This window comes from Bacillus sp. CGMCC 1.60114 (assembly GCF_042676365.1).
Taxonomy (GTDB): Bacteria; Bacillota; Bacilli; order Bacillales; family Bacillaceae_G; genus Bacillus_A; species Bacillus_A rhizoplanae_A.
This window is the reverse complement of the sequence record NZ_JBHTHG010000014.1, coordinates 1-57,106: the sequence shown is the minus strand read 5'-3', so window position 1 is coordinate 57,106 and position 57,106 is coordinate 1. Positions and strand designations below refer to the sequence as shown.

The following is a 57,106-nucleotide window of genomic DNA, read 5'->3' as shown; positions in this document are numbered from 1 at the left end:
TTAAATATTGATGCTTTTCGAGCTATCAATGATTTAGGGAAGCAATATTCATCCCTAAACTCAACAATGGTATTTTTAGCGGAGTATATGGTGTATTTTTTAGGTTTAATTATTATGACTTATTGGTTTACTCAATCTAGAAAAAACAAAATGATGATTATTCAAGCATTGGTTGCTTTCGTAACTGCTGAAATTATTGGAAAGTTAGCAGGAAAATTGCACTTGAATTATCAACCATTTGCAGTTTTACCTAATGTTAATAAACTTGTCGATCATACAGTAGATAATTCATTTCCTAGCGACCATACGATTCTATTTTTTTCAATTTGTTTTTCATTCTGGCTTGTTCGTAAAAAGGCTAGATGGTTATGGCTTGTACTTGCATTCTGCGTAGCTATTTCTCGTATTTGGGTAGGAGTTCATTATCCTTTCGATGTCATAACAGGAGCTTTAATAGGAATTATTTCAGCACTATTTTCGTATTGGTTAACACCGAAAATTACATTCATCAAACAATTACTTAATCTTTACGAAAAAATAGAACAAAATGTAATACCATCCAAAAACAAGTCGAAAAACTTTTGATTAATCTCACAAAGCTAAAAAGATTACATATATTACCGAGTATTTTTCAATATTTTCTTGATCGAAGAGCGCTCCCTTGGGCGCTCTTTAATTTTAAAATAACGCTTTGATTCAATTCTTGTAAGGTTGCCAGTTCATACCGTCCAAGTTGCAAGTTTCCTTTCCATAAACCTTACGACCACGCCCTTGCTCGACTTCCTTAATCTCGTACCATTTACCAGTATCATCATCTTTTACGACACCACCTTTACGTGGTTTGTAAGAGAACGAAAACACCTTTTTTCCATCAACATAAAATGGATACATTCGCAATCACCCTTTTTAATAAAATTCAAATTTGGTACTAATATCCGCTGCTTAATCGCTCATAATTAACTTTGTTTTTAGCAAAATACGATTCCATCATGTCTTGATGAGTCATTCCTAGTTTGTATCCAATAGCAATTAAGGCTCCTAATGCTTTAGCGTAATCAAAAACACATGAGTAATCAGCTCTGTACATAACCCCAAACATTTCATGAAAACTGCTTTCCGCATCTTTAAATTTATTTGCTAATCTTAAATGTCTATCTGAACCAATAATTAATTCAACATGTCCATATTTATTACCAAGAGAAGTAACAAAATGCATACAATCCGACCACTCATCATACTGCCGTGCCTTATCATTACGCTTATTTCTCTTCCAATACTTAAAAAAACCATTCTCATTTGAAAGCTCACCTAACTCTGTATACAACGCATGTGTTATATCTCCCGTTAAGCTCTTACCTTCTAATCCATGTACTTCCACAACCTTTTGATCCAAACGTTCCTGTTCTTCAAAAATTCTTTTAATGTCTAGCATGTTTTAATCATCCTCCTTTATATATCTACCAATCACGCTGTCCTTTTTTCCGTTTCTGTTACACCGACTAACATGTTTTCTAAACCTAATTGATCTAATATGAGAATCGCCAATTCAATTTGATGCCTTCCTAATTTCATTGCTATATCCTCAAATCTAAAGCGCTTTTTCCACAATTCCTTAAAGCGAGTAATATCCTTTTCTGGCCACATAAAGTTCGCTTCTTCAAGAGCAATGTAGACATTAGGAGGTAATTCATATTTTTTCTTATTCCTAATGCTTTCCTCACCGATTTCACCTAATCCAATAGCACGTCCCTGAATCTTATATTTATCTATTTGATCTAAAATTAAGACAGCAACCTCAATTTGTTTTCTTTTCAATATCTTTGAAATTGCTAAGATACTAATATCACTGTTCCACATCTCACGAAATCGAATTACATCTCTTTCATCCCATAAAAAATTTACTTGCTCTAACGCAACATGGATTTTTAGAGTTGTCATTCTGTACACTCCTTTGTAAAATGGTAATTATTTTATTTTTTCAGTAAACTTAGTATCGACACGATCAACTTTTCCGTTCACCCATACTGCAACTTGCTCACCGTATCCACTTACTGGTGGCTCTACCGAAATAACACGACCATCTTTTACAACGTAAATTTGATTTTTTGTAACATCAATTTCAGCTTTCACGCACCCATCTCCCTTTATTTATTTCAGATATTCCACAACATTTACAGGACAAAATCCCTCTCCTAAATGTATTCTTAATGGAATAGTTTCCTTATGATCCCTTGCCGCCTTGCATAATTCTTCAGCTGCTTCCCAATTAAAAGAACTGTCATGCTCGCGATTGAAACGCCATATTCCAATCGCATGTTCCTCGAAAATTTCGTACCGATCATCTTGTTTAGTTGTACGAGGTAATTCATCAGTACTCTTAGCAACAGAAGGAATCTGCACGCGTACATCAGTGTATGTAATATTTCCAGTTCCTCTTTTCACAGTTGCTTTACTAATATCAAACTGCATGATTTCCGGCTCCACATCGAAAATGTTTAATTGCTTCGCCATTTTATTCTACTCTCCTTACTCTATAAGATTAGTAATTTCAAACCGCATAAACGCCTTTTCGATTGTCCTTAATAATCTGTCCATCTTTATCAAAATACGCTATTTCGAATCTTGGATCACAACTGTATGGGAGCGTATCTCCATCGAATACAATGGATAAATCATTATTGTGATTGCCAATGATTGTTCCCATACGCCCCAAGACTTGTACTCTCATCCCTAAATACGCAAACGTAATTCTTCTTTTTTTGCACATTCTACGAAATGATTTTTCATTACTGAATAATTGTTCTACATTAACTAATCCAATATTTTCACATCGTACAAATTTCAAAAATTGTGTATAAGGCATGTCCCAAAATCGATGGGAAAATTGTTTGTAGTATTCATATTTCGCGTTTTCTTGTGTCTCCTCCGTGATGATTTTTTCACACGGCCAATGTTCAAACACTGTATAAAGTTTGAAATTGTATTGGAGCTTCATTTACTCACCACCCTTTTCCCTCGTTTTTTCAATAATTAAATCCATTAATACTTTTGCTCCTTCTGGGCTTAAAGTGATTCTTCCATCCAACAAGTCAACGTTTTCATCAGAAGCTTGTCCTGTAACTAGACAAACTTTCGCATGTTTTCTTAAAATAATGTCTTCATTATTAACATGTATTTCTAATGGAGTCCCTTCAACAAGACCTAATGTTCTGCGTATTTCAACTGGAATAACCACACGACCAAGCTCATCCACTTTTCTTACAATACCTGTATTTTTCATCATTATTTCCCCCTTGTTAGCTAACTTTTTGTTGTCTTTTCCGTTTTACTTCTTGCTTCATTGACTCAAAACGTACTAACCATTCTTCCCAACGTTCTTGATAAGATGCTTGCTGTTGTCTTGCTACTTCACAATTACAACCAGTTGTTTCAATTACACCTGGATAAGTTTCCTTACGAATAATTCCTGTATCATTACATAATGCACACATGTTTATTCCTCCTTATTAGAAACCAATATCTAAATTCACAATTCTTTTATCTGTTGTAGTTTTAAAAACAATCGTTTCATCTTTTGACACGCCATTTAACAATCGACTTGCAAGTTTTGGATCGTATTTTTGAAATAGTTGAAAGCTTGCTAAATTAGATGTTGTTATTGTGGTTTTATTTGCTCCTTGTCGACCATTTGTAACACCATAAAGTATTTTATGAACAAAATCGCTTGCTTCTCCATTTCGATTCATAGATCCACTTTCAGCACCTAAATCATCAATTACCAGAAAATCCGCTTCGACCATTAAGCTAATGCAATAATCCATTGTGTATTTTGACTCTTTATTGCGAAATGAGTCTTGTATTAGACGAATTAGTTTTTCTATCTCTACGAACAGACAACTTTTCATCTTCTTATAAGCATATTCATCATTAAGAGTCTCACCATCAGAAACAGCCCAATAATGTTTTACAAGTTCATATAACATTGCATAAGCTAAATGACTTTTTCCTACGCCTTGAATGCCTGCGATATAAACATTCAATGTTTCACCTTTTTTGATGCGCTCAATAATAGCTAGTGCTTTTTTCTTATTCATTTTTGTTTCTTCACAACTCGTTTCGTATGTTGATAACCTAGATTCTGTAATAGATTGATTTTCGATAATACTGCGTTGAAAAAGTATATTTTTCTTTCTTTCTCTATTAATTTTCTTGTAATGATTATTTGCTTGTTGGAATAAAACTGAATCCTGTTGCTCCACTTTGCATCTTGGACAATAGATCGAACCGTCATTTTTATCAATTAATTTCCGCACTGGCTTTACGATTAACTGTCCACCCTTACTAAACGTATGCTCTTGGCAATGTTCGTCTGCAAACTCTAATGCTGCAATCTTTTCAAATGATTTCTGCATCTTTTGCATCGCTATTCACCCCTCTAAAATGGCATATTCCCTTTAAAACCAGGTATATTTATGTGATTTCCGTACTGTTGTTGATTGGTTTGAGCTATATTAACTGTTTCATTTAAATAATTATCAAAATGTTTTTGAGAAAATAATGTACTTGGTCTTAAATATTGTTCCAGCGGTTTTCCATCTCGATCAAATTGCCCTAACCACTGTAATACCTTGTTATCAATTACTGTTTTAAAATTCTCAACTGTATAACCTTCATTGCATCTAGCTCTAATTAACTTTCTATGGCTTTCTGCTTTATAGTTGAAGTTTTTTTTCGCCATTTGATTTAAATACTCAATAATTTCTTTGTATGGATTTGCTGCCGATTCAGATTCGTCAGAAGATGAATTATTTTCTTTTTCTAAATCTTCATCTTTATCTTCTTCTATATCTAATTCTTTATCTTCTTCTATATCTGTTTCGTGACCATGAGTGACTCTTTCGTGACCGTCACGTGACATATTCAAGAGCAATTGTTTTTCACGTTCTCGTTGTTTTTGTTTGCGTACTCTATTTTGTTCTCTTATTTTTTCTAATCCATCTATGTTCTGATGCTTCTCCCAATTAGAAATACATATATACTGATCTTCTGTAATTTCAATCATTCCGAACTGTTTAAACGTTTTAAGTGCTAGTCTAACAGTTGAAAGAGGCCTATTAAAAAGAGTTGAGAGCATTTCATCTGTATATGGAATATTTTCACTTAGAAAAATATATCCGCTTGCATTCGTCTTACCAGCTTGAGCTAGTAACCTAATCCATATAATCAACAAGGTATCAGCTTCAGGCATGCTTTCAATTAAACGAATTTTTTCATCTTCAAACATACTCGTTGATAGCTTTATCCATTTAACTTCTGACAATGTCGTTACCTTCTTTCTGTGGTATACTTATGACATCTGTTTTTTCTTATGGACTCCTGCTGCAACAGGGGTCTTTTATTTTCATGTAATATAGTGAACCCTTGTAATAACATCAGCCCTTATACCTTGCTTTTGCAAATGTCTAACGATGAAACGGATACTTTGTTGTTCGCGATCATACTGTTCTTTTGCTCGGTATAGAGCTGCAAGTTCCCTTCTCGCAAGACGAGATTCCTTAATCCAAATTCCAAATGCTAATGGATCACGTTGTTTTAATGCTTCCTTTTGCATTTTTTCACAATGTTTGATGAAATCTTTTAGTATTTTCGCCTTTTCAGCGTCTTTTTGTAAAACCATTGCTTTCATACTTTTTCCTCCATCATGTTAATTTGCTTATTTTTGTGCTTCTAGTTCTTTAGCTGTTTTTCGTTTGACCGTAACTTCCACACCAAGGTAATGTTCATACACTTCCTTAAATACATCCTCAATTTTTCGCTTTCCATATGTTTCTTCACCGATGTACAGGTAAGATTTTTTTTTCATATCTTGGTCCTCCATATGATTAAAAATTCAATCTTCTTTTGACTCGATTCCCACCTCTTTTTCCGCGAAACGCGGAAGTTTACTTAAAAAAATATCTTCTGGTGGAAAATCCATATCCATAGCCAATTTTAAAACCCATATTTCCGCGTTATGCAGATATGAAGGTAAGAAAAGCCACTCAACTGGAAAACTCAAAAACACCGCTATACGCATGGCTAATGGTGGTCTAGGAGTTCTTCTTCCTGTTTCAATATCACCATAATGTGAAGGGCTTGTTTTCACAACTTTAGCTATATCTTCTTGCGTTAGACCGTGCTTTTTTCTAATTTCTATAAGCCAATCTCTTCTCATGATGCACCTCCGTAATCTCTAATTAATTCTCATTATATCCGCGTTACGCGGAAATGTAAATACATTTTCTAAAAAACATTTGTAAATTCCCCTCCGCGCTTCGCGTATTTTTTCATTGTGCATTGATATAAACTAGTGTTATCTTATATTTATAGCAAAGAAAAACAAAATTATTAGCGCACAATTAGGTCATTTTTCAAAAGTAAAATACCTTAAAATATAAAAGATTCTAGGAGGATATGCGTATGGGTATCGGGGAAAGATTAAAGTTCTTACGTAATAGAAGAGGATGGACAATTCAAGAAACAGCTGCAAAAGTTGAAATATCTGATTCCACATATGGTGGATATGAAACAGATTATAGAAAACCTAATCTTGAGATTCTTTGCCGATTAGCAAATGTTTTCAATTCTACTACAGATTTTATTTTAGGAAGAACTGAAGATCCGAACGGACTTGATCTCGATGTGAAGGATATACTAGAACATGGAAAACTCAACTGGGATGGACGAGAACTTAATGAAGAAGAAGCCGAAAAAGTAATGGCTTTATTACAAATTGTTATGCAACGTAAACTGAACTAATAAAAAAAGGATTAGCCATAATGCTATTCCTTTTTTGTTTGGAAAATATTCATAATTTGATCTAGCTCATCTTTCGTCATTAGATTTTGTTTATACAGCTCCTCCATGATATATTTCACATCACAGCTTGCTTTTGTATCATCTACTAATTCCCCAATCATTTGCTTTACTTGTTGTTTTACGCCTTCTTTTCCCATTTGTACCGCTCCCCCTTGATTAAGCATGTATATTTCCTCCCATATAAATTGGTAATTATTAGGTGTCGATTTTTTGCCACTCTACCTAAATCCTACATTCCCCAAAAAGTACGAAAGACGCTGCTAATTAATAGCAACGTCTTCCTTTTTGTTATTAAATTTTTATATTAATGACCACCAGGTTCAACTGACATATATTGTACTGGCTCTTTAACTTGGCTTGATTGATCTACTGTTCCTGTACCTAAAATAAAAGTAAATGCACTCATGATGCTTAATACCACAATACTTAACTTTTTCATCCTACTCGCTCCTCCATTGAGGCTAATACACGTTTGGCTGCATTAGCGTAATGATAGTTTCCAACACGTTCAAAACGTTTTAAAGCTTGTCTTAGTAACAGTATATCATTGTCAATTCTGGAAATATAGTACAAAATAAATGGCGATTCGAATTTTCTTTCTTTTGCTAATTCTTCAAAAATTTTCAAAGCTTTTTCTTTATCACCATATAGACCTTCGTAATATGCAATCTCAGATATATCAATACTAGTAAAGTCTATTTTATCTAAATTAAAACCATTATCTATATATAAAAAAGCCAATGTGGACTGGAAAGATTTATATTTTCTACTACTTTTCAAAATTCCATTATCAACTAAATACTTGATGCTTTGTAATAAGTATTTTTCCGCTTTCAACACATCGGTAAATAGGTAGCTCTCTCCAAGGCAGCATAGTGCTGTGGCTTTAATAACAGGTGCCTCAAGTGCTGAATTTAATATTTCTTTGCACTTATCTCTGCATGCATTTAAATCCTCATTGAAAAGGTTTATATATGCAATTCTGTCATTATAGTGCATTTCTAAACACGATTTTATAAATCCCTTGTTTATTTCATTTAGATTTTTTTCTACTTTATCTGAATACGGGAGCATAGCACGGTAATTAAAAATATCATACATAGAAAAGCTGTATAACATATTTGTTAAAACTTGAATTTCTGGATCACTAGAAAAAGCTATTTTATCCATCTCATCAATCATTGCTTGCCCACGAGTTGCATTTTGATTCCTAAGATTATATAACTTGTAAATTTTAAAATACTTCTTCAACTTTTTATTTTTCTGATGTTTTTCTATTAGTTTGTCTATAACTTTGTATTCACCGATTCCTTGACAATAGCATAGTGCTTTCCTAATATTTAAATCGCTTTTACAATGCATGATAAATTCATTTAACACTTCTCTTCTTTCTTCCATATCATCAAAAAGTACTGAAGCTACAAGTAAAAAATTATCAAATTTCATTTCAGCTGTATTACCTGTAACAGCATCTGTAATCACTACTCGATCGACTCCAGTTTTTCTTTGTATATCTGGAAATGTTAACTCTTTTCTTTCAGATTGTTTTCTAATACGTTTCATTAACTCATTCATAAAATCACATCCCTTTTCTGAACAGGACACCACCCTAACACTTTCTCAACTTAGAAACCAAAATACGAGAAGAGAGTATTAAACTTTTATGTTATACTTGGATGTGACTCGTATGTAGCAAATGTTTCCTATGCACGGTTAGGGAACGCTCAAGAGTGTGTCTGCCAACCATCCTCTTGAATACGCTCATATGGGTCTTTTTTTCGTTCCTTTTATTGTTAAAATTATTTTATCATAAAGATTTAGAAGATTTTTACTCGTTTAACAATTTTAGTATTGAGAAAGTTTTTTCAAAATTCTCTGATCTATTTCCAAAAATAGTTTATCACATAAAGAACGTTTGTTCTATGCCGTTTAGAGAAAAACGAAAAATTATATGTCAAATAAAATAAAACAGGCAAATTACCTGTCATATATAGTTTAAAAAAACTGCCTTATTTATAATGAAAGCATGAACACTTTTGGAGAAAATTTAAAAAAGTTTAGAAACAGCTTAGGTCTAACACAATCTCAATTTGGTGAGGAAGTGCAATTAAGTCGAAGTCAGATCAATAACCTTGAAAATAATTTTAATGAACCTGACTTAGCTTCGCTCAATCGCATCGCGAATTTTTTTGATGTATCTGTTGATACATTGATGGGTAGAAAAACTACAACTAGTGAAAAACACTTAGAAAATGTTCTCGATGAACTCCAAACGGTTTTCGCAGGCCTGGATGAAGTTCAAAGAGAACATCTTAGCAAACAACTCATTTTGTATTTACGTTTTTTAAACGCAAACCAAGAATTGTTATGAGTTGATTGTAGAAGAAAATATTACCTTCTGCAATGGTAAAGATTACTTACCTATTTTCCCTAAAAGCAAGAGCGTCATATATTAAAGACGTTTCTGCTTTATTTTTTTTGCATTTTACTAGCTAATGGTATATGCATCATGTGTTGTATTTACACCCCCTGTTCCCGAAGCGCTTGTAACAGTTGCATATAAAGCAGAAGATATCACGCCAAGACGCATTTCTTTCCCTTCCATATTTCCTTGAGAACTGTCTATACCAATTTGATTTAACAGTGGATTCCCTTTCAATTCAGATATGGCAAGTATAGAAAATCCAATAATAAACAAAATGAACATCGATACAAAAAGCATCCGGCCTTGTTTCCGATTACCAACCATTCTTCCGTATACAAAAGGAAATGCCATTGGAATTAACATTTGCAGCAGCATCTGGAGTACATTACTAATCATATTTGGATTTTCAAAAGGATGTGCTGAAACAGTTCCGAAAAATCCTCCGCCATTATCTCCAAGTTCTTTAATAGAAAGTAAAGACGCTACTGGTCCACGAGGAATTGCCTGCTCCGCCCCTTCCAGCGCTTTTGCGATAATCGTAGAATCCAGTGTTTGCGGTGTTCCTAGCGCTAGAAAAATTAGCGATGTCACAAATGAAATTGGTAATAACACCCTTGTAATAGATTGAGCAAAATCAACAAAGAAGTTACCAATTTTTTTACCTGCTAAGACGCGAACAAACGTAATACCAATCGCCATTGAAGTTGCAGGTGCTGCAAACATCATAAACGTTACTCCAGCCATTTGAGAGAAATAAGATAAACTACTTTCGCCCCCATAATGTTGTAGATTCGCATTTGTCATAAACGTGATAGCTGTATGAAATGCTAATGTCGGCTCCATTCCTGAAACATGGTTTGGATTTAACGGCAACATCCCCTGTAATCGAAATATGGAATACACAACAAGGATAAAAAACAAGTTTGTTATGATTAAGCAAAACAAATAGTGTTTCCAGCTTTGACAATATCCTTTAATTCCTGCGACTTTAAACAAAAATTTTTCCAATGGACCAAATACCTTTTGGAATGGTCCATTTTTCTGAAACACATTGTATATGTAATCTCCCATTGGTTTTGCTATAACTACAAATAGACAAATTGTAATTAGACTTGTAAGCCAGTTCATCCTTTTTCTCCCCTCTGTTTCTCTACAATTATTTTCTATCATACGTAGTTAATTGTAAATTTTTACCATCAATAGAATAAAAGAAAACACTAGGTTGCACCTAGTGTTTTTACACACAAGTCCCCCCCTCTCAAAACGCTGACGAGGTTAGCTGTCGGATTCGGGCCTTGAGAGTAGCCCTACCTAAAAAGGATTCACCCCAAGTGACAATGCACAAAATTGGTTCCCCCGCTCCTAAGTGGATTAAGCGATATTCGGCTATAAAATTTGCTATTTGTTTGATAATATACTCCTCTAAATTATTATTGTAAAGAGAGAAAATACAAAAAATACAAACTATTAAATAAATTTAAATAGAAACTCCTTATTGATGAAAGGTTTCCTTCCGTATACTAATGACTATAAACTGCCACTACAAAAGAAAGTGCAATATACAAACAAAGCGGACTGTATAACCATGAATCATACACTGAAAATTTTGTTTCCTTTACCTTTTTAAAGATCCCGACATACTTCCTATCACCAACTGCACGTAACAAGAAAATTCCAGCTAAAGCCATACATCCCCATTTTGTATAACGACTCGGATTCCAGAAAGACAAGTATCCACTCTGTGCTAATAGGATCACAGCAAAACATAGAATGGCAAGTGCCACTAAGAAAGTCCCTATTTTCCGCGGAACAAAAGCATATTCTCTGCTATCTTTTTTCATCGGAAGAACAACCTTACTTCCCCAAGTTCCACCACATGCCCAGTACATATGAATAAGGCTAATTAACACAAGGATACCAGCGCCTACAATAATTAAAAAGGATGTCATTATATCCTCTCCCCATTTACGCCATTCTTTCTCCTCAATAATTTCGCTAACTTCTAATAACTTACCTTCTATTTCTTTTATCCCGCATTAACGGACAGTAAAATCCCCACCTCAAGATTGAAAGAGAAACGATGAAGCTTGGTGGGGGATAACTGCCCATAAAAATCCGATTGGTTCAACGTTTAAATTTGCATTTTTATTGAGCGTTTTTCGGTTTAATGCATAGTAAAGATAATAAAGCTCCTATAAATGCTAAAAAAATTGACAGATAAAATATATAATTATCCGGCCCTTTCATTAATACTGCAAACAACGGAGGGCCTGCAGCTACTCCTACAAATCGCATCGAGCTATAAAGAGATGTAATCGACCCTCTCTGTTCCTTCTGGACTCCTTCTGTTACTAGAGCATCTAAGCTAGGAAGAGCAACACCAATCCCAATTCCACTAATGACAAGACTCATTATAATGATGTAAATATTTTTAAAAAATATTGGAATGATTAATGTTACTCCTAATGCAAAAAAGCCAATACTTATACACCACTTCATTATTGTTTTCTTATCTCCAATCTTTTTTCCTGTTATATAAGAAGTAAGAGAAAGTGAAGCTAACGGTATAGCTAGTACAAAGCCTTTCCAAACGCCATCTAAATGATATCGCTTTTCTAAAATAGAGGATAAATAAAAAAGGACACCAAACAAAATGAACATAATAATGCCTCCAAGTAAAAAAATTGGAAAAAGCCAGCGTCCTTTCTCACATAAAATCAACTTCACATTTTGAAGAAAGATACGTAATGGAGGAGCTTCTTGTTTTTGTTTAGGCGGCTTCACAAAAAAGAAAATTAAAATAATGGATATTATACACAAAACCGGGATGAACCAAAAAGGAAGAAACCAAACAAATGAAGCTAGTAAAGAGCCTAAAATCGGACTTAAAACCTTTCCTAATGTATTTGATGTTTCAACTAGACCTAAACCAATACTCACTTGCTTTTCATCTTGAAACATATCACCGACACAAGGAATCACAACAGGCATTGCTCCAGCTGAGCCAATCCCTTGAATTATCCGTCCTATTAAAATCCATGTATAAGGATTTTCAAGTTTCCATGATACCCAACCTGTAACCCCTCCCCCTATAGCTGCTATCAATAAACTAGGTATAATCACTTTCTTTCTTCCCCACTTATCGGATAAATAACCCGCTATAGGAATTAAAATAATAGCGACAACAGAATAAACAGTAATGATAAGAGAAGCTTGAAAGTCATTAATATCTAATTTCTTTTCAATTAATGGAAGTACCGGGATTAACATGGAGTTTCCAAGTGTCATAACTAAAGGAACAGATGAAAGTGCCCATAAGCTCCATTTTTCTTTTTTATCCATATATGTAATATATTCACTCCTTAAGGGCTGCATTTCAAAAACATAATTTTAATTTTTAATACTAAAGTTACTATTCCCAACGCCTATGTTTATATTGCACGAATATATAAAGTAAATTATTAAAGTCGTTTGGAAAGTTATACTTTTTTAGTAAGTCCACATAATAAAGAGAAAATGTACAAAGGGGGGATCTCTTATGGGAGACAAATTAAATCAAGAATTAAAAAGTAGTTTTGACAATACAGTATTACCTTTAACTTCTCTTACTAGCGGAAAGAGTATAGAAGTTACACCTCATGTCTATTGTTTATGTATAAAAATTGTAAATGTATGTTTTGTAGGAAATCCTTCAAAAACAAATGAGTGGATATTAATTGATACAGGAATGCCAAAATCAACAAATTTAATTATAGAATTTGCAGAGGAAAAATTCGGGAAGGGCACAAAACCAAAAGCAATAATATTATCACATGGTCATTTTGATCATGTTGGTTCTGTAGTTGAGTTAGTAAAAAAGTGGAATGTACCCGTTTATGCCCATACATTAGAAATCCCCTTTTTAACTGGCAAAAAAGATTATCCAGAACCAGATGGATCCGTAGAAGGAGGACTTGTAGCAAAAATCTCCCCTTGGTTTCCAAACGAAGGAATTAATTTAGGTGAGCATATACATGAGTTACCTTTAGATGGAAGCATTCCTCATATGCCTGAATGGCGCTGGATACATACCCCTGGGCATACTCCTGGACATATTTCTCTATTCCGAAATACAGATCACTTCCTAATTGCTGGAGACGCATTCGTTACAGTAAAGCAAGACTCATTGTATAAAGTCTTAACTCAAGAAAAAGAAATAAATGGACCACCTAGATATTTTACTACCAATTGGCAAAAGGCTTGGGACTCAGTAAAAAAACTTCAGGAATTAAATCCTACAGCTGTAATAACAGGTCATGGTCTTCCTTTGTTTGGAGAGGAGCTTAAAGATAGTTTGCAGCATTTAGTAATGGAATTCGACAAAATCGCTATTCCTTATTATGGAAATTATATTTAAGACTGAGCTGGTTGTGTTTTATGAAGGCACAATCAGTTTTTTATTCAATTCGTGCATTCAGTTTATGTTTATAACTTCCAGTATTTTTAAAAAAATTATCAGCACAATATAACATAGGGGTTTGAAAGTAAAAAAATTTTATTGCTACATGAAAGTGGAGGAATACCGATGAAGCATATTGTTGCCTTATTAATTAAATATACCGCTATTAGTGCAGTACTACTCGTGACATTCGGTATATTTCAAAATATTTCGACTCCCAGACTGTTATTTATTTCATTAATAATCACAGGGGCATCCTATCTAATAGGAGATTTATTTGTTTTATCCCAGTATGGAAACACGGTTGCTACAATTACTGATTTGGGTTTAAACTTTTTTGGAATCTGGATATTCACTTATTTTCTTACAGATTTAACTCCAAATCGGATTATTACAGCATCTTCATTTTGGTCAGCTCTTCTTATTAGTGTCATAGAGATATTTTTTCATATTTATATGAAGAAACTGGTTTTACATACAGATGATAAATCACGTCAAGCATCTATACGTCATGATATGTATGCTACGGAGTTTTCAGATGAGTATATAGATCATTCCACAATACCAAAAATGAATTTATCTGAAAAAAGAAAAGATACAAATGATAAATCGGAATAAAAAAAGTGGCCTTTAGCCACTTTTTTTATTTGGTTAAGCTTGTTCAGAATTTCGAACATGTAATGGCGGAGGAACTACCCACCCTTTTTTCTTACTTAGACGTAGTAAAGTTACCCCAGCTTGTGCTTTTTTCATATGAAATTGTCCAAATAACATACCTACATCTTCTCGAAGACATTTTCCCATAACTTGACTACAAGTTACTAAACCTGCTGCAAGACCTGCAGAAACAGCCGCTGCAATTTCTGCATCGTTAATACGTGCACCAGGCGGAATATCCTCTATAGATGCAACAGGTCTTTCTGGAGGCGCCGGTGGTAAAGCCACTCCGTTCAGTTTTAAAAGAGATTTTAGTTCTTCTATTTCAGAAGTCATATCATTTTCAATTAGGTTTTCTAAGAATTTCTTCAAATCTTGATCACCTGTGTGATTCATAAATACTTGATGTCCAGCAATTGCTCCCTGCGTCGCAAGAAGATAACTCCAGATGTCGAATACTTCTCCATAATGTAAAGGCTCATTCTGAGGATTCCCACTTAACACACCCATTTTACGATGTCCTCCTATAGAAAATATTATTATAAAAATTCTTTTAAGTATTAAAAATAAGTTTTTAAGTATGTTTCTTCCAACAAAAGAATTCTTGTAATTCATGGGAAACACCTTACCCATAATCTATACATTTTGTTGTTTATGATAGAGTTTGCCCAACAAAATACTTAAAGTTGATTAAAGATTATTAACAACCTTTGAGTAAATATGTGATTATTATGATGATTTACCTTACTAAGATGCATATAGATAAAGAAAATATATAGGATATACATGCTTTAGCTTACTTTATTTTATTATGTTTTTAACTAAAATTAACGAGTAAATCCACCACTAAGATGTTGTTCAGCTAATGCTACTAAACGTTTTGTAATTTCACCACCAACAGATCCATTTGCACGAGCTATTGTGTTCGCTCCAAGTTGCACACCGAACTCTTGGGCAATTTCATATTTCATTTGATCAATTGCATTTTCTGCTCCTTGAACTAATACTTGATTACGGCTTCTACTATTATTATTTGTCATGTTATATCACCTCCTATATTTTTAATATGCTACCAATCATAAAAAACAGGCATTCCTTTTTATGGATATTTATTTAGGTTAAATTAATACACTTTCACCAAAACCATATAAAGTAAGACTTCCGTAAATAAGGGATTCCTTCATTCATCACTAATAGAAAGCCTACCCCATCGAGCATATACTAGCAGTTATCTCCCACCTCTCTTCTTCAATCTTTTCTGAATCTCAAGGTAGGATCTTATTGCTCAAAATAGCGGGATAAAAAACCCCCTCCAGATAAGCAATCTAGAAGGGGGTTTTTTGTTCACATCATTATTTTTGTATCTTATCTCTATTAACGCTCATTTGCTTAACAAGAAAAATGATACCAAACCTTTAGCTAATAAGACGCGTAATTCGTTTCTTCTTCCACGACAATCGATAGTATCCGTATTGTAAAAGTAAGCTCACAATAAATGCAGCTGGATATCCAATCCATATTCCTTTTATCCCAAGGCTCGTATGATACGACAGGAAATAGGCCACTGGAACTTCCACACCCCAAATCGATATAACCGCAAAAATAGTGGGCCACAATACAGTTCCACTCGCACGCATTGTCGCACCAATAATTTGCGCATGACCGAAAATTAAGTAACTCCATAACGTAATCATAATGAGACTATGTGCAATATCAATCGTACTCTGACTCGTTAAAAAGAGCGCTAAAATTTCTTTTGAGAACAAATAAATAAAAGAGATTAATATTCCTCCAATTACATAGTTCATAACAAGTCCCGCTCGGATTACTTTTTGCAGGCGATCAAATTGATTTGCTCCAATGGACTGCGCTGCAAATATGGAAACAGTAATCCCAAGACTCACCGCTGGCATCTGTACATAACTTGCTACTTGGTTTACTACTCCGTACGCCGCAGTTGCGTCTGATCCGAAACGATTTACAAAGGAAATAACGGCAATCTCAGATAATGAAACGAGTATCATATTAATACTTGCTGGGATGCCAAGACGTAATAATAATTTTGACAAGTCCCAATCCATGCGAAGATACTTTCGAACTGTTGCATCAAATTGCAATGGATGTTTCGTTTTTCTTAAATAAACTAACAGAATAATAAATGTAACAATTGTTGATATAACAGAAGCATATGCTGCACCGTACACACCAAGTTTCGGCAGACCTAACCAACCAAAAATAAGAATAGGTAATAATACCATATTTAGTCCTGTACTAACAATTAAAAAATAAAATGGTGTTTTAGAGTCCCCTGTACCACGCATAAAGGTCGTATAAGCAAAATATAAAAACAAAATTGGCATAGAAATAAATAGAATTCGTGCATAGTCAACACTTATATTAATTATGTTTTCTGGCGTACCAACAAGGCGCATAATATCCATTGTAAATACTCTTCCTATAATTGCCAAAACCATTCCAAGAACAAACGTAAATGTCAACGTTGTACCAACTATCGCTTTCAAACGCTCTTCATTACGTGCTCCAAAAGCCTGACCAATTAAAATTGAGCTACCAGAACCAATACCAATTACAAATGAAATAAGTAAAAAAAACAACGGGAAGAAGGCCGAAATAGCAGCTAAGTCATTAATGCCAAGCCAACGTCCCACCACTACCATACCAAACAGCTGTCCAAGCGACTGCAATACATTACTTAAAAGTAAAGGAATGAGAAACATAGACATAGAACGCCATATTGGTTTACTTTCTGTTCCTTCTTCATTTATTTTCAAATTTCATCTCCCCTTTTATCGAGATGCATCGCGGTTATATCCACGCTCTCCATATGGCTTTAAACTCTCTAACCATTTCTCTTCTAGTTTCTTCAATTCTTCTTTTGCGTTAAAATATCCAGTAGCTTTCTTTTTCAACACTTCTAATATTTCAAACTCAAAAGCATCTGCCCCGTATTCCTTCCAATCATCTTGCAATGCCTTATTCGTATGAGAACCCATATTAAGTAAAAGTCGTCTTCCACTCATAGTTTTTAAGTTCCTCGTACTCTCTACATACACTTTTCCGTTTTTCATATTCTTAATACAGTAAATTCCAGATTCTATTTCTGTTTCTTTATACAGTTGTTTTAATTCTTCTCTTCTATTCAATTTCCTTTCTCCTTTCACTTTCTCAATATTGTTCTCTATAATTTCACCCAGTACTGACTTCCATCAGTTGTTCTGTCTATGAAACCATATTCAATTAAGTATCTTCTTAACGTGACATAATCAGAATATACATTTTCTAAAATCTCATTAACTTCTTTTTCTGTATATTTTTGATTACTATCAAACTTTTTCACTAAATGTTTCAAAATAATTAATTTTCGCTTTTGTTTCTTCGGAAATGTAGAAAGCGGTCCGTCTAATCCTTCTGTAAAATGTGATTTTAAAACTTCTTCATTCTCTGCTTCTGTAATGTTATACCGTTGATCGACCATCGTAGCTGTACGGTGAATAGGGAGAAATTTAGATTGATTCGTCGCCTTTTCTTCTGACAACTCCATAAGCGCAAGAAACACCTTTGCTTGTTTCATCTTCTCCCTTAATGTAAAACGATGATTCCGAATTGTTGATGTGCTTCCACCGTCCATTTCCTTCACAATTTCTTTATCATTTAGACCCATATGAAAGAACTGTATCATCTTCTTCTGCAAGTCCGTTAAACCTGTTAACTTCTTATCTAATCCTAATAAATAGTCGAACATAGAAGTATGTTCATTTGCGATATGAAGCTGCGTAAACTTCTCTGCTTCATAAAAAACATTTTGCTCTTGATAAATAATACCTTTCACAAATCTAGCTCCGCACGCTAAACAAATGTATTCTTCAGTTTCCTTCTCGAATACATATCCTTTTTTCAATTCTTCTACTGAGGCATTCCAAAACCATTCCGAAATATCATTCATGCTAAACAATCCCCTAAAAAGTTTATTTTAAAAACAAACAAATTATGATTTAGTTTATTTTCATTTATAATATCACAACAAAATCAAACATTTAAACGTATCGTTTACCTATTTTCAAACACAAATAAATAATGTTTGCTATTTTAACAAATATTATTATCAGTTACAGAGTAAATTTATTTTTTCAGTATGTAATTACAAGACAAAAAACCGGTATTTAAACATAAATAACAAAGAAGTGTAACATATATATTTATTATTTACATCTCTTAGTCCACATACTTTATTTTGATGTTACAAGATGTTTTCCATTTGTGGTATTAAAATAAACCGCTACCATTTTTTTATTGTCGGCATTCCAACCTATTACTAATATCAGGGTAATTTTTGTCTCTGGGTCTTTTCTAATCATAAAATTATAGCCTTTAGCCCAATCTTTACCTGGATGAATATCACCTAATTCTAATGCTTTTTTAAGTAACTGAGGAGAGTCGTAGTTAATATCTTCCAATCTTATAAACCCTTCTTTAGGATAAGGAGAATCACCTTTCCCGGTTACATCCTTTGCTTCAACAATTTTCCCCTCATAGATAGTGACTAAAAATATTTTATTAGTATCTGGCACCCCAAAATCAATATTCCAGTATTTTCTTTTACCATTGCTCCCAATTGACTTCCCGGGCTTATCTCTGTCTATATTAACTCCCTGTAATAATTGAGCGTTTTTATTCCATTCCAAAGCAGAAGGATATGCAAGTTTAATTGCTTCTAAGATTGTTAATTCAGTTTTTAAATTTTCATCTTTAGGAGTAAAAGTTTGTGAAGCAGTAGAGTTCTCAAACAGTATGACACTGACTATTAATGTAGGAATTAATACAAGTAACAAGACCATCATTACTTTTTTTTTCATGCAACCACCTATCTAGTAATTAATATTAAAGACGATCAAATACCTCCTTTTACTTTTTATTAAATTGCTATATTGTTATTCATGAAGTTATTATAAAATGATAGTTTCTATTAAATACCAATTAATTAAGAATTATTTGTACAGTAACAATAATGTATGTTTTTGTTACAATACTTTGTTTGAAGTGCGTTGTTAAGCGATTTATTGCTTTTTTCTCAACAAAAATACGAAACAAAATTATTTATTCACCTTTTTGATACAGTTGATTTTAGGTTATTTATTGCCTTTTAATGTGAAGCAAACTCCTTAGCGTAGAAAAATCAAGGTTTTCACTTCCAAAAAATGTCTTAACGTAGGTTTTATGTCATTTTGTTGGCGAGACCCCTACAAGAGATATAGATGAAATCATGTTGCTTTTTTAAATGTCAAAAGTGAAATTCCTTTCGTCGTTTTACATAAAATGGAATAATATAAATAGCAGTAAGTGCTGACTGTTATTTATAAATATTTTCAATTTTAGGAGGTATTTAAAATGGGAGAGTTATCTTTAGCATTTAAACCGGACATGTCGATTAAGGAAATTGGGAGATTGATTGAGAACCATGTTATTTCTCAATGGAAGAGGGTACTCGAGGAAAATTACGATGAATTTTTACAATCCTATGAAAAAATAGGGGAACCCACATATGGACTCTATTCAACCAAACTGATGACCCCGGTATTTGACCAATTTAAAATGGCCGGTTTTATTGTCAATAGGCTAAATTTGCATGATTCCTTAGAAGAATGGGGTCCAATAGAAAAACGCGATCGAATGCTTTGGAGCGTAGTCAAAAATCAGCAAAACAATCCGATTGGTACCTTTATATTAGATTTATTTCATAACCACACTCAGTTTGAGATTCCAACCATGCCACGAATTTTTATCTTATCAGAAACAAGCAGAGAAAATATTATCAAAGCTGTGCGTCAGATTAGAGAAAGAGCATAGAGATTTTGGATATCCTTGTTACTTTTATTGGAACCTATGTAACGGACTAAAGCAAAAACCTTGTCACTCCCCCTATATAAAGAAATTGGCTATATAAACTTAGTTTCATTTTAATAGAACGTATTAGTTCTTTCTAATTAACTTAAGTTAACTACCGATAACGGGAACTATGTCGACTAAAATGAAGACCGCGCGGTCTTCATTTTTTTGTACACAGCTTATTAAGGGTTTTACTGCAACACCGGTTCTTCTATGTTGTAGTAAATGAGGTCATATGTTGTACAAAAAAAGAATAGATCAAGCACATAATCTCTACTTGTATCTATTCTCTTCATTTCCTCTCTTATAAAAACTATAATATTATATAAGAGATTTTATCTTAATCAAGAATATCCTGGTTTTTATATTACTTAATAAAACAAGTGAGAATCCTCTTTGTTATAAAGTATTTCATTTATTCCTTCGGCTCAATCATTTTCTTTGGATCTACAATTTCATCAAATTGTTCCTCTGTTAATAATCCTGATTGCATTGCTGCTTCTTTCAATGTTAATCCTTCTTTATGTGCATGCTTCGCAATTTTCGCTGCATTTTCATAACCGATATGTGGATTTAAGGCTGTTACAAGCATCAAAGAATTATTTAAATGTTGCCGTATCACTTCTTCATTTGCTTCAATACCTACTGCACAATTATCGTTAAATGAAGCAATTGCATCTGCTAATAATCTAGCTGACTGCAAAAAGTTATACGCTATAACCGGCTTAAAGACGTTTAATTCAAAGTTTCCTTGACTTGCTGCAAAGCCAATCGTTGCATCATTTCCCATGACTTGCGCTGCAACCATCGTTAAAGCTTCACTTTGCGTTGGATTTACTTTTCCTGGCATAATAGAGCTCCCTGGCTCGTTTGCTGGAATCGTAATTTCACCAAGACCACTGCGCGGTCCGCTTGCAAGCCAGCGTACATCGTTTGCAATTTTCATTACATCAGCTGCTAACGCTTTTAGCGCCCCATGCGTGTAAACAACTTCATCATGACTTGTTAACGCATGAAATTTATTTGATGCTGATACAAATTGTTTTCCCGTAAAATTACTAATTTCTTCAGCAACCATATTACCAAATCTCGGATGAGCATTAATCCCTGTTCCAACCGCAGTACCACCGATTGCGAGCTCTTTCATATATGTACTGCTTTCTATAATCATCCGTTCTGTTTTTTCAAGCATGCGATACCATCCGCTAATTTCTTGTCCTAACGTTAACGGCGTCGCATCCTGTAAATGAGTACGACCAATTTTAATAATATGTGAAAATGCGTTTATTTTTTCTTTTAGAGTTTCTTTTAATTTTTCTATTGCCGGTAATACCTGTTCTTCTACTGCAATAACACAAGCAACGTGAAGTGCTGTTGGAAACGTATCATTTGAACTTTGGGACATGTTCACATCATCATTTGGATGAATATGTCCCTCAAGTCCTTTTTCTTTTAAAATTTGATTCCCTCGGTTTGCAATCACTTCATTCACATTCATGTTAGACTGTGTACCACTTCCTGTTTGCCAAACAACAAGTGGGAAATGTGTGTCCCATTTTCCTGCTAAAATTTCATCCGCCGCCTCTACAATTGCAGTTGCTTTTTCTTCTGATAACTTTCCTAATTTTTGATTACTAATCGCTGCACCCTTCTTTAAAATCGCAAATGCCCGCACAATTTCAAGAGGCATACGTTCTATTCCAATCGGAAAGTTTTCCTTACTTCGCTGCGTTTGCGCTGCCCATAATTTATCAGCTGGAACTTTCATTTCTCCTAATGTATCTCTTTCAACTCTATACTTCATCGTTTCATCCCCTTAGAATATAATACCTTCTTTTTCATTTTACTAAAAATATCAATAAATAATAAATATTACCATTTTATTAAGAAAATATTCGTAACAATGATTCACACACTCTCCCGTTCTAACGATTTTCATCTCGAAATTTAAAGGCCATTGGCAATAATCCCTCCACCTCCAGAGTCAGGGAAAAGCGAAAAAAATAAGTGAGGGATGAAGCCCCCACTTATTTTCTTCACTTTATAAGATAAGCACTTTTTGCAGTACATCATCATATACATATTCTTTTCGTACAAGTGGAGAAACCATGCCGCTTTGCAATGCACTATACGCTGGAACGAATGTCATTTTATCTCCTATGCTATACGGTGTACTATCAGTTATATCAACAATTAAATGGTCACTGCTTCCACCAAGAATTTCAATATTTCTATCAGAAGGTCGTAAACCGCTAATATCAAGGTCCTGCCTTCCTATTGCAACAATCGCTCGTAGTCGCTCACCTTTATCTTCAAAATACGGGACTTGACCAAATGCATCTTTTCCAATAACGCCTTTTGGCATAGACGGCTTTCTTTTTATTTCAATGATTTCCGCTTCAATTGAAAATACATCTTGGTACATGAAAGAAATATTTTTTCCATACGCTGTTTCTTTCCCAAGAAAAATAGCTTCTCCAATCCGTAAAGAGTTAACACGTCCAATCTGTTTTCTTTGCATGATAAGTGGTAACGAACTTGAATTACCACCCGAGATAAACCGAAGCTGTTTTCCAATTTCCTTCTCTACTACTTTTGCTAATTGCGTTAATTCTTGCAAAGAATGTTCAGTTGGAATAACACCGCTAAAGCAGGTAAAGTTTGCTCCAATACCATCGAGTATAATTCCAGGTATATTCGATACTCTCTGCGCTGATTCCACCACTTCATATGGCATCATTCCTTCTCGAAGATCACCTAAATCAACCATTAGAATCACACGATGCGTTGTTCCGTATCTTCTCGCTGCTCTTCCTAATGCCTCTATGATACATAGTTCAGAGTTCAAACTAATATTTGCCCAAAGAACCGTTTCTTCTACTTCTGATAAAGCTGGTGCACGAATTAATAAGAGCTCAGCCTCTTTTCCAACAATAGAACGAAGTTTATAAAGATGCTGTAATCTAGAATCAGCAAATTTTGTATACCCTGCCTCTTGAAGCGTTTCAATCACTTCTTCTGCAGCGCCGACCCCTTTTGTTACAGGAAAACATACAATATTTGAACGCTCGCATAATCGTTTCATTATCATGGCATTATACTTCAATTTTGAAAGGTTTACTTTCATGTTAGGCAGCATATTCATTCCTCCTATTACATACAAAGCGGATTATGAAAACTTGTATATAAATAAGATTTTGCTTGATCTTGTATTCTCATTGAGAACAATGCTTTCGTTTCAATTTGCTTTGCAAATATAGCTGCCTTTTGCTCTTCAGTTGCATCTACCATGTATTCTTCAACAATAGCAGCAACAATTCTCCATAACTCTATTTCCTGTACGTTATCTATCGAGCGGGCTAACGTAAATAATACATCCCCAAAATGGTTTTGCAGTACCGAATGAATAAACTTGTTATAAACCTCATTCATATCATCTGTAAATACAACCGCTTCTTTAACCTCAGAAATGTCCACTGACTTCGCTAATGTCTTTTTATGAATTCTCACTCCTCCTAAATCACGTACAAAAATACGTTGGACCTCTCCGCCTTTTGTAACAATAATAGAGTTTTGCATATGTCCTTCTAAAGCTATTCCATATTGTAAAACAAGCTGCAGTAAAGGAATCATAACTCTCTCAGTGTAATGAGCGACATAGTGAAATACCTCTTTTTTGCCAATTGTTTCTGTTCCAAAATATGTACGCATCATATCTACAATAATAGGCTCTCCTTCTTTTAATGGATTGCTTGCTGTTAAACTAGCTCCAACCCATAGTAACTCTCCCTCTTGCCTATATGTATTTGGACTTTCTCGTAAAATAAATGCTAGATTTCTTCCTAAATGAAAATCATCATTTTTAGTATAAGTAGCTCCAACTCGTTCACGAACAACAATTACTGATTGTGATAGCTCTTTCTCTTTTGCATAAATCTTATCAAATAGCGTAGAAAGAATTGGCCCATTTACAGTTATTTCTGATGACACTGTTCGAACTGCACTTGTGGCTTGCGCACGTACTGGAAGCTTAACATGGTACGGTAATTCTAATAGATTCATTGTTCGAAATGAAAGCGTTGCTTTGGACGAAAGCTGATATGGAATCGGAATAATACGCCCTTCCTCTAAATCTTCCCCATACTCCTCTATTAGTACATGCTCATATTGCCATGGGTGAACAAGAAATGGATAGTAGTCTTCTATTTTGTCCCTTCTGTTTCCTAATAGTCCAGAAGCCGTTTCATATAAATCTGGTAAATTTTCGTATAATAAAGGTTGTGCAAAGCTATCTCCTGTAACTACTGTTACATCTTTATGAACAAGCAATACATATAACGGAACAAATTGCTCAAATTCCGGAGCATAACGTTTTACTTCCTCTTTTGATAAACCAAGTTTTGTTTTTGTGGAAGGATGAAGTGGATGCCCTTCGATTACTAATGACTCTGTATATAATAATTCGTCAAACGACATACATTTTTTTAGTTCTTCAAGGAATTGGCATAGATTATTTGGTTTGTATTTTGCAAAAAACATCAAATTTGTTTCAAGCTGCTGCTTTACCCATTCTTGTTTTTGTTCCCATGCTTCATAAGCTAATTCTAAATTCTCTACACTGTTCTGTAATTCTTTCTGCAAGGAATCTGAAACATGAAGCTGAAAGAATGGTGCTACTTCCGCAAAAAACATTTGTAATGAATCAATCCATCTCACATGCCCTCTTACTTTAAACCGGAGCGGAAAGGAAAATTCGTATCGTTCAAATGCCCCTTCTTGTTGCACTTCTAATAATAATTCTGCTTCATTCATACAATCGATAATTTCAATACCATAATCATGCTTTAGCACAGCACAACTTTCTAATAAATTTTTTTCACGAATTAGCGCATTACAAAAACGATTTAAAATACGATATTCTGCTTGTACTCGATTAGCTTGTTTACTTTGAATGGACAAAATTCTTCACCTTCCCTTTTCGTTGTTTCACTTTTATATACTGAAATGCCAATGGGATCATACATAAAGTACCCATCATCACAAATGTTTCAGAAATCCCCACGTATTCAAGGGCATAACTTACTACAATTGAACCGAGTGGAATCATACCTCGATCCATTAATACAACACTAAGCATAAGTCCTCGTTCTTCTTCACGAACATTGTTTTGAAAATACACACGGTTACTAGAACGTAACAACTGTCCAAAAAGTCCGATAGAGAATAATAGTATAAAAAACACAAATGTATTACTAATAATGAGGAGCACTATACTAATAGAAAACAAAACTAAACTCATGTAATAAATCTTAATTTCTGAAATATACTCTAATATTCTAGGAAGAATAATAGTTGCTATAATGGCGCCTATTGCCGCCGAAGACATCGCAATGCCGAATACTTCTGCATTCTCAATAAATTGATGAGAAACAAGTACAGGCAGTGCTGACGTATATGAAAAGCCAAAAGCCATTGTAATCATTGATGTGATAAAAATATTTCTTCCCATATGATCATGAGAGAAATATTGGACAATTTGTTTCCAACTTGCTTTTTTCTTTTCTTTTCGTTTTTTCATCGTTCGATCTTTCATTGGTAATACAAGAATGAATGCAATAAGTGAACAGATTGCCTGCATTGTAAATGTAAGTTCAATATGTCCCCCCGCGATTAGAAATCCAGCTACTGCCGGCCCTGTCGAGCGACAAGCATTCATCACAAACGAATTCATAGATATCAGTTTACTAATTTGATTGTTCGTATCAATATCCGAAAGAAGCGTATTTCGATTTGGTGTTTCTAATGCACTAATTACTCCCCTTACAAATGAGAAAAGAAGAAAAATAAAAAACGAAGGAGTAACAAACACAACATAAATAGCAAGTACTGTTGTAACCACTAGCCCCCAAAATGAATACGACTTCATTAACTTAATACGCGGATACAAATCGCAAAGCTTCCCTGCATATACACTAAACAATGCAATTGGAATAAGCCGTACAAAGTTTATCCATCCTAAATATGTAGCACTATGATACAAATCATAGACGTACCAATTGATTGCAGTCATTCCAAGCCAATTCCCCATAAATAAGAAAAATGAACTACTAAAAAAGAGTTTACGAATACGAACCACCTCGAATTTTTTGTTGCATTTTTAAATGTATCTTTTATAATTGAAATTGATTATCAATATCACTGTAAAAACAATATAAAATATTCCAACTTCTTTGTAAAGACTTAAAAATTGAGAAAGGTGGTTTCTATGAATCTTAATAAAATTCAAACATTAGCAGTAGAGGAACAAAACTTACTTTCTTTTTTACAACAACATTACGCACCACTACACGAAACATATCAACAAATGATTCCAAAAGGACGAGCTGGTATACTTGAACGATTGCTATCGTCCTTCATACGTGAAAATATATGTAACATGGTAGAGGCTGGCATTACATTTCAAAAACATAACGAAATATTTGTGCCATTTTCAGAGCATCGTTGCCCTGACTATTTACTAGATTATATAAACACTCATATTCATCGATTCGATGAGTTTCCAATGATACAGGGACTATATTTCAAACAACAAAATACATATCTACTTATACCGATTCAACACATATATGCTTTTGAAAGACCTGTTGTAAAGGGACCGTACATGCTCGTCTCACCATCTAGTCAAACAGAAATTACGCATCCAAATGAAGTATTGGCATTGTTACTACATGAAGATTGGCAAGGACCGCATTCCTATTTTCATATGTTTGAAGATGATCTTGCAAATAGCGCTGCCAATTTAGCTCTTGCTTATGCATTTCATGAACAAACTGAGAATGTTTCAACACTACAAGCAGCTTTGGGGGCGCAAGATCCATATGCCTTTTTTGAGCAACTCGTTATAGAAGGTCACCCTTGTCACCCTGGTGCAAAAATGAGAAAAGGTTTAAGTCCGGAGGAAACACTTGCCTATTCAGCTGAGTTTAAAAATACAATTCCATTGTGCTTTGTAGCTGTACACCAAGATTATGTAAGCGCTGCTTTTATGGAAGAACAAAATTGGAATGCATTATTGTTTTCTTTTGAACCTGTACTTCAAGTAGAAGCAGAAATAAGACTTGGCGATAAAATAGATGACTACATTCTATTACCGATTCATCCATGGCAAGCTACTCATACGTTACGTGAAATTTACAATGATGAACTCGAAAAACAAATCATCATTTTATTCGATTACGAAGCGAATTATTTAGCAGGCATGTCATTTCGTACAATCTTCCCTGCACAATATGAAACGATTAGACCGCATTATAAACTGACAACAAATATTCATTTAACGGGAGAAGTGCGGACATTATCAGAACAAACCATTCATAACGGGCCAATTATGAGCAACATTTTAAAACAAATTGTTACTCAAGATACGATGATTGACGAAACTCACTTTGTTCCAATTATGGAGCGAGCTGGCGCTCATTTTCTTCATCCAAATGACATAGACAAAGAAACACAAACATTACGAAGTGAAAATCTCGCTTGTGTCATTCGCGACAACATTCATGCTTATGCAAAACATGATGAATGGGCTATTGTCGGTTCTGCCCTTGTCGCTTCTGTACACGGTGCAAATAAACCAGTTATAGCAGAACTAATTGAGTTGTATAAAGATAGTCATGACCTACCATTACATGATGCAATTGTTATGTTTATTGAAAAATATGTAACAAATGCTCTTATTGGTTTTATTCCGCTCATGGTGAAATACGGCATTGGATTAGAAGGCCATCTGCAAAATACAGTACCTGTATTTAAAAAAGATGGTACACCAGATCGCCTACTTGTACGCGACTGGGAAGGTATTCGTGTTCATCGTGGTCGTTTACAAAATGCAGGATTTGATATAAACATGTTTCATCATAAATCAAGAATTCTAGTGGATGATGAAAAGGGTATGCGTAATAAAGTATTTTACTCTGTTATGCAAAATCACTTTGGAGAATTATTTTTACATATTAGCCAATTCTATCAGCTAGATGAACAACTGCTATGGAATATTGTAAAACGAGTCTTGAACAATATTTTTATAGATTTACAAAAAGATTCTAACTATAAAGAGCATGCAACCTCTGACTATGCTGTCTTTTTTGCGGATAAAGTAGATTATAAAGCTTTAACTCTTATGCGTATAATGGGAGAAGCTCATTCCTATTTTTATGTGAAAGTTGACAATCCTTTATGTAAGTGAAGTAAAGACGAATGATTTTATATCCTCAATAAACTGTGAAATAAATTGCGAAGAAGTTATTATTTGGCATACAAATTAAGATGAGCTCAGTTACGGGCTCATCTTTTTGTTTACGGTATTAAATTCTCGTATACATACGGTTGCTTCGGAGCCTCTATTTTTTCTACTTTATTTGCTTTTACAAGTGGAAATAAAGCTCCTCTATAGGTTGTCTCATCTAATGTTCCTCTAATCGTAACCCACGTTTCATTTTGTAATTTAGTAATTTCTTCGCCGGAAACAATCATTCCATAAACGGTAGCATCTGCTATGCAACATGTAATACCGTAACGTGCAACTACAACTTGCTCTCCTTTCACATCTGTATCACGGTATATAAACCCAGAAAAAATAATATCTTTCCCTTTAAACCCAATAACATCACGACTAATTATATCCATAGCCGCCATATAGTTTGTATCATTTATTTGTATACTTTTCTTTTTCAGCAACTCCTTTTCTAGGTCATCAGATGGTGCTTGAGAACTTGCTTGAGAACTTGGTACATTAGCAGTTTGCGGTTCCTCTCCATCTACTAATAATCTCTTCCAATCGTCATTTTCTTTTTGTGGCTTCGTTTGTGTACTTTGATTCATTCCGCGCTTGGCAGCAACACTTCCATCAAGTGATACACTTGAAAATAAAAAGGCACTGATAATAGGTATAAGAAATAATCCATAAAAGAAGCAAGTCCCTATTTTCGTTTTTGGGAGAACATGTTCCTCGCAGCAATGACATGCCTTTAACTTTTCATTTCCACTTCGCCACACTTGTAAACAGCCAAGTAACAAAGACACAATGGTTGTTACATAAATAAGTTTTATCATACGCGGTGCAATAAAGTTATCAATATGTCCCGTAATAAGCAGTTTGAATAATAACATCGCAAATCCAATCAATATAATGCCGCGAATATAAATATGAAATCCTCTTTTCTCCTGCTCCTCCACCTTCTCCGCCTCCTATTTCATGGTAAGTTGAACGATAACATATACGCTAATCGTCACAATCGCCATAAACAGAAACACAAACTTCTTTTGAAAATATGCAAATAACATAATTGTATTTTTCAAATCTACCATTGGTCCGAATACTAAAAAAGCGAGAAGAGCTTTTGTTGAAAAAATGTGACCAAATGATGCTGCAATAAATGCATCTGCTGCAGAACAAAGAGATAAAACATAACCAAGTGCCATCATAACAAGTGGAGAAATGAGATTACTGTTCGCTAATTCGGCAAGAAAATGACGATCTAAAAATGTTTGAAATAAGCTAGCTAAAAATGCACCAATTAACAAATATTTTCCTGTACTAAAAAACTCATCTGCCGCATGCGAAGCAACCTCCTTCCAACTCCTTTTTGAATGCTGATGTTCACTTATCATACTGCTTTCTTTCAATACATTTTTGTTACGATATAAGTAATAAACGATACCTCCGATACATATAGCAACAAGAACAGCGAGTCCAAAACGAGCGTATACAATTGTGGGATTCATACGAAACGCATAGTATGTTGAAAAAAATACAACCGGGTTTAATATAGGAGCACTAACAAGAATAACCATTCCTACATGAAGTGGTAGCCCTTTTTGAATCAGTCTTCTTACAATTGGAATAATTACGCACTCACACATCGGGAATAAAACACCAACAAATGCTGCTGGAAACATGGCAACAATAGGATGTTTAGGCAACACTTTCTTTATTATATCTTCTGTCACAAATACTTGAATAACCGCTGAAATTAATACACCAATAAATATGAATGGAACTGCTTCAAAAAAGATACTTAAAAAAATTGTATTTACATTCATCCAATTTTTAGGGATCAGTGCTTGCAACGATGATACATTTGTAAAATCAACAAAAAATAATAAGAACACAAATAGTGCGATTAACATTGTACCAATAATTTCTCTAGAAATCCGTGCAAGTGTCATCACAATCTCCTCCTTTATATTGTTATCTCATGCTAACTAGCAATAAAGTAAAACTTCCATCAGTAAGGTTTTTCTTCATCCCACACTGATGGAAAGTACGCCCAATCAAGCTTTTACGGATTGTTATTCCCCGCCTATCTTCTTCGCTTTTCTCTGAATCTTGAGGTGTGGTTCTTACCGTCCGTTAATACGAGATAAAATCGCCATTTCAAAACTCCAAAAAATTTTAAAAAAACACTATTCGTAAGCTTCCGTGATCGAATTCCAAATGAATAAAATCCTTTTTGATAGAAAATCCACCTTATTGTAAACATATGCTTGTCCTCTTTTTCTATGACATGTTTCATTCGCAACATACTTACTATATTTCATCCTCAATTCGTAATCATTATGATTTAATGTTGCAATTTTCTTTTTCATCCTTTAAGATATAACAAGAAATAAAACGTAATGATTACGATTTGAAAAGGAGAGTCTTTGCATGAGAAAAATTCCTGTTACAGTATTAAGCGGTTATTTAGGGTCTGGAAAAACAACATTACTAAATCATATACTTACAAATCGCGACGGAATGAAAGTAGCTGTCATTGTTAATGACATGAGCGAAATTAACATTGATGCTGCACTTGTCAAACAAGGTGGATTTTCTAGAACAGAGGAAAAACTTGTTGAAATTCAAAATGGATGTATTTGCTGTACATTACGTGAAGATTTAATTATAGAAGTGAACCGTCTCGTTGAATCTGGGGATATTGATTATATTGTCATCGAATCTTCAGGTATTAGTGAGCCTATCCCAGTTGCACAGACATTTACATATATGGACGAAGAATTAGCAATCAATTTATCAAATATATGTCAGTTAGATGCGATGGTTACTGTAGTAGATGCGAATCGCTTCTGGGATGATTATGCTTTCGGTGAGAGTTTATTAGATCGCCAAGAAGCACTCGATGAGACAGATACACGCGAAGTGATTGATTTACTTATCGATCAAATTGAATTTGCAAATGTAATTATTTTAAACAAAACAGATATGCTAGAGCAGGATGATATTACAGAACTTCACAAACTATTACAACAGTTAAATCCAGAAGCTCATATTATTGAAGCAACTTATTCACAAGTACCATTACAAACTATTTTAAATACAAATCTATTTGACTATGAAAAAGCAAGTCAAGCAGCTGGATGGATTAAAGAATTAAATAGCGAACACACACCTGAGACAGACGAGTATAACATTTCATCATTTGTATACCGTCGTAAGCGTCCGTTCCAACCTGAAAGATTGATGAAATGGCTTGAAAACTGGCCACTTGACGTCGTGAGAGCGAAAGGCTTCTTCTGGCTTGCTTCTCGCAACAATATCATTGGACTTCTCTCTCAAGCTGGTTCATCTATTACGATTCAAGGAGCCGGTGAGTGGGTTGCATCTACTTCAAAAGAAGAACAGCAACAAATTATTGCAGAAGACCCAGACATTTTAAACCGTTGGGATGACGTATACGGAGACCGAATTACAGAATTAGTCTTTATCGGTATTGATATGAACAGAGAAGAAATAGAACAATCTTTGGACCACTGCTTATTAACTGAACAAGAAATGTATGAAAACTGGGATACGTTTCATGACCCTATCCCTTCATTTACGACTGCATCTTAAACAAAATCCCCTTTCTCAGTAAGTACTGTGAAAGGGGATTTTTATAAAGTGAAACATCCAGCAGCGGGGGGGGGTTTCTTCACCTCCTACTGATGGTTAACCATACTCCTAAATTCCTCTAAACCTCGAAGTAATAACTTACGCGCGCACATTTTCATATTTTAAGATATCATTATATTCTTTTTCTAATTCATCTAGTGATAATTCATACAACTGTTTATTTAATACTTTATATACACCTACATCAATTAGCTTCTCAATCAATTGTTTTTTCCTTTTTTCTACAGCATAACGGAGACCATAACTCATTCTTTTTTCAAAACTCCTTTCGGCAATTTCCCTATAATAACCTTTACATGCTTTAAAATAGATTTTTAGGAAGTGAGATTATACTCCCGCTTTGTGGCCACATTATACATATATATGCACAAAAAAAGATCTCATGACAATTTTTGAGATCTTTTTTGTGCGGCCTACTTCTTATATTCAGAATGTTGTCTAATCATTTCATTAACCAATTCATTTGCCAGGGAGTTTCCTTCTTGATAAAGTGAAACTTCCATCAGTGGGGGTTTTCTTCATCCCCCACACTGATGGAAAGCTCTCACCAATCGGGCTTTTACGGGATAAGATTTGCAATACAAACTTTCTCAAGTTTGCCTTTTAATTAATCTAGTATACTATTTATAAAGTTATTATTTATATAACTTTATAAACAACATTCTGCACTTTAAAACTATCTATCAATTTCTTGTATAGGAGAGGATGAAAACAATGTGTGGTATTGCAGGTTGGGTAGATTGGTTCGAGGATGTTTCAAATCAACGTCCGATTCTTGAAAAAATGGCAAATAGTATTGAACATCGAGGTCCTGATGCAGAAGGTTATTGGTTTTCTACGCGTGCTGCCTTCGCTCATCGAAGATTAATTGTAATTGATCCGCAAGGCGGTTCTCAGCCTAAAACATATCAAGCTGGAGACTATACGTACGCAATTACGTATAATGGAGAAATTTATAACTTTCGTGAGCTTCGAGAAATCCTAAAACAACACGGTCATACATTCCACACTCGTTCCGATACAGAAGTATTGTTACATGCATATTTACAATGGCAAGAAGAATGTGTTCAACATCTAAATGGCATTTTTGCATTTGCAATTTGGAATGAACAAAAACAACAATTATTTATGGCCCGTGATCATTTAGGAGTGAAACCACTATTTTATGTTCAACAAGGCAGCAGTATTATTTTCGGATCGGAACTAAAAGTTCTGCTCTCTCACCCTGCTGTTCAAGCAGAAATAGATATAGATGGTTTAAATGAAATATTTGGATTAAACTTATTTCGCACACCTGGATGCGGAGTATTTAAACATATAAAAGAAGTGCGTGCAGGTCATTATATAACATGTACGCGTAACAAAACAGAAGTAAAAAGATATTGGACACTCGAAAGTAAAATACACACTGATGATGCAGATACAACAGCTACACAAATTCGTAGCATTCTACAAGATACAGTAAAAAGACAGTTAATTGCCGATGTTCCTCTCGTGTGTATGTTATCGGGCGGGTTAGATTCAAGTGGCATTACAGCATTAGCCGGCAAAGAATTTCAAAAAGATAACAAAATTTTGAACACATATTCCATTGATTTTGTAAACAGTGCGCAAGATTTTGAACTTACGTTTTCTCGTACAGGATTAGATACCCCATGGGTAAAACGAGTATCAGAACATGTCGGCACAAATCATCATGACATTATTGTAGATGCAAATAAATTGGTAGATCACTTATTTGTACCCATGCGCGCACGTGATTTACCAGGAGCCGGCGAAATGGAAACTTCACTTTATTTACTATTTAGAGAAATGAAAAAAGATGCTACTGTTGCATTATCTGGAGAATCAGCAGATGAAGTATTTGGCGGATATCCTTGGTTTCATCAAGAAGAATTCCTATCTATCAATACGTTTCCTTGGCTCTATAATTTGAAAAACACATCTGGCTTACTATTAGAAGACGTAAAACAACAATTAAACTCAGATTCTTATATACAACAGCGATTCCAAGAAGCTATTGCAGAAGTACCAATTCTGCCTGGCGAAGACCACAAATCCGCAAAACAACGGCAAATGTTTTATTTATTCTTAACGCGTTTCCTACCATTTCTGCTTGATCGTAAAGATCGCATGAGCATGAATGTTGGCTTTGAAGTACGCGTACCATTTTGTGACTACAGACTTGTCGAATATTTATGGAACGTACCATTCCATATAAAAAGCATCGATAACATTGAAAAAGGAATTTTACGAAGAGCATTCAAAGGCATTTTACCTGATGATGTACGAAATAGAAGAAAGAGCGCTTATCCAACTTCGCAAGATCCAAATTATTTACAACTGATTCGTAACTTAACACTTGAAATCTTATCTGACCATAATGCACCTGTCTTCAATCTCGTTGATAAAATGAAATTACGGACCATTGCGGAAGGAACAAATTTTCATATTGATGAGCTTCAAGCTAGAAGTATGATGGAATATACACTTCAAGTAAATGAATGGCTAAAGGTATACCACATTAAACTATAAAACCGAACGCTAATCATTGTAAATAAGATTCACTTCCTTTATCAACATAGCCCCTCATTCTACTATTTAGCAATGCGGGGCTGAAATTAAAAATTCATATCCTCTTAAAGAAATAATTTCATATTGAAATACAAATTACACTTCAATTATTCTCACACGTACAATCTATATCACCTATATCAATAGACCAACCTATAATTGTGGCACTTTCTGTTTTTTTACAATAATCTATCTGGTCAAGTACATGTCCAACATGAAGGGAATCTTTCACATATAGCGATTGATATAATAAATGATCGTCTTCAAATATCCGTTCACCATATTCCATTATCCCGTCTGTCGCCATTACAATATGATTGATTCCTTCTTGTAATTCCCGAACCCCCGACGTAAAACAAGGTGTTCCCGCTGAAAAAATATTCTTTCTGCCAATCCTCTCATAACATTGACGTTTATTCAAACGCCCCTGGTCACATTGTAATAGTCTTGGATGAAATAAGTAGACAAAACATTCCCCTACCGACAACCAATACACAAACTTTCCTTTTCGAAGACAAATAAGGCATGATATTTGTCCTTGTATTCGCTCGCTTTCTTCAATAAGTTTTTCATCTGTAAAAAGCGATAATAAATACATATGTGTATGATGAAAAACTAAATGAGATGGATAAGTAAAAAGCTGCAATAACTTCTCTTTTCTTTTACAAATTATATCTATAATAAGCTTTGCTCTTTCGATAGTACTTTGTGCATCAAAAATCATAACAAATTCCCATGTTCTTTGTGGATCACACCAAGCAAGCACAGCATCTTCATTTGTGCTTGCACCAGCTTCTGTATTTCCACCATATAATCCGATAGAAAGAGGACCTAGCTTTTCTACATGAATCTCATTTAAATACGCTTTTTCATCACCAGTCCATTTAAACGTATGTACGGCTTCCATCCTCATCCCTCGTTTCATTGTGATTTTAAGATAAGCTTATATTATCTACTAAAAAAAAGATACTTTTTCACAGAAAAATTTAATAAATAAAGTGAAAATTCCAGCAGTGAGGATTTTCTTCATTCCTCACAATCTTGAGATGGAGGGCTTCCTGCCCGCAAATAGAGAGATAAAAACTTTTATATCTTTACAAACGATTGTATCGTATTATACGATATAAAAAAAGGAGTTGTATTCATATGCTAACGTTAAATAAACATTGGGAAACAATTTATTTTTACCTCCGTCATGAATATGAAGAAAATTTATCACATCAAACCATCCGTATTTTACAAATGATTTCTCGAACAGAAGCACAAACCATTAGTAATATTGCTACAAAACTAAATCTCTCTCATAACACAGCTTCTGAACATGTCAAACGGTTAATTCAAAAAGAATTTGTAGTAAAAGAACGCAGTAAGAAAGATGAACGAGTGGTATTTGTTACAGTAACGGAAAAAGGAAAAAAAGCATTAGCCACACACACGCTGCTCGATGAAACGAAACTAAAAAAAATAGAAGAGAAGTTATCTAAAGAAGAAAAACAGCTAATTCAATCCGCATTTGAATTATTGGCAAAGGAGGCACATGATGTCTTTTCTCATTAAAGTTATCGTCTCTGCACTGATTATTGGAGGAGTTACAGAAGTTGCCAAACACTATAGTACACTTGGTGGCTTCATTGCGGCACTTCCATTAATCAGTTTGCTCAGTCTAGTTTGGATTTCTGTCGAAGGGGGATCTCGAGAAGAATTAAGTGGTTTTGCACTAGGAGTGTTATATGGTTTTCCAGCATCAGCCTTACTATTATTTATTGTATATTTAGGTCTTCGCAACTCCTTTTCACTTAGCACTTCTATTCTATTTGGTATAGGAGTATGGGGAATATTACTAGTATGTCAGAAATTTTTTCAAACTTAATAAAAGCAGTAACATAAGATTAAGGATACATATAAGTTATAGAAGAAGAGGAAAGCAATGTTTATATTGCTTTCCTCTTCTTCTTATTATTCAAAGTCTTCTTCTAACTCTTCTACATCATAAAACAAGTTTCCACTGCTTACATAAATGGGGCCGTTTGCGACATCAACGCGTAACCCCCATGCCCACGGCACAGATAAACGCTCATGCAGTGCCCGCCAGAAAGCCATGGACTTTCTCTCGTAATCTTCAAATTCTTCTAATATATCTTTATAGGAGGCTCCGTCTAATTGAATATTAGCTTCCATTAAACGTGAAAAAGCGTAATGCTTTAGTTCTAGTTCTGCAGCGATTTCCATTTCTTCAGGTGTTGCCATACCAATAATGGTTCCGTCAGGTGGTAAAATCTCATACACATTCTGAACTTCTACAACTTCTCCTGGCATGAGTGAAAATCTATTATTCTTCTCGAACATATGAACAGCCCCCTTTTATTAAAAAACTTTGCATTTCAGCCATTTATTTCTATAGCTGCTATATGACCTCCTGCTTTTTTCTTCAATCTTCACACATTCTTTACAATATCTTCTTTCCAAAATCGATATGCTTGAACAAACTGTCCTTCTGTAAATGTAAGCTTATATATATCAGGCATATGAAGCCCCTTCCAAAATGAAAAATCATATTGAGAATCGAAATAATTCATAATAAGGACCATAATGTTCCCATGTGTTCCTATGACAATATTTTTCCCTTCATATTTCTGCAAAATTTTCATCATGCAAGCAACACCGCGTTGCTGAGCAATATTGTTAGATTCTCCATCTTCCAGATGAAAAGTAGGATCCTTCCATACTTTCGTAATAGATTGCTCGAAATCTTCGATAGGCTGTGAACTTAATAAACGCTCTTTTAAATCTTCCTCTAACTCAATCGATAATTGAAAATGTTTGGCAATCCCTTCTATCGTTTGAATAGCCCTCTTATATGGACTAGCAATCACAACATCTATAGATTCATTTTGTAATACTGCTGTTACCCTCTCGGCTGCTTGCCAACCTTGCTCAGATAGCGGCCTTTCTCTCTCATCTGGTGTATATGTAGAATGTGCGTGACGTACAAAGTAAATATTAGTCATTCACCTATCCCCTTTGCATTTTTCATTATTATATAATAACTAATACAACTATGACGGAAGGGATTATCCAAATTCATACAAATTTGGTGATATAGCAATAAAATACATTACATAATAAAAAAAGTGTAATGTTTGTATCTCTAACATGCTCCGCACCACACTACTTGTTTACATAATAAAATTATGAATTTTAAATTATTCTAAAAAACATCTCATTAATAGTAAATATTATAAAGATAATGTTTTATCCCGCAGGAACGGACAATAAGACCACCACCTCAAGATTCAAAGAAAAACGAAGAAACTTGTTGGATGATAACTGTCCGTAAAAGCCCTATTGGTGAGAGCTTTCCATCAGTGGGAAAATGCGTCCACTGATGAAAGTTTCACTTTATTTCCCGTGATGTAACATGAAATCACTTGCTTCTTCTTCAATATGATTTAGCTTTACAATCCCTTCTTTCCACTTATGAATGTAACGCGCTACCCCTACTGTGAAAGAAACAAAAAGAGAAGAAAGAATAACTCCATATACAACACCAACAGTACTCATCATGACACTTCCTTGTAATTGGATTATAATATTAGTATACTCCTTTTTTTATCCAAATGCAGGAAGTTCATCTTTTTGTAACAATGACTACTTATTCTTTAAGGTATAGATACCCCCTCTTGTTTTTGCACATCCTTCACATTCTTCCATTGTTTTGTTCCAAAGAAAACAACAACAAACAATCCAAACGCGGATATCAACATAACATTAGATGCTGGTATATAGTCTAAAAGTACACCATACAAGAGCGTTCCAAGAGGGACAATTGCTGTTGCAATTGTTTCAATTAATCCAAATACGCGTCCTAAATATTCTGGTGCTGTTGTTTTTTGAACGAATACTTGCAATGGAACGTTAATCGTAATGATATTCACCCCAAAAAGGATCATAAGTGTAATGTAATATATAAAAATCATTGTTTTAGTTAACGGAAGAAATATCGGTAATACAATGCAAAGCAATAAGCCCGATAGCATGAAAAGGTTCCTGCGAATGGTTTGGAACTTATTTGTTGCCTCTGCTCGGACGGATAAAATAATAGAAGCAATTAGCATCCCAACCGCAAACATTCCTTCAATTACGCCAAATTGCTGAGAGGAAAGTGATAATTTTTGAACGATAATATATGGCAACGAAACGGTAATTGCACAAAAAAAGAAATTAATCCAAAGTGAAAGTTTGACCATTGAAAATATGTCACTTTGCTCTTTCACATATACAAAACCTTCTTTTATGCTCGTTAAAAAATGATCATTATCTTCCTTTTTGTCTACTTTATATAAATCAAATATCATAAAGATTTCTATTATCGCTGCAAAAGCAAATGTAATACCATTCAGTAAAAAAAAGAATTTCATAGAAAACAAACCGTATACAAGACCACCAATAATCGGTCCTAAAATTGTTGCAAGCGATGTAGCTGTTTGATTTAATGAATTGGCTTTTTGAATACGTGTCGTATCAACTAAAGATGGAATAGAAGATGTTAAAGCAATAGAGAAAAAACTTGCACATATGGATAACAGTGCTGCGGATACATAGATGAAGATCAATGAAAGTCCAAATGAAGTTGAAAGTAAAAACATGGTGAGCATAATAAGAGCGCTTAATAGATCTGCTCCAACAGCGAGCCACTTCCGGTTCATTCGATCTGCTGCTGCTCCGGCGATTGGCCCGCAGATCATACGTGGTACAGAACCGCAAACAAGTGTAATTGTGAATCCCATGCCAGATCCTGTCGTTTTTAAAACATATAGCCCCATTGCAAACGTATAAATATTTGCTCCAAGCATTGATGATAATTTCCCAATCATCATCAAAATAATATTTCGCGTCGCAATTTTTAAACGGGGATCATTTTGATTTTCTAATATACCTTCCACATCATCACTCTCCCTTTAAAAGTTAAATTGTGTTAAACTTATTATATAATTAATTTTCTGAATTTGACAACAATAAGTTTAATTAAATTTAACTTTTATATAAAAGGAGACGTAAAATGGCTACTCTTGGAGAAAAAATCCGTACTTTACGTAAAGAAAAGCGACTAACCCAATCCGAACTTGCTGGTACAGAACTAACGAAAAGTATGCTCAGTCAAATTGAAAATGGCAAGGCGACTCCTTCCATGAAGACTTTGCATTATCTTGCTGATAAACTCGGCTGTGATGCAAGCTTTTTATTAGAAGAAGAAGCGAATGAATTTGCTACTCTTGTGCAAGAAATGGAGCAATATATACAAGATATGCGTTTTAAAGATGTGTATGAAACTCTTTATCCTATTGTCCATGATGTACTACCATCTACACTAGATGTTGCACGCTTATATAAACAATACGCCAAAGTAGCACTTCATATGAAAGACTATCATGTACATGCCTATATTGAAAAAGCAACGAAAATTTTCGAAAAATATGCTTTATATCGCGAAAGTACAGAAACAAAGCTCATCTCCTTTAGATTATTGTTTCTCAACAAAAAATATAATGAGTGTTTACAATTGATTACTTCTATTCGCGATGAATATAGAGAAAAACATTTAGAGATGGATTTAATTATGCAAATTGAACTTTTTTTAGATGAGGCAATCATTTTATTAGCCATCGGAGATTACGACGGCTGCAAAAATATTATTTTACAAGCAATTGCTTTTTCTAAAAAAAATCAAGTGTACTATAAAACAGATGAATTTTATCGTATTTTGTCCTATCAGGCCACATTTGCTAACGATACAGAAGGTTACTTACACTATTTAAAGAAAGCAGAACAATTCGCGACTTTTACAGAAAACGCCATCTCAACAACTCTTCTTCATATATTAAAAGCTTATTTTTATAATATGCTAACAAAACAATATGAAATTGCACTTACGCACATTGAAGCATACGGGGAGCAATCTATAAAGATACTAGGACCCGAAAAAGATGGCTATTATTATCTTGAAAAAGGAAAAGCATTATATGGTCTCGAGCGTTATCATGAAGCGTTAGAATCGCTTCAACAAGTAACAATCCCTGATTATTCGCATCATCCAATAGACAAAGCATTACTGACTACAGCGGGCTCTTTTCGTGCTTTATGCTATATGCACCTGCAGGATAAAGAACAAGCTCTATATGAAGCAAAGCAAGCACATAACGCTATTCAAGAATATCATGCTCCGATGTTTTCTTCTTTCACTGAAGAAACATTACAAATGGTTCAAAAACTTTAAACCCTCTATCAATTGGTATATTATTCCTTACTATGAGCCAAAATAGTAGTACAGCGTAACTTCCATCAGTGGAAGCTCTCTTGCTGGTTAACCAATCGGACACAGAGAGGAGTTTAAAAATGAATATTCAAAGAGCAAAAGAAATTTCAAAATCAACCGAACAAACAAATGTAACTTTTCAAGGTATGCCAGTTACAATTCAACATGTCGACGAAAAAAATGAAACAGCACACATATACGAAGCAACAAATCCAAATCGTGAACTTACTGTTCCAGTTAACAGCTTAGAGGAAATATAAGAAATCCCACTTCATTTTATTTTGAAGTGGGATTTCTTATATTTTCTTCACTAACGAACAGTGAAGAGATAAAGTGAAACTTCCATCAATGGGGAATAACTGCCCGTTAATGCGGGATAAATTCCCCCATAAAATCATTGTACTCTTATAGGAAGTCAATTCCTTACGTAAATGCCTTACTTCTTATTTAAACACTTAAAACAAAAAAACGAGACTATCCTCGGTTTTTCATGATTTTTTAATATTTAATCCAATACGGTAAATGAAATTAACATACAGATCAAATGACACACTATTCAGTTTTTATGTTAAACTAAAAAGAAAAATTTATAGCAAGGAGAAAACAAAATGAATAAAGCTCCATACTATGCAGTTATTTTCACTTCTCAGCTCTCAACTGAAACTGATGATTATGAAATCGTTGCAGATGAAATGGTAAGGTTAGCAAAGCAGCAACCCGGATTTATCGATGTTGAAAGCGTTCGTAATGAAACCGGCTTTGGTATTACCATTTCGTACTGGGAATCACTTGAAGCAATCCAACAGTGGAAAGAGCACACTGCCCATACGATTGCGAGAAAAAGAGGAAAAGAACAGTGGTATGAACAATTTCATACAAGAATTTGTCTTGTTGAAAGAGAGTATCGTGCTACAAAAGGAGAATCATAGATTATGAAACAGAAAACGGCTCTTCTACTTCTGCATGAAATATACGGAATCAATCAACATATGGAGCATATCATTCATACATTTTCCTCTTCGACTATAGATGTTATTTGTCCAAATTTATTACATCAATCCTTTCCTTTTCATTACGAGGAAGAAGAAGCAGCGTATTCGCATTTTATAAAGCATGTTGGATTTCAACAAGGAAAACAACACATTGAAAATGTACTCGCTGAACTACGAAATAACTATACGTATGTGGGAATCCTTGGGTTTAGCGTCGGAGCAACGCTTGCTTGGTTATGTAGTGAAGATCGTAGAATTGATTTTATTATCGGATGCTACGGCTCACGTATTCGTGATTACACAAACATTGTGCCGACATGTCCTACGTTATTATTATTCCCAACAAATGAATCTAGTTTTTCAGTTTCTGCTTTAATTGATAGTTTACAAAATAAAAGTCAGCCGCTTCTAACTATAAAACAGTTTAACGGAGAACACGGGTTTCTTGATCCATTTTCTCCAAAATACAACGAGGAAGCTGCAGACCAGGGGTACCAGATGATACATTCTTTTCTTCAAAATATAACAGAGAAGTAGCTCCTACTTCTCTGTTATATTTATTCCCATGTTTTCTCAAGCACGTATATCTTCCATTTATAATTCATAAGTGTGTAATATTCTTGCATGACAACATATTCCTTCGTATCTGTTTTGACAATATAAGTATTATCACCTTTATATGTAACACTCTGTACCTTTTTATCTTTAAATTCGTCTTTTAGTCCTTGTTCTTGCAAAATTCCTTCTGCATGAACGTGTTTCAAATAATTGTAAGGTGAAAAAATAGAGATTCCTAGCACGATAAAAATTGTTATAATAGCAGTAATATTAGCTACCTTCGACTTCTTCATTTCTTTTCCCCTTCAACTAAAATTACTTTTTATCTACCTTTATCCTTACCATAATTCGCACTTTCTTCCCTATCTTCCTGTTCCTCATGAAACTCTACAGGTGATTGTGCAGTAATTGATTCAAACGGTGTGTAGTAAATTTGAGGCGTTACTTTTTGAACAAACATTGTATATGTTGTGAGCCCAATAATAAAAAATAAAAACATTGTAAACATAACAACACCAATTGTTAAAATGAACATGGCACCACCCCTTTTGTAATCGTTATATTACAAGGTTCGATACAATATGGGATAATCCTTGTTACAAAAAATCAAACTTTCATCAGTGATGGTTTTCTTTAATCAAGTTCCACCAATCGTTTTCTTACCTCATATTAAACTGACATCAATAAACGTAACAAAACTATTACAATTATTCCCGTTAGTACTGCACCTAATAAGCTCCGTGTGAAAATCGCAACAAGAAACGTCGGAATGGCAGCTAATAAATAATCCACTTGCACTGTTTCGTTCATAAATAATGTTTGTGCTAACAATGCAGCTAATATTGCAATTGGAATATGATTTAGCCATCTCAGCCCCCATTCTGGAATTTCTACTTTACTTAATACAAGCAGCGGTACTACTCTCGGAAGAAATGTGACGATTGCAGATCCGAGTACAATAAGTAATACATCCCATCTTACTTCCATTTTCAATCACCGTCCCGATTGTTGCTGCTGCAAGTGTTGCAACAATAACAGCAACACTATTTGATACGAAGAAATGAGCAATAAATGCAATCATAATTGAGGCAATGGCAACGCATAGATGAACAAATAGCTTTGGACGGCTGCTCACAAGCTGCAAAACAAACAAGCCAATAAACATCGCTGGAAGTGCATAGTCCATCCCATATGTATGTGGATCTGGTATCCACTCTCCCAAAACGCCTCCAATGATATTTGCTACTACCCAATTTACATAACCCGTCACATTTAAACCAAGCATCCATTTTTCACTTACATATTGTTTTCCTGTTACATGCTGGGCTGCAACGCCAAACGTTTCATCGGTAAGTTGTGAACCAATCACTATGTTTTTCCAAATTGATACTCTTTTTAAGTATGGAGCTAATGCTGCACTCATTAAAAAATGTCTTAGGTTTACAAAGAAAACGGTAAAAATAATAGTAGAAGCTGGCGCACCTGCTACAAACATTCCAGCCATAATAAACTGTGCTGAGCCAGCATAAATCAGTAATGAAATAAGTGCAATTTCAGTTATTGAAAATCCAGCTGTTTTCTCAATAACGCCTGACGCAACGCCAATACTTAAATAACCAAGAACTGTCGGTAAGCAATCTTTCACACCTTGCATAAATGTTGGATTTTGCGACTCTAATATCGCTGCTCGTTCCACTATAACTCCTCCTTTACCCTTATATAAGAAAACAACTCACGTATTGAGAAAAGAAGAGTAATAGTAAATGACTTTATCTCCATCCACTTTGGTCATTTCTATACAACAGCTTTTCTCATAAAGTGAAACTTCCATCAGTGGGGGTTTTCTTCATCCCCACTGATGGTTAACTAATCAGGCTTCTACGAGCAGTTATCCCCCACCTATCTTCTTCGCTTTTCTCTCAATCTTGAAGTGAGGGTCTTACTGCCCACGAATAGCGGGATAAGCATCATGTAAAAACAGTGCTTCTGTCATACCCTCACCCTTTTAGTCGTTATTGTTATACCTACTAATATAAAAAAAGATTTTCATTGAGTCAATAATATTCTGAATTTTAAATTAAAAAAGAAATGCCCTCTTCAGGCATTCCCTTATCTTAATAATTCATTCGATTCTTTATCGTACACTTTATCAAATGTTGTCATCACACGCTGGGATGCTTGAACCATCTTTTGGTTCGTCATAAGATCTGTCATTTCTTTCGTCATATCAACATTTGAGTTTTCTAACATATAGTTGTGAACAACAGCTGTTCCATTTGGTAAATTAGCAATGTTTACTCCATCTACTGTAAAGGTTTTGTCTTCATGCTTTACAAGCTGTGCTTTCATGTTTGCATCAACTGATTTCGTTTGTAAACGCGCGATATTTTGTTGCGTCGTTTCATTATAAATAGTACCATCAGCTCTCACAGAAAGTTTCGCACCTTCTGGGATACGAATACGCTCATTATTACTATCAAGTACGTACGCACCAGCTGTTGTTTGTAAGTAACGATCTGCATTTAAAGTAAAATGCCCATCTTTCGTCATATATGTTTGATTATTTTGCGATACCGCAAAGAAAGAAGCTGCACCTGTATTTCCATCTTCTAAGTAAAAGTCAGTACTGCTATTTGTAATTTGCAATGTACCTTGCGCCAAATTCACGTGCGTGGCATTTGGTACAACGGCATAGTCAACCGTTCCAATTGCAGTTTCTCTTCTATTTAGTTGACGGGATGTTTCATGTGTATTAAAGACTTTTGACGTCATTTGATCTGCTTTAAATCCTGTTGTTTGGGCATTAGCGATGTTATTTGCATGCACATTTATATGCTGCATATAGTTCATCATCCCCATGGAGCCGATATATAGACCATTCATACTTTGCTGAATAAGGCGGAAACCTTATTCTTCCCTCGCTCTCTATTATGATGTGTACAACATTTGTTTTGCTAAATGTTCAGCTGTTGCAATATGCAAGTGCTGCGTAATATCTTGGCCATCTGTTGTAAATACAATTGGTGCAGTTGAAACAGCTGGGATTTTTAATAGTTCACCAATACTTGCCGTTTCATCAAACTTTGTAAATATAAACCCATTAATATGTATATCTTTGAAATTTGTAATAATCTCAACCATATCTTTACTTTTCATTGAAGCAGATAATGTTAGGCAAATATAATCAGGCTGAATTTTCTCCATCATTTCCATCGTACCTTTTACAGATTCTGTTGTACGATAATTCTTTCCGGCTGTGTCAATTAATATATAATCAACTGGTACTTCTTGCTTAAAGTAGGAAAGTGCCCTAGACATCCCATTTTCATCACGCACTGCAAGGACTTCTCCTCCGATTATTTTCACATGCTCTTGCAGTTGTTGAGCCGTCCCAACACGAGATTGATCAGTTGTAATAAATCCAACCGTTTTATTTTGTCCATATAACTGCCAAGCAATTTTTGCAAGTGTCGTAGTCTTTCCAACACCTGTCGGTCCGATTAAGGCAATCGTTTGAACTTCCTTATCAAACACATTTTCTGTATAGAAATGTGTACTCATATCTTCAAGAATAAACTGCAATACTTCTTCTTCAGTAATAAGAGAAGTATGTTCGAACTTCACTCGCAATTTTTTCTCATATACTGCTAAAAAATGTTCTTCTACATCATTTTGCTCGAGTGTACGAAGCACCTTTTTAATAATAAATGGTACTGATGCTCCTTGCTCTTCTGATTTTTTCTTTATAAGAGAAATATCCGCCTGTTGTTCATCGTTTTCTAATTTTGCGTCTTGTTTTTCCACGGTTCTCATTACAACAAGTCCCTTATCGAATACTTGAAGTAATCTTTGTTTTTTTTGTATCCACTCTTCGCTTTGAGCAAATGGCTTTGGTGTATATGGAATGTTGTGCGTTTTATTTTCAAGGTCATGTAAAATTGATTGTATCTTTTCTGCTCGAATCATTGCTTCTGAATTTTCTTCTATTATTTCTGTTACGAATAGTTCTTGCTCTTCTTTACTGTTTTGCGGAAATTTCACAATCATTTCATATTGCTTTTTCCAAAAGAACGGAATCTTTCGTTTCACTGTTTCATCTACAACATAATAATAATCATTTCCATGCTCTTCGAAAAGTTTATGATACAATTCGCTTTTTGAATAGGCTTGAATTCGCTTTATACTTTCCTTCTTTGCTGTGCTTTCCATCTTCTCTCACCTCCGCCCTACTCAATATATGCAATTTGATCTACAACTACTTCAGGTGCCAATTCACTTATGCACAGTACCTTTGCCTCTATTTGATAACGATCAAGCAGCCTTACAATACCGAATCGAAAATCTTTACGGCGCGTTAATAAAACTGGATCTCTTCCTGTTAAACGAGACTGTTTGAAAATGTGTTGAATTTGATCGATAACACGTGTTTCTTGTTCTAAATCCCAGTTTAATAGATACCCTTGATACGAATTATTTACTACGTCAGCATCAAGTTCAATTGAATCAGAGAATAGCGCTGCATAAATTTTCCCATCATAATTTTTTGCGTGCTCGCAAATCACCTTCGAAATACATTCACGTACGAAAGAAGTGACACCATCCGCATGATTTTGATATATTTCTTTTCCATCAATAATGCCTTCCATAATTGTCGGTAAATCCCGAATCGAAATTCCTTCTTTTAACAATTGTTTCACGACATTTTGAATAAGAGATAAATCGATTTCCTTTTTCTTAATTTCTTCTAATAATACGCTGTGATCATGCTCTAAAGATCGAATTAAATCTTTCACATGCTGACGCTGTAATAGCTCATGTACATTACGACGAATAATAACATCTAAATGCGTAATTAAAATACTAAGCGGTTCTAGCACTTGATACCCTTTCATTTGTGCATCTTGTACTACATGCTCTAAAATCCAGTAGCCATCTTCGCCAAAGATTGGATCTTTAGCAGGTTCAGCATCTAAATCTGCCATAACGTTTGGTGTTTTGAGTGCTAATAAATACCCTGATTTTAAGACACCTTCCGCTACCTTTGCACCTTTAATTCGAATCACATATCGTCCGCGTGGCCTAAAACTCGTATTATCTTTAAAGTTAATGCCAGGAACGTTAATTCCTAAATCTGTAATAATCGATTTTCGCATTAATACAACTTTATCTCGAGCTGTTTCTCCGTTAATTTTTTGTTTCACAAGAGCCGCTAAGTCAAGTCCCAGTTCAACGATAATTGGATATTTATCAGTAAAGACACCGAATGAATCTTCCACTTTCTTAATTTGATCATCATCACTTTGAATCATTTCTAATTCTTTTTGCAGCGCTTCTTCTTCTTCTTTCTTCAAGCGCTTCTTATTGGTGTATCCTAAGAAAATAACTCCGCCACCAACAATTAGAAATGGTATGAGTGGAAGTGGTGAAAATATACCCATGGCAATAAATAATCCACCGAGTGCATATACTACGACGTCATGCGCCATTAACTCTTTATAAATACCTTCGTTTACTGTATCAGATGATCCGTCAAATACACGTGTAACGATAATCCCTGTCGAAATAGCTAATAATAACGAACCAATTTGGTTTACAATTCCATCGCCAATCGTTAATTTCGTATAATGATAGGCAGCATCTTGAAATCCCATTCCTTGCTGCATCATCCCAACAATTAATCCAAAAACAATATTGACAAATAAGATGACAATACTAAAAACAACATCACCTTTTACAAAGCTGCTGGGATTGATGTAGAAGCATGTAAACAGTAGAAAGATTACAAAATAGATCAAAGGAACCGGCATATGTAATAGCCGATTTTTCTACATTATCCCGCATTAACGGGCAGTAAGACCCCCATCTCAAGATGCAGAGAAAAAACGAAGAAGATACGTGGGGATAACTGCCTGTAAAAGCCCGACTGGTGAGAGCTTTCCATCAGTGGGAGATAAGGAAACACCCACTGATGGAAGTTTCACTTTATTTTTTATTAAATCCCTTTTTAACCAAAAATTCTTTCATATGCAATCGCTTCTTCTGCGACATGAATGCACTCATTGAACCAGTCCACGTTACATCCTTTTGATTTGTCAATCTATCCTTATAATACTGGTTTGTCGTATGATCATATTCATCTAATAATTCATTATATTTGTTCTCATCATATATATTTTCATGTAAAATAGCTCCAACTGGTAATCGAGGTTTCACCCCATGATTTTCATCTGGTACACCGATTGTCATTCCAAAGACTGGATACACTTTATCCGGCAAATGTAATAATTCACTTACTTGCTCTGGATTATTACGAATTCCACCAATATAACAAATACCATAACCGAGAGATTCAGCAGCAAGTGCTAAATTTTGAGCAAAGAGGGAAGCATCTACCGTCGCAACAATAAAATTTTCCGTTGTATCAGATTTAATTTCTGTTCCATGCTTCTCACATGCGATTTCTAATCTCTTTAAATCTGCACAGCAGACAAAAAATGCCGCGCAACTTTTCACGTGACGATTTCCAGATAGCTCTGCTAATTGTTCCTTTAATGTTTCATCTGTTACGTATACAACTGAATATGCTTGCACAAAATGTGATGATGCCGCATGCTGAGCAGCTCCAATCATTCTTTCAATTATATTCTTTGGTATCGGCTCTTTCTTATATTTACGGACCGATACATGTTGTTCCATTTTATGTATAATTTCATTCATAACATTCCGCCTCCTGTAATCTGAATACTCAATAATTAACATATTTTTCACATTTAGACAAACGATATGTTTATGACAAAATGATACATAAAAAAAGGATCAATTCCATTTGATTGATCCCTTTATATATATTAAGCTGCTTTCAACACCTTTACGCCTTTCACAATATTCCAAACGAAATAATAGATTCCTACAATCGCGAAGATGACATACGTTACAATTACACCAACGCCAATACTTTCAGCTTTTCCCATACCAATACCAAACGCACCCGAAAGGATAAAACCACCGAATAAAATGACGTATGGAATAACATGTGTCCATAGTGCTTTTTTCGCATGATATTTTACGTCATCTTCTGTAATAAAGTAGACGATAATTGGAAGTAAGAACGGTGCAAAGAAAATACTAAAATAACATAATGAAGATAAAATATTATTGCTTTTCATACGATTCACCTCTAAAGTTTTGTTGTTTTTGTTACCTTTATTATGCCATTCCAAAACTTTAGAAACTATCGTTTTACCTTTCAGCTTAATTACAGTTTTGTAAGATTTCTTGTTATATTTGATTCATGAGCCAATACTTTGTAATTGCCAAATATTCTCGAACATTAGATTGAATAATAATAGGTTTTGGTGTTCTTGCAGACAATCCCTCTAACTGCAATCCTTGTTTTTCAGCAATCTTTTTTGCACGATACATATGAAAATCACTCGTTACGATAATTCCTCTTTTCTTATTGGTTGGAATAAGAGATTTTGAGAATTTTATGTTTTCATCTGTATTTGTAGAACGATCTTCCATTGTAATTCGTTCTTCTTGAATTCCCTGTTCCATCAATCCTTGTTTCATAGCTAAAGCTTCGGAGATTTTCTCCCCTTGTCCTTTACCACCAGACACAATTACAGTTGTTTGTGGATGTGTTTTTAAGTATTCCGTGGCTTTATCAATACGATATTGTAGAGTATAAGAAGGTTCGTTTCCTTTCACACTAGCACCAAGTACAATCATATAATCTGCATCGTTCGGCGCTTCCATATGTCCATGCTTGTAAATAATATATTGTAAAGTACTCATATAGCCAACTACAATCATCAAAAGAATCATGCCAGACGTTATCCACTTTTTTCTTTTTAGCATTTCTATAAATACTCCCATCCCTCTATTTTGTTCATCATAATATTCTTTAGATTACTTGTGTAGTTCTTTTTTCCAAATCAATCTATTTTATCCTTTAAAAGTAATATTCGCACTCTAAATAGCGATATAGAATAATATAAATACAAGTTGTTTACACAAAGCGTACTGAAATTAAAATGAGACTTCTATTAATGATGCTTAGAATTTTGAAGTAGAAATTCTGTTTATGAATTACAACAAAAAATCCCCTTAACACATTAAGGGGATTTCATCATTATATATGTTTCTTTGCCAACATTTGTATAGAAACTGGATGTGAAAAACGATTCATTGCAAATACAGCACACGCTGTTAATAGTTCCGCCATAGGCATTACAAGCCATATTCCATTTACACCAAACAATTTCGGCATGATCCACAGAAGAGGTATGATAAGCAACAACCCGCGACTCAATATAATAAAAGCAGATTTTGTCGTTTGTCTTACGGATTGAAAATACTCTCCATATACAATGTTATAACCTAAAAATACGTATTGCGTGAAGAATAAACTGATTCCTATTACAGTCATATTTAATAATTCGTCAGATTGAACGTCAAATAAACCGATAAGATGTTTCCCAAAGAATAGACCGATAATTGTTGCAATAACACCGAGTATAACAGCTGTTTTTACCGCAAGCTGTAACCCTTTTTTCAACCTTTCCGATAAGTTTGCACCATAATGGAAGCTCGCGATAGGTTGTAGTGCCGCTCCAACTCCAAAGAATAAAAGTAACGTAATGGCATGAATACTATTTACCATAGCATATGATGCAACGCCTTGTTCACCAGCGTATTGGATAAAAGTAACATTAAAACCTATCGTTACAATCGCTACTGTTATTTCTGTTGTAAAGCTAGGAAAGCCAATCACGAGAATTTCTTTTATTGTCTGCCACTCTAATTTCAGTTTCGTCCATTTTAAAATACTGTTTTTTCTAAAGAAATGACTCAGTAGTACAAGAAAACCAATTGCTGCAGACAAAATAGTAGCCGATGCTGATCCTGTCACACCCCAGCCAAGAATGAAGATAAAAATGTAATTAAGTACAATGTTTAACACCGCTGTGACAATAAGACCTGTCATAGCTAAATTTGGATTTCCATCATTTCGTATAAATGTACTCAAAATATTTTCTAACACATATATTATTCCAAATGTGAATAATACATGTAGATAATCTAATGAATACGGTAAAATTACATCATTTGCTCCAAATAAATAAGCTATATCTTCTATTTTCCATAAACAAACAATCATTAACATACTAACAATAGCAACGGCTACCGTCATAGATTGCGTGAAAATAGAACGTGCTCGCTCTATTTTATTTTCTCCTAAAGCGATAGAATACATTGTTGCTCCGCCCATTCCAATCCATAATGAGATCGAGAAAAAGATGGAAAATGCGGGAACGGCAACATTCACTCCTGCCAAACCATTCGCACCTACACCTCGGCTAACCATAACTGCATCAATCATAATATTCACCGACATCAATACCATTCCAAGTACAGCCGGAATTAAATATGAAATAAATAAACTTTTAATCGGTTTTTCTCTTAGATGCTCAGTTGCTTCCATAACAAAACTCTCCTTTACGACTCTCTGTTCACATTTTAAACCTTCAAGTTACTTGAAGGTCAAGAGAGAAGTAAAACATATATTTTGTTATTCATAATGCTCTACTTATTTTATTCCGCTATTCGCGGACAGTAAGCCACCTACTGATGAAAGTTTCACTTTATCTTTTTTCATCACAGGGATTTGAATTTCTGTCACTTGCTCCATTGGATTACTTGTTACAGACCAATCAATTAACGCTAATTCAATTGCATCACCGCATATTTCATAATCATCTTTTTGAATAGCTTGTAACAACCTCTTATAGGTCTTACCCGTTTCTTCGTATGGTCCATGATGATATGCACACGCATATATTCCCTCTTCAATTACATTAGAAGTAGCAATTTGAAATGGCATGTAATCAAGAAGAATAAATACGCTATTGTACGCTTGAAAATCATGTTGTAATAATGCATCTTTTGCTACAGTAACGCCTATATCACCCGAAAACAAACTATTATCTACTTGTTTCATATTTTTTTGAAGTGAATGAATATAATACTCAAACATATCCTCCGTTATGTTTGGGCTTGGAGTAATAGGTAAAGACGTAATTTTACGTTTTGGTAATTCTGTAAAAAACACATTGTGAGCATCTGTTTGTATAGCTTCTTTCATTAAATGAATTTTATGTTTTATTTTTGCTAACGTATATTCAATTTCCCTTTGTTTTTTTAGTAACATCTCTTCTTGCTTTTCCAATAAATTCATTGCAAATGATGGTGTTCTTTCGTCAATATATTGTTTAATTTCTTTTAACGGTATATTTAACTGTCGTAAAAATTTAATCGTATCTAACATTGAAAATTGATCAATCGTGTAATACCGATAATTCGTTTGTGAATCAACAATGGCTGGATGAAAGATACCTTTTTCATCATAATACCGCAATGTCGATTCAGGAATATTATGCATTTTCGCCATTTCGCCGATTGTAAAACGTTGATTTAATAACATATTTCTTTCTCCGTTCATTTCAAATTCATTAACCTAATCACACTTTTTATATTGTCCCTTTCCCCCGTTAATAACAGTTTCACTTTATTCTCGCTCTCTATAAAGTAGCAAGTATATTATACATGTATGTACTCTTTTCAATAAACAACAAACCGAAAAGCGAGCCTTATTGTTCTGGCTCGCTTTCTCGTTTTCATCGAATACGTTCCATCGCTGCTTTCACTGTTTCTACAACAAATGTAATTTCTTCACTAGAAATTACAAGCGGCGGCGCTAACGTTAAAATGTTATTATAACCGGCTGTCGTCATACCGTTGCGTCCGATAAGTAATCCTTTTTCTTTACAAGCATTCACAACACTTGCAATTTTGTCCCCATCAATTGGTTCTTTTGTCGCTCTATCGTTTACAAGTTCAATTCCAGCGAGTAATCCCTTTCCGCGAATATCTCCTACATATGGATGATCACCAATTGCCTCTTTTAATTGCTTCAATAGAAGAGATCCCATCTGAGCAGAACGATTAATCAAGCCTTCGTTCTCTATAATTTCTAAATTTTTAAGCGCTAATGCACAAGCGGCTGGATTTCCGCCAAATGTATTAATATGCCTGAAAAACTCATATTCTCCTGCTCCTTGAAACGCCTCATAAATTTCTTTTTTCACTGCCGTTACGGACAATGGTAAATATCCACTTGTAATTCCCTTTGCCGTCGTAATAATATCTGGCTTTACATCATAATGCATAAACCCAAATGGTTTTCCTGTACGCCCAAAACCACAAATGACCTCATCACTAATAAGAAGTGCTCCATGCTTTTTGCACGTTTCATGGACAGCTTTCATATAGTTTTGCGGCGGCATTAAAATACCTCCGCCTGTAATAATTGGTTCCATAATAAACGCCGCTATCGTTTCACTCAATTCCCACGTCATCACGCGATCAACTTCTTTTACACATTCCACATCATATATATCCTCTACATCAATTCCAGGCATACGATAACAGTCTGGCGGTGTAACATGTAAGAAACCTGCAGCTAACGGTTCATATTGATATTTCCGCTGCGCTTGTCCTGTTGCTGCCATCGCAGCCATCGTATTTCCATGATAACCGCGGTAACGTGCCATAATTTTAAAACGATGTGGTTCTCCTTTATATGCATAATATTGGCGAGCAATTTTAAATGCCGTCTCATTTGCCTCTGATCCACTGTTAGAGAAAAAAATAACATATTCCCCGCCAAGCCACTCATTTAATTTTTCTGCTAATTGAATTGCTGGTTCATGTGATTGCGACATCGGAAAATAAGAAAGTTTTTGTAGCTGTTCATGCGCAGCATCAGCTAGTTCTTTCCTTCCATAACCACTATTCACACACCAAAGACCACTCATTCCGTCTAAATAGCGGTTTCCTTCACTATCTTCTACCCAACAGCCCTCTGCCTTCATTCCAATCATTGTACTATTCGGACTATACGGACGCATTCCATGCCATACGTATTTTTCATCTTTTGCTAATAATTCTCCAGATTGCTTCGTTTTCACCATACATTCCACCTTTCTTTACAACTTTTTATATCTAAAGCTGTTCGGTGTCTCATGATGATTTAAATTTTTCTCTTCCTAAACTTTCATTCCACAAAAATGAGGTAAATCCTACCAGATAATTTAAAAATTTAAAAGAGAAAATTAGTAAAATAAAAAACAGAGTGCTTTCCTTTGGCCAGAAAGCACTCTGTTTCTTAATGCGCTGATACGTCACTAATGCCATGTCCTGTATTCGACTTTACTAATATTTCATCAAATTTTGCGGCATCTTCTTTCTTACTAGATAAAATCGTCCCTAAATAAGCAGCTAAAAATCCAAGTGGAATGGAGATTATGCCTGGTGTTGTATATGGAAATAACGGCTCCCCAACAAAAATTGCTTTTCCAGCCACAGGATTCCATACATTCGGACTCATAGCAACAAGAACAATAGCAGAAGTTAAACCAACAAGCATACCGCAAATTGCACCGGTCGTATTAAAACGCTTCCAATATATCGTAAATAAAATAACTGGTAAGTTCGCACTCGCCGCAACAGCAAACGCAAGCGATACAAGGAACGCTACATTTAATGTTTGTGCAAATAACGCTAAAATAATAGAAAATACTGCAACTCCAACTGAAGCATAGCGTGCCATTTTTACTTGCTCTTTTTCCGTTGCTTTTCCGCGGCGTAAAATTTCATTATAAAAATCATGAGCAAACGCCGATGCCGCTGTTAAAACGAGCCCGGCTACTACAGCTAAAATTGTCGCAAATGCTACTGCCGAAACGAAAGCAAACAAAAGATTTCCACCTAACGCTTTTGCTAACATTGGAGCTGCCATATTACCAGCAGCATTCGCTTTTACAATCGCGCTATTCCCAACAAATGCCGCTGCTCCAAACCCTAAGAAAATTGTCATAATGTAAAAGGCTCCGATTAACCACGTTGCATATACAACAGATTGACGAGCTGTTTTGGCATCACGAACCGTAAAGAAACGAACAAGAATATGAGGCAATCCCGCTGTACCAAGAACAAGCCCTAAATTTAAAGAAATAGTATCTAAACCAACTTTATACTTTACACCAGGATTTAAAAATGCTTCTTTCAGCGGTGTTGCTGTCTTCATTTGCGAAAACATTTCTGTAATACTAAAATTAAACTTGGCAAACACGATAACAGAAATAATAAATGTACCTACCATTAATAATACTGCTTTAACGATTTGAACCCAGCTCGTTGCTGTCATTCCGCCAAAAATAACATATACAGTCATCAATGTCCCAACAATCAATACAGCCGTTGTATATTCAATTCCTAATAATAATTTAATAAGTGCTCCTGCCCCAACTAACTGTGCAATCATATAAAAAATCGAAATTGTCATCGTATTAAGCGCCGCTACCCCGCGTACTTTTCTTGCATCAAAACGTGCTGCAATCATATCTGCTAACGTAAATTTCCCAAGATTTCGAAGCGGCTCTGCAACAAGATATAATACAACTAAATAGGCAACAAGAAAACCAATACTATAAAAGAATCCATCAAAACCTGTTAATGCTATTGCTCCGGCAATTCCAAGAAAAGAAGCAGCGGACATATAATCACCCGCAATCGCCAAACCATTTTGCCACCCTGTTAATCCACCGCCTGCTGTATAAAAATCGCTTGCATTTTTTGTTTTTTTCGATGCGTAGTACGTAATGACGAGCGTTCCAAGAACAATTATTAAAAACAATGTAAAAGCTGTTGTATTCAATATTTATCCCCTCTCTTTATCTATGTTTTCAAGAATTTGATTCGATAACCGATCAAATGATTCTGCTTTTTTACTATAGATCATACACAGGGCCCACGTCATAACGAACTGCGCAAATGCAAACACCCATGCCCATGTAATATCACCAAATGCTGATGTATTGAGCACTTTTGAATACGATGTTAAAATAGGCAAGGCAATAAAAAAACTGAAAAAGAAAATACTCATCGGTATAATAAATTTTTTCTTTGTTTGTAACAAATTTTGAAATTCAGCAGATTGTACTACTTCTGTGTAATTGATTTCACTATTTAATTTACGAGCAGACGTTTCTTGTTTCACTTCATATCGTCCCCTTTCTTTTCAATACGAATAATAGAAAATCCCCTCCCATGAATGTATTAATTACTAAATTTTATAAATATTCAGAAACTTAATTTCATTGTAGACAATCTATTTTTATAAGCAAAGATTTTTCGATAGACAAATTACGTCATATTTTTCCATTTTTAACGAAACATGTATTGCAATAAAAAAAAGCAGTGCTTATTGGGGCTGTTGACAAACTCTTCGAGTTAATCAACTTCTTCGGGAACTTTCAGAGCCTATGTAGTACGATAGACTACATAGGCTCTTTTTATTTTGGAGGTTTTG

The 57,106-nt window shown here is 34.6% G+C and carries 65 protein-coding genes, 2 pseudogenes and 1 riboswitch (1 of these 68 cut by a window edge); of the genes and pseudogenes, 15 read left to right on the top strand and 52 right to left on the bottom strand.

Annotation, left to right across the window (positions count from 1 at the left end; translation table 11 throughout):
• Positions 1–585, top strand: the 3' portion of a protein-coding gene (locus ACFQZ1_RS07925) for an undecaprenyl-diphosphatase (RefSeq protein ID WP_377881583.1). 15 nt of this gene lie to the left of the window's left edge; the window shows 585 of its 600 coding nt (coding positions 16–600); the start codon falls outside the window, past its left edge; it ends in the stop codon at positions 583–585.
• A 111-nt stretch (positions 586–696) separates the two neighbouring features.
• Here the strand turns inward: ACFQZ1_RS07925 and ACFQZ1_RS07920 are convergent, their stop codons facing one another.
• From ACFQZ1_RS07920 to ACFQZ1_RS07860, 13 genes are all read right to left on the bottom strand, one after another.
• The gene (locus ACFQZ1_RS07920; protein ID WP_377881582.1) at positions 697–891 is read right to left on the bottom strand and encodes a hypothetical protein; all 195 of its coding nucleotides are present in this window, start codon (positions 889–891) and stop codon (positions 697–699) included.
• Between the two features lie 37 nt (positions 892–928).
• Positions 929–1,432, bottom strand: coding sequence for a dUTP diphosphatase (locus ACFQZ1_RS07915; RefSeq protein ID WP_377881581.1), 504 nt, complete (start codon positions 1,430–1,432; stop codon positions 929–931).
• 32 nt (positions 1,433–1,464) lie between these two features.
• Positions 1,465–1,938, bottom strand: a complete 474-nt coding sequence (locus tag ACFQZ1_RS07910; protein ID WP_377881580.1) for a sugar ABC transporter substrate-binding protein — start codon at positions 1,936–1,938, stop codon at positions 1,465–1,467.
• A gap of 27 nt (positions 1,939–1,965) precedes the next feature.
• Entirely contained in the window at positions 1,966–2,130 is a 165-nt protein-coding gene (locus tag ACFQZ1_RS07905) for a DUF3954 domain-containing protein (protein WP_377881579.1), read from the bottom strand.
• A gap of 18 nt (positions 2,131–2,148) precedes the next feature.
• The gene (locus ACFQZ1_RS07900) at positions 2,149–2,511 is read right to left on the bottom strand and encodes a cell division protein SepF (protein WP_377881578.1); all 363 of its coding nucleotides are present in this window, start codon (positions 2,509–2,511) and stop codon (positions 2,149–2,151) included.
• A gap of 37 nt (positions 2,512–2,548) precedes the next feature.
• The gene (locus ACFQZ1_RS07895; protein ID WP_377881577.1) at positions 2,549–2,995 is read right to left on the bottom strand and encodes an MFS transporter; all 447 of its coding nucleotides are present in this window, start codon (positions 2,993–2,995) and stop codon (positions 2,549–2,551) included.
• Positions 2,996–3,280, bottom strand: coding sequence for an AbrB/MazE/SpoVT family DNA-binding domain-containing protein (locus ACFQZ1_RS07890; RefSeq protein ID WP_377881576.1), 285 nt, complete (start codon positions 3,278–3,280; stop codon positions 2,996–2,998).
• Between the two features lie 16 nt (positions 3,281–3,296).
• Complete coding sequence (locus ACFQZ1_RS07885) at positions 3,297–3,491, bottom strand: hypothetical protein (protein WP_377881575.1); 195 nt, start codon at positions 3,489–3,491, stop codon at positions 3,297–3,299.
• 15 nt (positions 3,492–3,506) lie between these two features.
• Positions 3,507–4,421, bottom strand: coding sequence for a P-loop NTPase family protein (locus tag ACFQZ1_RS07880; RefSeq protein ID WP_377881574.1), 915 nt, complete (start codon positions 4,419–4,421; stop codon positions 3,507–3,509).
• 14 nt (positions 4,422–4,435) lie between these two features.
• Positions 4,436–5,320, bottom strand: a complete 885-nt coding sequence (locus ACFQZ1_RS07875) for a phage replisome organizer N-terminal domain-containing protein (protein WP_377881573.1) — start codon at positions 5,318–5,320, stop codon at positions 4,436–4,438.
• Positions 5,321–5,401: 81 nt separating this feature from the next.
• A complete protein-coding gene (locus ACFQZ1_RS07870; protein WP_377881572.1) occupies positions 5,402–5,686 on the bottom strand; it encodes a hypothetical protein in 285 nt (94 codons plus the stop codon).
• Positions 5,687–5,713: 27 nt separating this feature from the next.
• Positions 5,714–5,863: a hypothetical protein gene (locus tag ACFQZ1_RS07865; RefSeq protein ID WP_377881571.1), complete on the bottom strand. Its 150-nt coding sequence runs from the start codon at positions 5,861–5,863 to the stop codon at positions 5,714–5,716.
• Positions 5,864–5,890: 27 nt separating this feature from the next.
• Positions 5,891–6,214, bottom strand: a complete 324-nt coding sequence (locus ACFQZ1_RS07860; protein WP_377881570.1) for a helix-turn-helix transcriptional regulator — start codon at positions 6,212–6,214, stop codon at positions 5,891–5,893.
• Between the two features lie 245 nt (positions 6,215–6,459).
• On the opposite strand from ACFQZ1_RS07860, the gene ACFQZ1_RS07855 reads away from it, so the two are divergent.
• Positions 6,460–6,798 (top strand): helix-turn-helix domain-containing protein, encoded by a 339-nt coding sequence (locus tag ACFQZ1_RS07855; RefSeq protein WP_377881569.1) that lies wholly within the window; start codon positions 6,460–6,462, stop codon positions 6,796–6,798.
• A 23-nt stretch (positions 6,799–6,821) separates the two neighbouring features.
• On the opposite strand, the gene ACFQZ1_RS07850 is transcribed toward ACFQZ1_RS07855, so the two are convergent.
• The 3 genes from ACFQZ1_RS07850 to ACFQZ1_RS07840 form a co-directional block, all read right to left on the bottom strand.
• The gene (locus ACFQZ1_RS07850) at positions 6,822–7,022 is read right to left on the bottom strand and encodes a hypothetical protein (RefSeq protein WP_377881568.1); all 201 of its coding nucleotides are present in this window, start codon (positions 7,020–7,022) and stop codon (positions 6,822–6,824) included.
• A 140-nt stretch (positions 7,023–7,162) separates the two neighbouring features.
• A complete protein-coding gene (locus ACFQZ1_RS07845; RefSeq protein ID WP_377881567.1) occupies positions 7,163–7,297 on the bottom strand; it encodes a hypothetical protein in 135 nt (44 codons plus the stop codon).
• Positions 7,294–8,433, bottom strand: a complete 1,140-nt coding sequence (locus ACFQZ1_RS07840; RefSeq protein WP_377881566.1) for an AimR family lysis-lysogeny pheromone receptor — start codon at positions 8,431–8,433, stop codon at positions 7,294–7,296. Before ACFQZ1_RS07840 ends, ACFQZ1_RS07845 begins: the two co-directional genes overlap by 4 nt.
• Before the next feature lie 451 nt (positions 8,434–8,884).
• On the opposite strand from ACFQZ1_RS07840, the gene ACFQZ1_RS07835 reads away from it, so the two are divergent.
• Positions 8,885–9,229 (top strand): helix-turn-helix domain-containing protein, encoded by a 345-nt coding sequence (locus ACFQZ1_RS07835; RefSeq protein WP_377881565.1) that lies wholly within the window; start codon positions 8,885–8,887, stop codon positions 9,227–9,229.
• A gap of 117 nt (positions 9,230–9,346) precedes the next feature.
• Here ACFQZ1_RS07835 and kdpA read toward each other — a convergent pair whose 3' ends face one another.
• The 3 genes from kdpA to bcbE form a co-directional block, all read right to left on the bottom strand.
• Entirely contained in the window at positions 9,347–10,411 is a 1,065-nt protein-coding gene (gene kdpA, locus ACFQZ1_RS07830) for a potassium-transporting ATPase subunit KdpA (protein ID WP_377881564.1), read from the bottom strand.
• A 120-nt stretch (positions 10,412–10,531) separates the two neighbouring features.
• Positions 10,532–10,671: riboswitch (cyclic di-AMP (ydaO/yuaA leader) on the bottom strand.
• Positions 10,672–10,803: 132 nt separating this feature from the next.
• Positions 10,804–11,232, bottom strand: coding sequence for a DUF3995 domain-containing protein (locus ACFQZ1_RS07825; RefSeq protein WP_377881563.1), 429 nt, complete (start codon positions 11,230–11,232; stop codon positions 10,804–10,806).
• A 196-nt stretch (positions 11,233–11,428) separates the two neighbouring features.
• The gene (gene bcbE / locus ACFQZ1_RS07820; protein ID WP_377881562.1) at positions 11,429–12,625 is read right to left on the bottom strand and encodes a bacillibactin exporter BcbE; all 1,197 of its coding nucleotides are present in this window, start codon (positions 12,623–12,625) and stop codon (positions 11,429–11,431) included.
• A 196-nt stretch (positions 12,626–12,821) separates the two neighbouring features.
• Between bcbE and ACFQZ1_RS07815 the strand changes: the two genes are divergently transcribed.
• Together ACFQZ1_RS07815 and ACFQZ1_RS07810 are read left to right on the top strand one after the other, a co-directional pair.
• Positions 12,822–13,679 carry an MBL fold metallo-hydrolase gene (locus tag ACFQZ1_RS07815; RefSeq protein WP_377881561.1) on the top strand — a complete coding sequence of 286 codons (858 nt, stop codon included), beginning with the start codon at positions 12,822–12,824 and terminating at the stop codon, positions 13,677–13,679.
• Positions 13,680–13,847: 168 nt separating this feature from the next.
• Positions 13,848–14,339 (top strand): YndM family protein, encoded by a 492-nt coding sequence (locus ACFQZ1_RS07810; RefSeq protein WP_377881560.1) that lies wholly within the window; start codon positions 13,848–13,850, stop codon positions 14,337–14,339.
• Between the two features lie 33 nt (positions 14,340–14,372).
• Here ACFQZ1_RS07810 and ACFQZ1_RS07805 read toward each other — a convergent pair whose 3' ends face one another.
• From ACFQZ1_RS07805 to ACFQZ1_RS07780, 6 genes are all read right to left on the bottom strand, one after another.
• Positions 14,373–14,888, bottom strand: coding sequence for a DUF3231 family protein (locus tag ACFQZ1_RS07805; RefSeq protein WP_377881559.1), 516 nt, complete (start codon positions 14,886–14,888; stop codon positions 14,373–14,375).
• A 317-nt stretch (positions 14,889–15,205) separates the two neighbouring features.
• The gene (locus ACFQZ1_RS07800; protein WP_377881558.1) at positions 15,206–15,418 is read right to left on the bottom strand and encodes an alpha/beta-type small acid-soluble spore protein; all 213 of its coding nucleotides are present in this window, start codon (positions 15,416–15,418) and stop codon (positions 15,206–15,208) included.
• Positions 15,419–15,793: 375 nt separating this feature from the next.
• Positions 15,794–17,122, bottom strand: a complete 1,329-nt coding sequence (locus tag ACFQZ1_RS07795) for an MATE family efflux transporter (protein ID WP_377881678.1) — start codon at positions 17,120–17,122, stop codon at positions 15,794–15,796.
• Positions 17,123–17,185: 63 nt separating this feature from the next.
• On the bottom strand, positions 17,186–17,542 hold the full coding sequence (locus ACFQZ1_RS07790) for a GIY-YIG nuclease family protein (RefSeq protein ID WP_377881557.1): 357 nt from the start codon (positions 17,540–17,542) through the stop codon (positions 17,186–17,188).
• Positions 17,543–17,577: 35 nt separating this feature from the next.
• Positions 17,578–18,342, bottom strand: a complete 765-nt coding sequence (locus ACFQZ1_RS07785) for a DUF2087 domain-containing protein (RefSeq protein ID WP_377881556.1) — start codon at positions 18,340–18,342, stop codon at positions 17,578–17,580.
• Positions 18,343–18,625: 283 nt separating this feature from the next.
• Positions 18,626–19,252: a hypothetical protein gene (locus tag ACFQZ1_RS07780; protein WP_377881555.1), complete on the bottom strand. Its 627-nt coding sequence runs from the start codon at positions 19,250–19,252 to the stop codon at positions 18,626–18,628.
• Between the two features lie 532 nt (positions 19,253–19,784).
• Here ACFQZ1_RS07780 and ACFQZ1_RS07775 point away from each other — a divergent pair.
• Positions 19,785–20,243, top strand: a complete 459-nt coding sequence (locus ACFQZ1_RS07775; RefSeq protein WP_377881554.1) for a DUF6022 family protein — start codon at positions 19,785–19,787, stop codon at positions 20,241–20,243.
• A gap of 454 nt (positions 20,244–20,697) precedes the next feature.
• On the opposite strand, the gene fumC is transcribed toward ACFQZ1_RS07775, so the two are convergent.
• From fumC to ACFQZ1_RS07755, 4 genes are all read right to left on the bottom strand, one after another.
• Positions 20,698–22,086, bottom strand: coding sequence for a class II fumarate hydratase (fumC, locus tag ACFQZ1_RS07770; protein WP_377881553.1), 1,389 nt, complete (start codon positions 22,084–22,086; stop codon positions 20,698–20,700).
• Positions 22,087–22,323: 237 nt separating this feature from the next.
• Complete coding sequence (locus ACFQZ1_RS07765) at positions 22,324–23,421, bottom strand: alanine/ornithine racemase family PLP-dependent enzyme (RefSeq protein ID WP_377881552.1); 1,098 nt, start codon at positions 23,419–23,421, stop codon at positions 22,324–22,326.
• 14 nt (positions 23,422–23,435) lie between these two features.
• Positions 23,436–25,241 (bottom strand): IucA/IucC family protein, encoded by a 1,806-nt coding sequence (locus ACFQZ1_RS07760; RefSeq protein ID WP_377881551.1) that lies wholly within the window; start codon positions 25,239–25,241, stop codon positions 23,436–23,438.
• Positions 25,225–26,418, bottom strand: coding sequence for an MFS transporter (locus ACFQZ1_RS07755; protein ID WP_377881550.1), 1,194 nt, complete (start codon positions 26,416–26,418; stop codon positions 25,225–25,227). Before ACFQZ1_RS07755 ends, ACFQZ1_RS07760 begins: the two co-directional genes overlap by 17 nt.
• 129 nt (positions 26,419–26,547) lie before the next feature.
• On the opposite strand from ACFQZ1_RS07755, the gene ACFQZ1_RS07750 reads away from it, so the two are divergent.
• On the top strand, positions 26,548–28,527 hold the full coding sequence (locus ACFQZ1_RS07750) for an IucA/IucC family protein (protein ID WP_377881549.1): 1,980 nt from the start codon (positions 26,548–26,550) through the stop codon (positions 28,525–28,527).
• A 110-nt stretch (positions 28,528–28,637) separates the two neighbouring features.
• Here the strand turns inward: ACFQZ1_RS07750 and ACFQZ1_RS07745 are convergent, their stop codons facing one another.
• Both ACFQZ1_RS07745 and ACFQZ1_RS07740 read right to left on the bottom strand, forming a co-directional pair.
• Complete coding sequence (locus ACFQZ1_RS07745) at positions 28,638–29,516, bottom strand: TIGR03943 family putative permease subunit (protein ID WP_377881548.1); 879 nt, start codon at positions 29,514–29,516, stop codon at positions 28,638–28,640.
• A gap of 12 nt (positions 29,517–29,528) precedes the next feature.
• A complete protein-coding gene (locus ACFQZ1_RS07740; RefSeq protein ID WP_377881547.1) occupies positions 29,529–30,509 on the bottom strand; it encodes a permease in 981 nt (326 codons plus the stop codon).
• Between the two features lie 481 nt (positions 30,510–30,990).
• On the opposite strand from ACFQZ1_RS07740, the gene ACFQZ1_RS07735 reads away from it, so the two are divergent.
• Positions 30,991–32,175, top strand: a complete 1,185-nt coding sequence (locus ACFQZ1_RS07735) for a GTP-binding protein (RefSeq protein WP_377881546.1) — start codon at positions 30,991–30,993, stop codon at positions 32,173–32,175.
• A gap of 138 nt (positions 32,176–32,313) precedes the next feature.
• On the opposite strand, the gene ACFQZ1_RS07730 is transcribed toward ACFQZ1_RS07735, so the two are convergent.
• Positions 32,314–32,484, bottom strand: coding sequence for a Fur-regulated basic protein FbpA (locus ACFQZ1_RS07730; RefSeq protein WP_377881545.1), 171 nt, complete (start codon positions 32,482–32,484; stop codon positions 32,314–32,316).
• Positions 32,485–32,949: 465 nt separating this feature from the next.
• Here ACFQZ1_RS07730 and asnB point away from each other — a divergent pair, with 465 nt between their 5' ends.
• Complete coding sequence (gene asnB / locus ACFQZ1_RS07725; protein WP_377881677.1) at positions 32,950–34,770, top strand: asparagine synthase (glutamine-hydrolyzing); 1,821 nt, start codon at positions 32,950–32,952, stop codon at positions 34,768–34,770.
• Between the two features lie 142 nt (positions 34,771–34,912).
• On the opposite strand, the gene ACFQZ1_RS07720 is transcribed toward asnB, so the two are convergent.
• Positions 34,913–35,716 carry a PP2C family serine/threonine-protein phosphatase gene (locus tag ACFQZ1_RS07720; RefSeq protein WP_377881544.1) on the bottom strand — a complete coding sequence of 268 codons (804 nt, stop codon included), beginning with the start codon at positions 35,714–35,716 and terminating at the stop codon, positions 34,913–34,915.
• 239 nt (positions 35,717–35,955) lie between these two features.
• On the opposite strand from ACFQZ1_RS07720, the gene ACFQZ1_RS07715 reads away from it, so the two are divergent.
• Entirely contained in the window at positions 35,956–36,366 is a 411-nt protein-coding gene (locus tag ACFQZ1_RS07715) for a MarR family winged helix-turn-helix transcriptional regulator (protein ID WP_377881543.1), read from the top strand.
• Positions 36,350–36,679, top strand: coding sequence for a DUF3147 family protein (locus ACFQZ1_RS07710; RefSeq protein ID WP_377881542.1), 330 nt, complete (start codon positions 36,350–36,352; stop codon positions 36,677–36,679). The genes ACFQZ1_RS07715 and ACFQZ1_RS07710 overlap by 17 nt, the downstream gene beginning before the upstream one ends.
• Before the next feature lie 86 nt (positions 36,680–36,765).
• Here ACFQZ1_RS07710 and ACFQZ1_RS07705 read toward each other — a convergent pair whose 3' ends face one another.
• The 4 genes from ACFQZ1_RS07705 to ACFQZ1_RS07690 all read right to left on the bottom strand — a co-directional run bounded on the left by ACFQZ1_RS07705 (position 36,766) and on the right by ACFQZ1_RS07690 (position 39,686).
• On the bottom strand, positions 36,766–37,155 hold the full coding sequence (locus ACFQZ1_RS07705; protein ID WP_377881541.1) for a hypothetical protein: 390 nt from the start codon (positions 37,153–37,155) through the stop codon (positions 36,766–36,768).
• Between the two features lie 89 nt (positions 37,156–37,244).
• On the bottom strand, positions 37,245–37,817 hold the full coding sequence (locus tag ACFQZ1_RS07700) for a histidine phosphatase family protein (protein ID WP_377881540.1): 573 nt from the start codon (positions 37,815–37,817) through the stop codon (positions 37,245–37,247).
• A gap of 391 nt (positions 37,818–38,208) precedes the next feature.
• The gene (locus tag ACFQZ1_RS07695; protein ID WP_377881538.1) at positions 38,209–38,370 is read right to left on the bottom strand and encodes a peptidase; all 162 of its coding nucleotides are present in this window, start codon (positions 38,368–38,370) and stop codon (positions 38,209–38,211) included.
• A 98-nt stretch (positions 38,371–38,468) separates the two neighbouring features.
• Positions 38,469–39,686 (bottom strand): MFS transporter, encoded by a 1,218-nt coding sequence (locus tag ACFQZ1_RS07690; protein ID WP_377881675.1) that lies wholly within the window; start codon positions 39,684–39,686, stop codon positions 38,469–38,471.
• Between the two features lie 182 nt (positions 39,687–39,868).
• Between ACFQZ1_RS07690 and ACFQZ1_RS07685 the strand changes: the two genes are divergently transcribed.
• The 4 genes from ACFQZ1_RS07685 (at position 39,869) to ACFQZ1_RS07670 (ending at position 42,651) form a co-directional block, all read left to right on the top strand.
• Entirely contained in the window at positions 39,869–41,083 is a 1,215-nt protein-coding gene (locus ACFQZ1_RS07685) for a helix-turn-helix domain-containing protein (protein WP_377881537.1), read from the top strand.
• 119 nt (positions 41,084–41,202) lie between these two features.
• Positions 41,203–41,382: an H-type small acid-soluble spore protein gene (locus ACFQZ1_RS07680; protein ID WP_098310369.1), complete on the top strand. Its 180-nt coding sequence runs from the start codon at positions 41,203–41,205 to the stop codon at positions 41,380–41,382.
• 348 nt (positions 41,383–41,730) lie between these two features.
• Entirely contained in the window at positions 41,731–42,051 is a 321-nt protein-coding gene (locus ACFQZ1_RS07675) for an antibiotic biosynthesis monooxygenase family protein (protein ID WP_377881536.1), read from the top strand.
• Positions 42,052–42,054: 3 nt separating this feature from the next.
• A complete protein-coding gene (locus ACFQZ1_RS07670) occupies positions 42,055–42,651 on the top strand; it encodes a dienelactone hydrolase family protein (RefSeq protein ID WP_377881535.1) in 597 nt (198 codons plus the stop codon).
• 20 nt (positions 42,652–42,671) lie between these two features.
• On the opposite strand, the gene ACFQZ1_RS07665 is transcribed toward ACFQZ1_RS07670, so the two are convergent.
• From ACFQZ1_RS07665 to ACFQZ1_RS07595, 15 genes and pseudogenes are all read right to left on the bottom strand, one after another.
• Positions 42,672–42,965 (bottom strand): hypothetical protein, encoded by a 294-nt coding sequence (locus ACFQZ1_RS07665; protein WP_377881534.1) that lies wholly within the window; start codon positions 42,963–42,965, stop codon positions 42,672–42,674.
• A gap of 29 nt (positions 42,966–42,994) precedes the next feature.
• Positions 42,995–43,207: a DUF3951 domain-containing protein gene (locus ACFQZ1_RS07660; protein ID WP_377881533.1), complete on the bottom strand. Its 213-nt coding sequence runs from the start codon at positions 43,205–43,207 to the stop codon at positions 42,995–42,997.
• A gap of 134 nt (positions 43,208–43,341) precedes the next feature.
• Positions 43,342–43,659 (bottom strand): AzlD domain-containing protein, encoded by a 318-nt coding sequence (locus tag ACFQZ1_RS07655; RefSeq protein ID WP_377881532.1) that lies wholly within the window; start codon positions 43,657–43,659, stop codon positions 43,342–43,344.
• A gap of 1 nt (position 43,660) precedes the next feature.
• Positions 43,661–44,326: pseudogene (locus ACFQZ1_RS07650) on the bottom strand (AzlC family ABC transporter permease); the annotation flags it as partial.
• Between the two features lie 455 nt (positions 44,327–44,781).
• On the bottom strand, positions 44,782–45,555 hold the full coding sequence (locus ACFQZ1_RS07645) for a flagellar hook-basal body complex protein (protein ID WP_377881530.1): 774 nt from the start codon (positions 45,553–45,555) through the stop codon (positions 44,782–44,784).
• Between the two features lie 45 nt (positions 45,556–45,600).
• Positions 45,601–46,881, bottom strand: a complete 1,281-nt coding sequence (gene flhF, locus ACFQZ1_RS07640) for a flagellar biosynthesis protein FlhF (RefSeq protein ID WP_377881529.1) — start codon at positions 46,879–46,881, stop codon at positions 45,601–45,603.
• A 17-nt stretch (positions 46,882–46,898) separates the two neighbouring features.
• Positions 46,899–48,410, bottom strand: a pseudogene (locus tag ACFQZ1_RS07635) (FHIPEP family type III secretion protein); the annotation flags it as partial.
• Positions 48,411–48,654: 244 nt separating this feature from the next.
• Positions 48,655–49,389 carry an oxygen-insensitive NADPH nitroreductase gene (gene nfsA, locus ACFQZ1_RS07630; RefSeq protein WP_377881528.1) on the bottom strand — a complete coding sequence of 245 codons (735 nt, stop codon included), beginning with the start codon at positions 49,387–49,389 and terminating at the stop codon, positions 48,655–48,657.
• Between the two features lie 131 nt (positions 49,390–49,520).
• On the bottom strand, positions 49,521–49,838 hold the full coding sequence (locus ACFQZ1_RS07625; RefSeq protein ID WP_377881527.1) for a magnetosome magnetite crystal formation protein family: 318 nt from the start codon (positions 49,836–49,838) through the stop codon (positions 49,521–49,523).
• A gap of 112 nt (positions 49,839–49,950) precedes the next feature.
• Entirely contained in the window at positions 49,951–50,532 is a 582-nt protein-coding gene (locus tag ACFQZ1_RS07620; RefSeq protein ID WP_377881526.1) for a YdcF family protein, read from the bottom strand.
• Positions 50,533–50,806: 274 nt separating this feature from the next.
• A complete protein-coding gene (locus tag ACFQZ1_RS07615) occupies positions 50,807–52,159 on the bottom strand; it encodes an MATE family efflux transporter (protein WP_377881525.1) in 1,353 nt (450 codons plus the stop codon).
• A gap of 105 nt (positions 52,160–52,264) precedes the next feature.
• The gene (locus ACFQZ1_RS07610) at positions 52,265–53,158 is read right to left on the bottom strand and encodes a MerR family transcriptional regulator (RefSeq protein WP_377881524.1); all 894 of its coding nucleotides are present in this window, start codon (positions 53,156–53,158) and stop codon (positions 52,265–52,267) included.
• A gap of 193 nt (positions 53,159–53,351) precedes the next feature.
• Complete coding sequence (locus tag ACFQZ1_RS07605) at positions 53,352–54,707, bottom strand: aspartate aminotransferase family protein (protein ID WP_377881522.1); 1,356 nt, start codon at positions 54,705–54,707, stop codon at positions 53,352–53,354.
• Between the two features lie 194 nt (positions 54,708–54,901).
• Positions 54,902–56,452, bottom strand: a complete 1,551-nt coding sequence (locus ACFQZ1_RS07600) for a solute symporter family protein (protein WP_377881520.1) — start codon at positions 56,450–56,452, stop codon at positions 54,902–54,904.
• A 3-nt stretch (positions 56,453–56,455) separates the two neighbouring features.
• Positions 56,456–56,794 (bottom strand): DUF485 domain-containing protein, encoded by a 339-nt coding sequence (locus tag ACFQZ1_RS07595; RefSeq protein ID WP_377881519.1) that lies wholly within the window; start codon positions 56,792–56,794, stop codon positions 56,456–56,458.
• Positions 56,795–57,106: the final 312 nt, after the last annotated feature.

What these genes read in the sequence shown, in the direction of transcription:
- ACFQZ1_RS07915 (WP_377881581.1), bottom strand. Translation starts at nt 1,432, where the DNA reads ATGCTAGACATTAAAAGAATTTTTGAAGAACAGGAACGTTTGGATCAA.
- ACFQZ1_RS07625 (WP_377881527.1), bottom strand. Translation starts at nt 49,838, where the DNA reads ATGAAAAGCAATAATATTTTATCTTCATTATGTTATTTTAGTATTTTC.
- ACFQZ1_RS07715 (WP_377881543.1), top strand. Translation starts at nt 35,956, where the DNA reads ATGCTAACGTTAAATAAACATTGGGAAACAATTTATTTTTACCTCCGT.
- ACFQZ1_RS07840 (WP_377881566.1), bottom strand. Translation starts at nt 8,433, where the DNA reads ATGAATGAGTTAATGAAACGTATTAGAAAACAATCTGAAAGAAAAGAG.
- ACFQZ1_RS07885 (WP_377881575.1), bottom strand. Translation starts at nt 3,491, where the DNA reads ATGTGTGCATTATGTAATGATACAGGAATTATTCGTAAGGAAACTTAT.
- ACFQZ1_RS07835 (WP_377881565.1), top strand. Translation starts at nt 8,885, where the DNA reads ATGAACACTTTTGGAGAAAATTTAAAAAAGTTTAGAAACAGCTTAGGT.
- ACFQZ1_RS07615 (WP_377881525.1), bottom strand. Translation starts at nt 52,159, where the DNA reads ATGGAAGCAACTGAGCATCTAAGAGAAAAACCGATTAAAAGTTTATTT.
- ACFQZ1_RS07775 (WP_377881554.1), top strand. Translation starts at nt 19,785, where the DNA reads ATGGGAGAGTTATCTTTAGCATTTAAACCGGACATGTCGATTAAGGAA.
- ACFQZ1_RS07720 (WP_377881544.1), bottom strand. Translation starts at nt 35,716, where the DNA reads ATGGAAGCCGTACATACGTTTAAATGGACTGGTGATGAAAAAGCGTAT.
- ACFQZ1_RS07795 (WP_377881678.1), bottom strand. Translation starts at nt 17,122, where the DNA reads ATGTCTATGTTTCTCATTCCTTTACTTTTAAGTAATGTATTGCAGTCG.
- ACFQZ1_RS07680 (WP_098310369.1), top strand. Translation starts at nt 41,203, where the DNA reads ATGAATATTCAAAGAGCAAAAGAAATTTCAAAATCAACCGAACAAACA.
- ACFQZ1_RS07805 (WP_377881559.1), bottom strand. Translation starts at nt 14,888, where the DNA reads ATGGGTGTGTTAAGTGGGAATCCTCAGAATGAGCCTTTACATTATGGA.
- ACFQZ1_RS07865 (WP_377881571.1), bottom strand. Translation starts at nt 5,863, where the DNA reads ATGAAAAAAAAATCTTACCTGTACATCGGTGAAGAAACATATGGAAAG.
- ACFQZ1_RS07785 (WP_377881556.1), bottom strand. Translation starts at nt 18,342, where the DNA reads ATGAATGATATTTCGGAATGGTTTTGGAATGCCTCAGTAGAAGAATTG.
- ACFQZ1_RS07815 (WP_377881561.1), top strand. Translation starts at nt 12,822, where the DNA reads ATGGGAGACAAATTAAATCAAGAATTAAAAAGTAGTTTTGACAATACA.
- ACFQZ1_RS07620 (WP_377881526.1), bottom strand. Translation starts at nt 50,532, where the DNA reads ATGCTAAAAAGAAAAAAGTGGATAACGTCTGGCATGATTCTTTTGATG.
- ACFQZ1_RS07900 (WP_377881578.1), bottom strand. Translation starts at nt 2,511, where the DNA reads ATGGCGAAGCAATTAAACATTTTCGATGTGGAGCCGGAAATCATGCAG.
- ACFQZ1_RS07765 (WP_377881552.1), bottom strand. Translation starts at nt 23,421, where the DNA reads ATGCTGCCTAACATGAAAGTAAACCTTTCAAAATTGAAGTATAATGCC.
- ACFQZ1_RS07700 (WP_377881540.1), bottom strand. Translation starts at nt 37,817, where the DNA reads ATGACTAATATTTACTTTGTACGTCACGCACATTCTACATATACACCA.
- ACFQZ1_RS07675 (WP_377881536.1), top strand. Translation starts at nt 41,731, where the DNA reads ATGAATAAAGCTCCATACTATGCAGTTATTTTCACTTCTCAGCTCTCA.
- ACFQZ1_RS07605 (WP_377881522.1), bottom strand. Translation starts at nt 54,707, where the DNA reads ATGGTGAAAACGAAGCAATCTGGAGAATTATTAGCAAAAGATGAAAAA.
- kdpA (WP_377881564.1), bottom strand. Translation starts at nt 10,411, where the DNA reads ATGAACTGGCTTACAAGTCTAATTACAATTTGTCTATTTGTAGTTATA.
- bcbE (WP_377881562.1), bottom strand. Translation starts at nt 12,625, where the DNA reads ATGGATAAAAAAGAAAAATGGAGCTTATGGGCACTTTCATCTGTTCCT.
- ACFQZ1_RS07845 (WP_377881567.1), bottom strand. Translation starts at nt 7,297, where the DNA reads ATGAAAAAGTTAAGTATTGTGGTATTAAGCATCATGAGTGCATTTACT.
- ACFQZ1_RS07740 (WP_377881547.1), bottom strand. Translation starts at nt 30,509, where the DNA reads ATGACACTTGCACGGATTTCTAGAGAAATTATTGGTACAATGTTAATC.
- ACFQZ1_RS07670 (WP_377881535.1), top strand. Translation starts at nt 42,055, where the DNA reads ATGAAACAGAAAACGGCTCTTCTACTTCTGCATGAAATATACGGAATC.
- ACFQZ1_RS07660 (WP_377881533.1), bottom strand. Translation starts at nt 43,207, where the DNA reads ATGTTCATTTTAACAATTGGTGTTGTTATGTTTACAATGTTTTTATTT.
- ACFQZ1_RS07610 (WP_377881524.1), bottom strand. Translation starts at nt 53,158, where the DNA reads ATGTTATTAAATCAACGTTTTACAATCGGCGAAATGGCGAAAATGCAT.
- ACFQZ1_RS07850 (WP_377881568.1), bottom strand. Translation starts at nt 7,022, where the DNA reads ATGCTTAATCAAGGGGGAGCGGTACAAATGGGAAAAGAAGGCGTAAAA.
- ACFQZ1_RS07710 (WP_377881542.1), top strand. Translation starts at nt 36,350, where the DNA reads ATGTCTTTTCTCATTAAAGTTATCGTCTCTGCACTGATTATTGGAGGA.
- ACFQZ1_RS07705 (WP_377881541.1), bottom strand. Translation starts at nt 37,155, where the DNA reads ATGTTCGAGAAGAATAATAGATTTTCACTCATGCCAGGAGAAGTTGTA.
- ACFQZ1_RS07920 (WP_377881582.1), bottom strand. Translation starts at nt 891, where the DNA reads ATGTATCCATTTTATGTTGATGGAAAAAAGGTGTTTTCGTTCTCTTAC.
- ACFQZ1_RS07695 (WP_377881538.1), bottom strand. Translation starts at nt 38,370, where the DNA reads ATGAGTACTGTTGGTGTTGTATATGGAGTTATTCTTTCTTCTCTTTTT.
- ACFQZ1_RS07645 (WP_377881530.1), bottom strand. Translation starts at nt 45,555, where the DNA reads ATGAATGGTCTATATATCGGCTCCATGGGGATGATGAACTATATGCAG.
- ACFQZ1_RS07800 (WP_377881558.1), bottom strand. Translation starts at nt 15,418, where the DNA reads ATGACAAATAATAATAGTAGAAGCCGTAATCAAGTATTAGTTCAAGGA.
- ACFQZ1_RS07685 (WP_377881537.1), top strand. Translation starts at nt 39,869, where the DNA reads ATGGCTACTCTTGGAGAAAAAATCCGTACTTTACGTAAAGAAAAGCGA.
- ACFQZ1_RS07860 (WP_377881570.1), bottom strand. Translation starts at nt 6,214, where the DNA reads ATGAGAAGAGATTGGCTTATAGAAATTAGAAAAAAGCACGGTCTAACG.
- ACFQZ1_RS07665 (WP_377881534.1), bottom strand. Translation starts at nt 42,965, where the DNA reads ATGAAGAAGTCGAAGGTAGCTAATATTACTGCTATTATAACAATTTTT.
- ACFQZ1_RS07655 (WP_377881532.1), bottom strand. Translation starts at nt 43,659, where the DNA reads ATGGAAGTAAGATGGGATGTATTACTTATTGTACTCGGATCTGCAATC.
- ACFQZ1_RS07780 (WP_377881555.1), bottom strand. Translation starts at nt 19,252, where the DNA reads ATGAAAAAAAAAGTAATGATGGTCTTGTTACTTGTATTAATTCCTACA.
- ACFQZ1_RS07855 (WP_377881569.1), top strand. Translation starts at nt 6,460, where the DNA reads ATGGGTATCGGGGAAAGATTAAAGTTCTTACGTAATAGAAGAGGATGG.
- nfsA (WP_377881528.1), bottom strand. Translation starts at nt 49,389, where the DNA reads ATGAATGAAATTATACATAAAATGGAACAACATGTATCGGTCCGTAAA.
- flhF (WP_377881529.1), bottom strand. Translation starts at nt 46,881, where the DNA reads ATGGAAAGCACAGCAAAGAAGGAAAGTATAAAGCGAATTCAAGCCTAT.
- asnB (WP_377881677.1), top strand. Translation starts at nt 32,950, where the DNA reads ATGTGTGGTATTGCAGGTTGGGTAGATTGGTTCGAGGATGTTTCAAAT.
- ACFQZ1_RS07810 (WP_377881560.1), top strand. Translation starts at nt 13,848, where the DNA reads ATGAAGCATATTGTTGCCTTATTAATTAAATATACCGCTATTAGTGCA.
- ACFQZ1_RS07880 (WP_377881574.1), bottom strand. Translation starts at nt 4,421, where the DNA reads ATGCAAAAGATGCAGAAATCATTTGAAAAGATTGCAGCATTAGAGTTT.
- ACFQZ1_RS07750 (WP_377881549.1), top strand. Translation starts at nt 26,548, where the DNA reads ATGAATCTTAATAAAATTCAAACATTAGCAGTAGAGGAACAAAACTTA.
- ACFQZ1_RS07890 (WP_377881576.1), bottom strand. Translation starts at nt 3,280, where the DNA reads ATGAAAAATACAGGTATTGTAAGAAAAGTGGATGAGCTTGGTCGTGTG.
- ACFQZ1_RS07690 (WP_377881675.1), bottom strand. Translation starts at nt 39,686, where the DNA reads ATGATGATTGGGAAATTATCATCAATGCTTGGAGCAAATATTTATACG.
- ACFQZ1_RS07825 (WP_377881563.1), bottom strand. Translation starts at nt 11,232, where the DNA reads ATGACATCCTTTTTAATTATTGTAGGCGCTGGTATCCTTGTGTTAATT.
- fumC (WP_377881553.1), bottom strand. Translation starts at nt 22,086, where the DNA reads ATGAAGTATAGAGTTGAAAGAGATACATTAGGAGAAATGAAAGTTCCA.
- ACFQZ1_RS07895 (WP_377881577.1), bottom strand. Translation starts at nt 2,995, where the DNA reads ATGAAGCTCCAATACAATTTCAAACTTTATACAGTGTTTGAACATTGG.
- ACFQZ1_RS07735 (WP_377881546.1), top strand. Translation starts at nt 30,991, where the DNA reads ATGAGAAAAATTCCTGTTACAGTATTAAGCGGTTATTTAGGGTCTGGA.
- ACFQZ1_RS07870 (WP_377881572.1), bottom strand. Translation starts at nt 5,686, where the DNA reads ATGAAAGCAATGGTTTTACAAAAAGACGCTGAAAAGGCGAAAATACTA.
- ACFQZ1_RS07730 (WP_377881545.1), bottom strand. Translation starts at nt 32,484, where the DNA reads ATGAGTTATGGTCTCCGTTATGCTGTAGAAAAAAGGAAAAAACAATTG.
- ACFQZ1_RS07910 (WP_377881580.1), bottom strand. Translation starts at nt 1,938, where the DNA reads ATGACAACTCTAAAAATCCATGTTGCGTTAGAGCAAGTAAATTTTTTA.